A 57,671-nucleotide genomic window follows, 5' to 3' on the forward strand; every position below is an offset into this window, starting at 1 on the left:
CTACTACGTTCACTAAATTGGTCGTTAGCCATCAACTTCCCTCTCTAATATATATGAGCATGATGGGGCCACACGGGCGGCAGCCCCATCATGCTGCCATACATTGACTCTTAAGGCATCAGTCAGCACAAGCTGCATGTATGCCGATATATCTCCCCATTATGGTAGATATTCACATGGATGCTGAGGCCCCAAGATCCTTTCCAATCGCCGACCCCTGATGAAACGGTGAACCTGTACCACTCTGAAATAGCTGTGTCCGGGAGATCGTATCTCTTTTGCGTGTAGCAACCATCACCAGAAATACTCACAAGATATGTATGCTTTACGTAGCATGTATGGTACCCTGTTTTGTTGAACTTTTCACTAGTGGACCAAACGTTTCCGTTGTTGTCGTAAAATGCAGTGCCCTTGTGCCTAACCGAAAACCAGTTAAGCGTGTCGTCGAGAGTTTGCGACCAGGACTTCGTGTAAATCGTGCGTGCCGCTGCGACATCTTGGAGCTCTTCCCCATTATCAGAGGTCAAGCCGCTAGCCGCTTCAATTTGCTCTGATGTGGCGACTTTTTCTTCCGACACAGTGACTTCAGATACGACATCACAATTGCCGCCACGCTGATTGGCAACCTCGATAGGGCAGTCGGTTGAGATGGTTTCGCGGACTGATTCCGCGTCGACATTTTCTTTTTGAACTTGCTCTGCTGATGCTGCACCAGCAGGGACAATCACTGCCAAAAGCGCCGTGGCGACAACGATCATCAATCGCGTCGAAACCATCTTAGAGGATTTTACTGCTTTCGCGAGAAGAGACACACTGGTTGGTGTCATTGCATTCCTATTCTAGTTGGGGGGTATAGAAGATCTTTTAGCATCATGTATCTATAACTAGACACATTCGCTATAGATGACTTCTATATGTCGCTATGCAACGTAACATGACAATATTACACATCATGTAGGCGGACAGTGATAATGGAGATACATACCACTACTACTGAATGGATTATCATCAATACTGTTGTCAGAATAGGTGTCTATGAAGGCGATTTCCAAGGTAGTTTTGAAGGAGTGCTTGTTCATAGCGTCGTTTGCGTGGACGGGATGCGGTACCTAAGCAGGGCGTTGCCAAAGTGTTAATTGACGAATCAGCTATCGACGAGTCAGTTAATGGTTTCTACGGTGTATTGGACGTGTGGGCCGCGAAAGTTCCCTTGGATGATCCTCGGCAGCTTCGGAACCTGTCTGAAGAAGCCGGTCACCTCGGCTCGCATCTCGTTGATGGTCCGGTCTCCCAGATTTCGTTTCAGGTCGGCGTTGACCAGCTCGTCGGGGTTCAAGTGCGGGGCGTATGAGGGTAGGAAGTGCACCTCGATCTCGTCGGTGTTGGCGGCGGCCCGGTCTCGGACGGTTCTGGAGCGGTGGACGGAGTGCCCGTCGAGGATGAGGTGGACTTTCCGGTCGGTTTGGCGGATCACACGCTTGAGGAACTCGATGCACGAGGCGACTGTGAAAGTGCTGGCGCAGACGGTGAAATACTTCTTCCCTCTGGGGCTGATGATGCTGATGGCGTTGACGCCAAATCGATTGCCTGTGTCGTCACGGACGGGAGTCGTGCCCCCGCTCTGCCCAGGTCCGTCCGCCGAGGTGGTCGTTGCGGACACCGACCTGGTTGCCGAAGTACACGTCAGCGCCTTCGGCCTTCGCTCTTTTTCTGATGGCGGGGTAGTCCTCGCGCCTCCACTTCTCCGTCGTCTCTGGGGCGGCTTTCCTAGCGCGACGGTCGGGGCGCTGGAGTGACAGGCCCAAGCGCCTCATCACGTTGGTCAACCCGCCCGAGGAGAACGTGACTCCGTAATGGTGCTTGATGACCAGGCCGATCTTAGGCTTGGTCCAGAGGACACCGTCGAGTTCGAGGGCATCGGGATTGTAGTTGATGATCGCCTGGCGGATCGCGGCTTCCTCTGAGTCGGTCAGGTACCGGCGGGCCCCGACCGGGCGAGCTGGCTTCCCGGAATCGAGACCGTCCAGGTCGCTGTCCTCGATCTTGGCTCGCCAGTTGCCGATCGACTTTGTGGAGACGCCGAACAGCTCGGCGGCCTCGTCATTGGGCATCCCGTCGAATACTGCCGCCATGCAGTGTTTACACAGGTCCTCCTGAGCGACAGGAGACAGCTTTCTCATGCCTTGCTTCAGAGCTCCGGCGTCCATGACATAGATAACGAACCAGAAACCTTAAAGTGATGGGTCGATATATTTAGTATATGGAACTATTATTCATTGTTAGATCAATTGTGTTCATTTGCCATTGCCCAGGGCCGCGCCTTGACTGTTGCAATTGATTTTGCGGTGATGGGGGGCTTGTGGCGTGGCCACGTGCATTTAGGCGCTCGCCGGGGGCTGGGCATTGTCATGTCCGTGCTTGCTCGACCGCACGTTCATACAGATCTACATGGTTATGGAGTAGGCCTTGGTGTTCGACTTCCCGATACTCAAGGAATTGTGGGTTTGGTAGGAAGTTGCGGTCGAGCAAGACGTCCTGTGCCCTGAGCAGAGCTTCGAGAAATTGTTCTCCTTGCAGGTACGGGTTGCCTCCGTCCCAGTCGATCCACACCGGGTCGGGTACCAAATTGCCGTGTCGGGCATGTTGCTCTGTCAGATAGCCGACGGGTGGGACGAGCGGTAGGAGCCCAAGATCGAAGGCGAATTCGAGCTGTCCGGAATGACTGCCCCAGCGATAGGGGAGTACTAGGCAGTCTGACTCCAGCGCCATTTCAACTAGGTTCTCGTCGCTTGGATACGGTTTCATCACGGTATTAATGCGTTGATCCGATTGGAGAAGCGCTATGAGGTCGGAAGGCCGGTATTCTTGCCTGGCGAAATCAATCGCGCTGAGCGCGCGCAGGAGCACATTGAACGTTGCGTGTGTGTGAGTCAACCCGAGTGACCAGTTGGCGAGAGTGGATAGGTGGTCTCGATTTGGTCGCATGGCCCCATACATGAAGTATCTTGGGGCAGTGCTGTGGGTCCGGCTTCGACCGGCCACCAGAGCAGGCGGTATCGCGTATCCGAGTGGTAGGGAGCAGACTTCTTCAGATGGCGAATATTGGCTCTGTAGATCGCGAGCGGCACCATCGGATGTCGTCGTCCAGAAGACGCCGTCTTGGGACAGTAGTGCGTAGCGTTCAGCGAGAGCTTGATCGGTGGTGAACATGGCATGGAGGTCGTGGACTGTAAGGACGATCCCCGTTCCTGATGTTCGGCAGACGTCGATGAGATGTTCCAGGTCGTCAAGTAGCTCGAATTCGATGTGGTGCAAGTGGATGACGTCTACCCAGTCCAATGGTTGATGGTTGAGAATCCACTTGGCAGTGAGGGCTGTCGGAACAGTGGTCGCGTGTATGTTCTGACCATTGACGATAGTAAAGTCGGTTGATTGTAGTTTCCACACGTAGGCGGTGCGTGCTGGAATATGGGCGATGCGGAGTGGGTTTGTCATGTGCGAGCCCGGATGTTGAATCGTGTGTGTTGGTTCGTGGCTTGCTCATAGAGGTGCTGGAACGGCAAGTTCAATACGTTGCCGATGATTGGGTTTTCGGTCGTTGTGACACTGCCGGTCTCGATGCTCAACCGACCGTCGGCGAATAGCCAGAGCCTGAGTGGATAGGGTTCGTCCTCGCTTCGTGTCGGTTGGGCGTAGAAAGCGATCTCCTTATTGAGGCGTTGATGAGCCTGTGTGGCAGCTTCGTCAAACGATTGGCGGTCGTAGTTGTAGATCGCGGCTTTGCGCTCATTGGGGCGACCGATCGGCCTGTACTGTGACACGAGCCAGTATTCGACTCTGATCCGGTCATGGAGACCATTGATCAGTCCGGCAAGTTCTGACAGCTTTGTAACGCTGTTTGGCGAAGTGAATGTGTTGATTCCGAGCGTGTGGTTACCCTTTTGGAGAAGCTCGATATTGTCCCAGAACCGTTCGAAATAGCCGTCCCCCCCGAAACCAGTCGGCTGTGGCGGCGTTGGGTCCGTCAAGCGCCAGAGTCACGACGTCGATCCATGGAGCAATGGCGGAATGTTGTTGGCTTAGAAGGAGACCGTTGGTATGGACATTCGTTTCGAAACCAAGGTCTTTAGCGTGTCGTAGCGCAGCGGTGATGTGGTTGTCATATGGCATGAGTGGGTCACCACCGGTGAATACAATACGTCTTACTTGGGGGACGGCGGCTACAGCGTCGAGCACACGGCGCACTGTCGCAGGATCGGATGAGATGCGGTTGCGATCCCGGTAGCAGAACTTGCAGACACCCGGCGAATCCTCAGCGGAATTAAGGTCCCATGCGTTGCAGTCAGTATTCAAAAGAAAATGGACGATCTCCGGTCCATCTACTGTAGACATTGCGGCCCTTTCGATTGGAGTCAACATCAGGGTTGCAACGATCGAGGAGCGGCGGAACGATCTGACTCTGAATCGGTGCTGCACTCCTATGCGGGATTCAGTGCGGTAGCAGTGCAGTCTCCGATCATTCCGGCCGACGACGGCTTCGACGACGATGAGGACATCACGTTCCCAACGGGAGGAGCCGACGTATGCCATCCACCCCAGCACCATGGACCGACGAAAGCATCATTCAACAGCACATACCACTGTCTGAAGAATCGTGCCCGACACTGTCCGCTCCACTCAAACGCGTACTCCGGCGGATCGGAGATGGCCACAATCCGGCGGCGAACGAGATTGCTAGCGCCGCGCACGAGATCACCGGACTCCCTGGGAGCCCTGCGCGTGACGTTGCAATCGCCTGGTTGGCGTCCGCAATCATGACAGCCGGGCCCACACCGGAGGAGGTCACCGCGCTTCTTCAGGGAGCGACCCAACGGGACGGATTGCGGGCAACCAGCGTCGATGAAGTCGATGGCCGCCCTGTCGTCGTCGTTGCCGGAAGCGGGAAGAAAAGCCTCCCGTCATTCAACATCTCTACTCCAGCAGCGCTGATAGCCGCGACGTGCGGTGCAAACGTGGTCAAAATGGGTTCCCACGCCACGTCATCCCCGACAGGCTCCCGTGATCTGGCCGCCTCCCTATCGATACCTGAATCCGTCAGCGCCTCTGGGATCTTGGAACAACTTCGCAAGTGTAGTTTCGCGTTCGTTCCGATCGAATCGACTGTTCCAAGCCTCAACCGCGTCTATGGGCGAAGGTTTCACACGGTGACTCCCTTCAGCTTCGGCCTTGCTGCATTGGCCTGCCCACTGCGCCCCTACGCCACCGTTTTCGGTCTCTCCCACCCTAAGGTCGATGTGGCGACCCAGGTTCTCACCAACTTCGGTTTCTCTCGCGTCCACGCGACCGCCAGCGTCAACGAATCCACCGGCCAGTGGGCCGACGAATTCGCTATGGGATCGAAAACCGTGCTAGCCACCCTGTATGAGCACAACACTGTGAACACCGTCAGTCACAAATCTGCGAATTTCGTTCCTGTCGAACCTGCTCCACCACCTACTGGTGCCCAATCGCCACATCGCCGCCCTACTGGTGTATTCACTGAGATCATCACAGGCCAGGCGGCGGAAAGCAGAACAAACGTTGTCACTGCCGGAACTGGACTCATACTCCATGCAGCCGGAATCGAACCAACTATCCAACAAGGACAGAAACGGGCACACAAAGCCCTTGAAGAAGGACAGCCACATCGTCTTTTGGAACAACTGACAGGAGTCGGTCATGACCACTGACGTCTCACTTGGCAGGTGGAAGGTCACTGCCGACGAAATCACCTGGGAGTCCCAGAAAAAACCACCGATTGCTCACCCGGGTACACGCACCGTCCGTGTTATCCACTGCGGTATATGCGGAAGTGACCTCGCTAAACTATCAGCCCGCCCCTATCGTGCCCACTCCTCCGGCGCTTGGACACCCGGCCACGAAATGGTCATTGAAGACCTCAACGGACAGCCTGCCGCCGTCAATCCACTCATCCCATGCCAACGATGTACCCACTGTTCCCACGGGGACATTCATCTATGCCCCGGACTCAAACGCATCGGCTGGGACTACCCCGGAGGATTCGCCACCCACATCAATATCCCCGACTCTAATATCGTCCCTCTTCCATACGAGCTGACGGACATCGCAGTACTAGCCGACACCCTCGCCACTGCCATCCACAGTCTCCACTGCGCACGATCGCGAGCCAACACCAAATCAATCGCCATTATAGGAACCGGACCACTGGCTGTGGCCACCGTCGCCGTTGCTCACCTTCAAGGTTGGAGTACCGTAGCCGTCGTCGGACGACACCGCGAACGCCTTGACACGATTAACCCACTGGTCGGCGCTGAACTCGCATTGACCGGCATGCTACCCACCGGAGCTTTCGACCTGGTCGTCGACGCCGCGTCAGGAACGTCAACGCAACCGCTGGAAGAGGCCCTGCGCATTATCCGGCCCGGAGGGGAAATAGTCGTCCTCAACGCCTACCAACCTGGCCTGCAACTCAATACGCCACTGCGATCCGTCTTCTCCCGATCAATCACTCTCACCGGATCCTACAGCCACTGCCGCAACCACGGAAGCGACTTCCTTCACGCATTGCGCCTGCTCCAGAAGCACCCGCAATGGGCGAACAAACTGATGACACACCGCCTGGCCATGTCCGAACTCCCTCGCGCTCTCAGTGGACACGCCAGCAAACCCAGCATCAAAACCGTTTTGACCAATGAGGGGAACCAATGACCGCCACCGCACCGATCCTGTTCTCCGAGGACTACTACAACACCGTCATCGGCCAATTTGGATACTCGACCTTCGAGATGAAACAGTTCAACTTCGACTTCGCTGGCCTATCGGATCGTGAACTGAATACCCGCTACCTGTGCCACCACCATGGTGACAAATTCGCTGCAGCCCCGGCCTCCGAACGCATCATCACCACCGGCTTTGGCATGTCCGGACCACCCCACATGGCAACGGTCTCCCACATCCAAAAGATCATCCGATTCCAACAGAACAGAGAAAACTGCCAGATCGTCCTCGGAGACCTCGATGCCTACAACGGTAGACGCCGCGACTTCAACTGGACCCGCGAACTAGCTGAAAAGTTCACCGTCTTTACCCGACGACTCGGATTCGATACCGCCAGAGGGGTACTACGCGACCAGACCAGCGAAAACTCAGCGCTGCGCAACATGTATCTTGTCGGTCGGTACGCCACCGACAACGACTTCGACGCCGCCGAAGAAGACAACCACAGCTACTACTGCGAACAAGGAATCGTCGATGCCTCGATGACGTTCCGCCGACGCCTATCGTTGACTCTGATGGCCTCCGATTTCATCACCCTCGGCCAGAACTACCGGCACGTCGTCGCTCTCCTTGGTATCGATGAGCACAAGTACGTCCGTTTCGCACAAACTATCCTCGATCGGTTCAACAAATCTATCCCGCTACACTCACGCTTCAATATAGGCGCAATATACTGCCGAATGACTAGCGGATTCAACGGATACCCGAAATTTTCTAAGAGCATCCCCGGGTCAGCCATCCATGTGGAATCACCCGATGACGAAATCTACTCACGTATCACCGCAGACTCCACTCGTCAACCAGAGAAATCCCCTGTATTCCAACTAATGTGTCAAGTTAACTACTGCTCATACGATGATCTCAACCGACTGTACAGCGCATGTACTAACCGGAGCCCCGTTTGGGCGAGGGAGCGACGAACCTTCGCCGACTACCTGATCGCTCTAAAACATCTGTGGCCCCAGTGAACAAATCAAGACAAGACCATGTACACCGATCATCGTTTCGGAGGACAGCCAATGACACCGGACAGTACTGACACTCTGGCACTAGAAACATATCGCCGCTCCATCGACGGCACCATCAAATACCTCTGGTCACTACACGATGGTCAAACAGTCGAAAGCGTGTACCTACCCCTCGCCAATCGGGGAGCCAAAGGACCATCCCTCTGCATCTCCAGTCAGGTCGGATGCGCCGTGCGCTGCACCTTCTGTGCTACTGGGGAGAACGGCCTCGTCCGTAACCTCACCTGCGACGAGATCGTGGCCCAAGTAGAAACAACCCTCGACCACCTCGGTTCGATCCCCGAAGCGTTTGATGTCAGTTTTATGGGGATGGGCGAGCCACTGCACAACCTTCACGCCGTCACGAACGCCATCAGGAAACTGTATGCGAACTACTCGGGCAACTCCGACATCCATTTCAGCCTCTCGACAATCGGCATCACGAAAAGGATCTATAAATTGGCCGACTTCGAACATCCGGTCGCATTGCAAGTATCACTGCACGGCCCCACCGACCAGATCCGTGAAAGCCTCATTCCCGAACGCAGCCGGGGCAGCATTTCTGACCTCTTTAACGCGATCCGGCACTATGCGATCAAACGCGACACGATGGTAAACCTCAACTATCTGCTTTTCGACAATCTCAACGACACACCTGAATGCGCCGCACAACTAATCAACCTCCTCGCCGACAAACCACACGTCAGGCTGAAGCTCTCCCATTACAACCCCATCGAAGGAAATGATCTCAACCCAGCAAGCAGCGTTCGGAAGCGACGATTCATGGACCTATGCGCCCAACGCGGGCTGCACGTCTTCGATTGGGAGAGCATGGGGGTAGACATCTCTGGCGGCTGTGGACAGCTAAGATCGTCATCATATGACGACTTAACGGCATGATCTGCAGCCCCTTTTGGCTCTAGACCCTTGCCCCGCAAGTCGACGTATTCAACAGTTCAAGCAGATTTGAAATCAACTCTGAAAGGTCCGGCATGTCTCGTCTCTACCAATCTGTTCAGAAAGCTCAGAAGCTCCTCCGTAGCGCTAATCTCGACACCCCTCAGATTGCTGCTGAACTGCTTGAACTGTCCCATTATCGCCGTGACCTCGACCTTTCCGACCTCACTCCTACTGAGCAGGCCGCATTGATATCCAACCGGTCCGTCCAAATTCTCCCCAGCGACGATGACCTATCAGCTCGCATAGCAGCAGCAGGCGAGTCTGGGATAACTGTCAAATTTGGTATTGACCCGACTGGTGCCGAAATCCACCTCGGACACGCCGTCCCCATGATCGTCCTCTCTCGGTTCCAACGCATGGGGCACAACATCGTGTTCATCGTCGGAGACATTACTGCCAGCATCGGAGACCCATCCGGCCGCTCCGATGAACGACCGGCCCTCACTGCCGAAGACATCGCCAACAACCTCGCCAGCTACCAAGATCAAGTGAGCCCATTTTTCGACTTTTCACAAGCGCAGTTTCGCAAAAATTCCGAATGGCTAGCTGATATCAAACTCCCCGAACTGCTGGGGACTCTCTCCCACATTCCGACCTCCATGTCACTCCAACGCGAAGACTTCCGCAACCGTCTAGACGCCGGTCACGGTCTCGCTCTCTCGGAGTTCATATACTCCGTCGTCATGGCGATCGACTCGCAGAAGATCACCGCCGACGTCGAGCTAGGGGGAATGGATCAACTACTCAACATGCAAATGGGACGCAAAGTCATGGAGATTAGCGGACAAGCCCCCCAACTTGTTGTGGCGATGCCGCTCATCGAAGGGACCGATGGGACCGGCACGAAGATGAGCAAGAGTAAGGACAACTACATTCCCTTGACGTTGGCGGCCAGCGATACCTTCGGGCGCATCATGTCCATCCCCGACCGCCTGACCCTTCCTTACATGCGAGCATGGACGGAATGGACCGAACCCGAGATCGAAGATTTCGAGGAGGCCTGCACTGAGGGGCGACTCCATCCTATGAGTCTGAAAAAACTGTTGGCCGCCGACGTCGTGGCCGTTATGCACGGCAAATCAGCGGCCATAGAGGCACGACGGGAATTTGAATCCAGATTCTCACGTCGCCGGTTTGCAGCCCTTAACGATATACCCGTTATCAACCTAACCGAGCACACCGATTCTTCGCTATCGCACCTTTTGGTCGACGTCCTTGCGTTCGCTTCCAGCAAAGGCGAAGTCCGTCGCATCGCTAAAGGCGGCGGACTTAAGATCGTCTGGGAAACGAACAGCGACCAACAGACCGATAGACTCACCGAACGCCAGATCAACAACAGTCTCACGTCCATAGTCAAACCCCCAGAAGAAGACTCCGAGGCAGTTGCCTATGTGAAAATGGGACGACGGCTAGCGCGGATCACGACCTGACACACGCGCAGCTGACAGACGGTCATCGGGTTGAGTCCACGCCGAAAGCATGGGATCCTGTAGGCTCCAACCAATTTTGAACGAGGTCAAGCCGATGACCGTTATTACTGAATGGACAGGAGAACACGCAAAATTTCTCCGCAAAGCAGGTCGCTGGACCCTTCGTGAATTCGCCGAACGACTCGGGATTTCTGAGCGGGGAATCTCTAAATGGGAAGAACGTGGTTCACACATCGTACCCAGCGGCGACTCACAGAGCATACTAGACACCGCACTTCGGATGGCTAACTCCGAAACCAAGGCTAGATTTGAAACCTACCTTCACAGTGCGGGCCTGATCGATAAATCCAGCGCCGTTGACACGACCGAATCCGCCCTTATTCTTGGAGATCTCAAAACAGCACAGACCTTCACTCGCGCGCTGTACGACTCGACGATGAGTCACAATGCTCTCGAATACCTGCAGGAAGAAGTCCACCGATTGGCACGACCGAACTTTGGACAACCCTTCATGTCGAGGTACACGCAGCTAGCCGAAGCGCGTAAAGCCGTTTGCGACTACATCGACGCCAACCGCTTTCCGTTCCAACAGCAAACACTCCTTGCCCTAGCCGCGCGAATCGTAGGACTTCAAGCGCACCTCCTGCTTGACCAAGGGATGTACAACGAGGCAGCACACCTGATCCAGACGGCTTGGCTGTTCGCTCAGGGCTCTGACAGTTCCGACGTTCAAGCCTGGACGCTCGGAGTGCGATCCCTCATCTCCTTTTGGTCCGGCGACTACAGACGTGCCCTTAAAACAGCAACGGACGGATCAAAATTCACCTCCGCCACTGTGACCAAACTGCGGTTGACTGCTCTAACGGCACGATCAGCAGCCAAATCAGGCGACCTCACCGCAGCAGAGGAAGCGATTCACCGCACAATCCAACATGGAAACGACATCGCTGGAGACGCTGACATTGAAGGAACCCTGTTTGACTTCCCTGCCTACAAATTGGCGAGCTACCAAACGACCAGTCTGCTCGAATTCCAATCCGACGAGCACGCCTGCCAAGCACGCACAATCGCCCACGACGCCCTCCAACAGACCACCTTCATTAGGGCCAGCCCCGACGAATTGGCCCTCCGCTTGGATATCGCCACCGCCAGCCTAACGATACGCGACGCTACCGGCTTCTCCGATCAGCTCGCTGCAATCGATAGTGCTCCCGAAGCCGCCTATACTGCAAGCATCCGCCAACGTATCCGTCGGCTTGCTGCCCAAGCACAGGCTGCTCCAATATATGGCGACAGAGACAGCAGAGACACCATAAACCACCTCGTCTCCCGCACCGAAAGGTAGAGGATATGCCAGACAACTTCGACTCACGCACCAACCGCGATACTCTTGTCGATCGCGCCTATCGAACTGGAAACGACCTCACTAAACGGCGGAACCTCTACCACTATCAAAAACCCCAATACGATATTCCTGGTCTGGTGATCGACAAAATCGGGAACCGAAAGCCGGTGAGGATCCTCGACATTGGTTGCGGCAAGGGAGATATTACGAAGAGACTGCGGATCGAATTCCCCGAGGCCGAAGTTATCGGACTCGACGTATCTGAAGGCATCATGGACGACCTCGAACCGCCCGTTGTTGTCGGGGACGCCCAGCACCTCCCGTGGGACAATGACTCGTTCGATGTCGTCCTTGCCATGCACATGATTTATCACATTGAAAACATCAACCAGGGCCTCGCGGAAATGGTCCGTGTGTTGGCTCCCGGCGGCGTGTTGATTACCTCCACCAACGCTGCCGACGATAAGCAAGAACTCGACGACCTTTGGAAATCGGCGACCTACACCGTCCTCAACATGGTGGACCCGCCCGGACGGATTAAGCTCTCTGGTCGGTTCGAATTGGACTCAGCAGCGGAGGCATTGGAAAAGCACTTGGCACACGTTGAAGTCACCGAGCTAAACGGAATTATTGAGGTCGACGGCTCAGCACCAGTTATAGATCATTTCGGATCCTACAAGTCCTTCGCTGATAGTCGTGACCTCCCATTTGATCCCATCTTGAACGAAATCCATAAACAACTGAGTGAGACAATCGACCGCGACGGTAGCTTTAGGATCAGGTGTCGGAATGGGATTGTGACTGGACTCAAATCGGGATCGTAACGGGTGCGTATTCCGATTGGTGCTCGTATGTCGTGAAGGGGCTCTCCAAGAGTTCACGATTGTATATCCTTACAGCAACTGGGAGATGCGTGGCAAGGAACAAAGTGCGGAGTATTGAGCGGCATATGTCGTACCACTGCCCGTACGAACAGCCCGTATGTCGGCTATGATGGTCCGTATTTCGCTGGTGTATCCCCAAGAAGCTATGATACGTACCCGACAGGTGAACGCCTTGGCCGCAGTACCTGCCGCAACCCGTTGACTGGCCACGCTACCTGATATGGGCAGGAGTCCATCGGGTGAAATGTCGCTACTGTCAGCCGGTGCTTTCACATTGCTTTGATAGCCTGCCATCAGGACCCCAGGTTTGCTCTCTTCTTGCTAGACAAGTGAACGGATGAGAGGGCTACCGCGTTATCAGGAGTAGCGTATCCGACGAGAGTTGTCGAGAGTCCGAATTGTATTCAAAGTTTCCCTAAGCACGCCAGAATCGAGGAGGGAATGTCAATGCAGCAGCTCCAAAAGAAGCGAATTGGTTCTTTGAGGGTTTTGGATAGCCCCCAAGAAAGTATCGGCACCAGTACGTGGTGCGAATTCGCTGATGGGGCACTTGTAAAGGCGAGCGTGTACTGTCTATGAGGATTCGCCAGCTCCGTGTTAAAGGGTTCCAGTCGTTTGGACCGGAGCCGAGAACGATTGATCTCGAGGACATTACCTATATCCTAGGGCCCAACGGGTCGGGTAAGACGGTAGTGCTCGAAGCGCTGTCCCGCCTGTTCAGCCCGATCCACGTGCAGCGTAAGATCCGAGTAGAGGACTTCCATGTCCCGTTTGATCGTGACAAGGGTGCGGTTCAGGAGGAGGAGCCGACTCTTTGGATCGAGGTAGATATTGAGTTCCCGGAGGCCGGCGATAACAAGGTAAATCCCACCGTTCCATCTTTCTTCCCGTACATGGCTATCAAGTCAGAGAATGACGTACCTCGCATCCGAGTGCGTTTGACAGCCCAAATTGCTCGCGATGGTGAGGTAGAGGAGCGACTGGAATACGTCCTCCGGGCAGGTGAGGAGGATGATGAGCCGATTGAAACGGCTACGATGTCACGCTATGACCGTGCTGAAATCGAAGTTCATTATCTGCCAGCTCGACGCGATCCCGCTGACCACATTTCTTACGCCACAGCATCACTCATCGGTCGGGTATTGCGGGCAACCGACTGGAGTTCGGAGCGAGAACCGCTAACTGACCTGATGTCTAAGGTGACGGATACAGTGGCGGGCAACGATGCAGTCTCAAGCATCGGCGAACGGCTGGCACGCGAGTGGTCTGGTCTCCACACGGGCGCTTTCTTTAAAGACCCATCGATCGCCTTTGGCCGTGGAGAGCTGGAAGACGTTCTTCGTCAGTTGACGGTGATGTTCTCACCATCACACAGTGCTACCGCGCTGCCATTCGAACGTTTGAGTGATGGACAAAAGTCCCTACTGTATATTTCACTTGTGCTGGCATGGCAGAGTCTGGCACAACGGGTCCTAAGCTGCGAAGAGACATCATTCGATCCAACGCGCCTACGACCTCCTGTGCACACGATCATTGCACTGGAAGAGCCTGAAAACAGCCTTGCACCACAATATCTTGGCAGAATTATCCGCCAGCTTCGCAATGCATGTGACCATGGTAATGTGCAGGTGCTGGTCGCGACTCACGCTCCGACGATGCTGCGTCGGGTGGACCCCGAGTCGATCTGTTTCCTGAGGCTCAATGATGCCCGTGAGTCGATTGTGCGTCGAATAGTCTTGCCTGATGATGACCAAGTGGCAGCTAAGTACGTGCGTGAGGCAGTTCAAGCCTTCCCAGAGTTGTATTTTTCGCGACTGGTCGTCCTTGGTGAAGGTGACAGTGAACAGGTTGTTCTGCCACGTGTTCTCGCCGCTGCAGGTATTGCTGAAGATGATGCATCGGTTTCGGTCGTCCCTCTTGGAGGACGTCATGTCAATCATTTTTGGCGTCTGCTTAGTGAACTTGAGGTTCCATATGTAACCTTGCTTGACCTAGACTCGGGACGCTGGCAGGGCGGCTGGGGTCGCGTTCGTTATGCGATGAAGAAGGTAAATGAGGTTCATGAGCAGCCTCCCTTCGAACCAGGGGTGATCAACGGCTTGCCGGAGTGGAATGACAAAGGCGGCTTCCCCCAGATCAACGATCCGAAGTATCCGGTGGGGCGAGATCCGCTTAATGAACTCGAAAATTGTGACGTGTTCTTCTCTCATCCCGTCGATCTCGATATGATGCTCCTTAAAGCGTTTCCGGGAAAGTACGAAGTCACGCCTGAGACGCCTTCAACGTCAACGATCAGGGCGGTACTGGGCAAAAACCACGTCAACGAGTACCAACTTGATGACGACGTATGGAAATTGTTCCCCTGCTACGACGCAAAATTTGGTCGCAAGAGCAAACCTGCTACACATTTGAGAGCGATGTCGGGGCTCGACGACAAGGAGCTCTTGGGCCATCTTCCTGCTGTACTCGACAGGCTCGTAAACCGTGTGAAGGAGAAACTTAAGGAGTTGCCCGAGTGATCCGTTCGGAGTACTGGCAGCCAGTCGGTGGTTTGGAGCTGGAACCGAATGCTCTGCGTGCTGTGACTATGGTAGAAGACAACGCCATCGTCACAGCTGGCCCTGGGGCCGGAAAGACTGAGTTGCTTGCCCAACGTGCGGACTTTCTCTTCCGTACCGGAGTTAGTTGGCATCCACGTCGTATACTAGCGATCTCATTCAAGGTAGATGCGGCGTGGAACTTGAGGGATCGCGTCCGCACTCGGTCTGGTGGGCAATATGCGGCACGTTTTGACAGTTTCACGTTTCATGCCTTCGCTAAGACCTTGATCGGCAACTATCGTCCAATATTGAGAGGTGCTGACGCTCTCGATCCGGACTTCACGATCGACGCAGCTTATCGAATTCCACGTAGGCAGATCACCTTCGAAGATCTGATTCCGCTGGCGCACGTCATCGTCGCCAATAGCCAATACGCTCGTGCCGCCCTTCGCCAGACCTACAGCCATGTTTTCCTCGACGAATTCCAAGATGCGACCAAGAGTCAGTACGAATTGGTCAAAGCTATCTTCCAGAACACGGATTCAGTTTTGACCGCAGTCGGCGACGACAAGCAGCGCATCATGGGATGGGCTGGCGCACTCGATGGAATCATGAATACCTTTTCCAATGACTTCGACGCGGCTCCGTTGCAGCTGCTTCAGAACTTCAGATCCGCGCCGCGTCTTCGCCGGATGCAGAACCGTATGATCAGGGACATGGATCCCTCTGCAGCCAGCCCCGATGAAAATCTCGCTGGGAGTGAGGGCACGATCCAAGTCCTCCACTTCAAAGACCAGATCAAGGAAGCTGAGGCAGTTGCCAACCGTGTTGAAGGGTGGCTCGCGGCAGATGTGCCGCCAAACGAAATCGCGATCCTCGTTCGACAGCAGTCTAAATTTGTTACCGAAACGCTTAGGGAAGAACTGTACCAGCGTAATATTGCATACCGAAATGAGCAGGTCAACCAAGATCGTGCTTCAGAGCCAGTTGTGGCCCTGATCTTTAACTTCGTCCGGGTTGTCGTTTCTGACCGGCATCCGGACGCCTGGTCAGAGCTCATGAGGGTATCGGCACGCACCAGTGTTTCCGAAGAGGCAGCCCTTCGATTCGACAGGCAACTCAAGCAGTTCCTGCAGGATGCGCGAGTGAGGGTTGGAGCTGCATGTTTTGCGAGCGGGGACCTCAGTGCTTGGCGTCCAGTCATTTTCGAGTTCCTAAAACTAGTGTCCCGCCCCGCACTCGCCGCGCTTTCACCTGCTTACCGGCAAGGTAAGCGCCTCGATGACGTTGTCGAAGATGCGCTGGAGGCCTTCGGCTCGGAACTTGTGATTGCAGGGGACCCAATTCAAGCAATAAAACAACTGAGCGATCTTGACGCTGTGCGGATACTTAATATCCACAAATGTAAGGGCCTGGAGTTTCAGAAAGTCGTCGTGCTAGGTGTCGAACAGGAATTGTTCTGGGGAGACGACTCAGAGTCGGAGTTCTTCGTAGCTATCTCCAGAGCAAAAGAAGAACTTTTTCTTACACATGTAGATTACAGAGCACGACCGAATTTGCCAGCGAAGTCCTTTTGGCGCGAAGTGCGTAGTGCATGCAGTACGTTTCTGGCCTATGCCGACGGGTTGACTGATCGGAACCTGTCGAACTAAATTTGTGTGATTTATGTCGAGTATAGGTTGTGTGGGGGCAGGGAAGGTCGCATGCGTGACCCACCGTCTCTCGGAAACATCCAGCCGTGTGCCCCACCTGTTCAGGACATTTAGTGCTTGTCCCAGTCGGACTCCATCATGTTCGTGAGCGTCGAGGACGGTAAACAGTGGATCGAACAAGAAGCCTTCCATGGCAGGACGTTGTCGCCATGGGCGATGCCATGGCTGATTTACATGTGCTTTAGTGCGACGTGATTCTGGGCAGGGGATTCCATTCGCGGAGGCCATGCTGGCGCTTACCCGAAGGATTGGAAGCGTTGCCTGTTTACCAGGATGCTGTTTCAAGAAGGGACCTTCCAGAGGAGGGTGCTGCTCGGTCACGGTAAGTGCTTTAGGGATCTGTATTCCGAAAACGTCGTATGCTGGTCGAATACGAGCGGGTTTCTGGTCCACTTGTTGTAGCAACACCGAGCCATGCTGTCAACCACCACTCCATCTGCACCACAGCACGTATCAACTCGAGGTAGTTGCTGGGGCTGGTGTCTCAGTCTTCGTAGTGGCTCTACATCCGGAGCGTGGGTGAGTTTGCCGTGCTTGTGTCGGGGGATGGGTGTGGGGTGATGGGTTGGGTGTAGTCGGGTTCGTCGTGTGATGCGGTAGTCGGTGCCGCCTGTGGTGGAACGGGTGTCGTGTCGTGGCTCGGGGTTGTGGTGGTGTTGTTTTTGGGGCGTTGTCCGTGTTCGGCGGCGTGGTGGACGGTTAGGTGGCCGTGGTCGGTGAGGGCGTGGCGGAGGGCGTGTGAGGCGGCTGGAGACTCGATGGTGGTGTCGGGTTCGCGTTGGAAAGCGCGGCGTGTGGTGTGGTCGAGGTTGTCGGCGACGTGTTGGCGGATGGGGTCGCGTTTGTCGTCAGGCAGGGAGTGGTAGATGTCGACGGCTACGGCGTGGTCGAGCCGGTGTTCAACGCCAGCTGCGAGCCCGGTGGGGGTAGTGGTGCTGTCGTGAGTGTTGTGGGTGGTGATAGCGGCGGCGGTTTGCCACCATTCGCGGTGGCCGGCTTTGCCGGATTCGATGTAGGGACCGAGGGGCTGGGCGGGGTCGTTGTCGGTGATGCGGTGTTGGTCGCGGTAGGCGGCAGTGAGAGCCAGCGCCTGGCTCCAGGTGTCGCGTTTGGTCGGGTCGGCCGGTTCGGGGCCGAAATTGGTGGTCCAATCGGGGAGGTCGGTGGCGGCATCAAGGGTGAGGCGGTCGAGGCGATGGTTGATGGCCTCGGCGACATGGGGGAGGTAGTCGCGGATCTGGGCGTCGACGCCATCGGTGGTGAGGACGTGGCGGGGGTAGTCCAGCCACGGCAGGCTCGTGGGGGCGTCGAGGCGTTGTTGTTGGTCGGCTTCGAAGCGGGCGTGTTGTCCGACCGCGAGGGCGAGGGTGTCGAAGTCGCATTCGTCGCCGTTGAGGTGGTCGATCAGTTCGGTCGCGTCGCGTCCGGTGGTCGTCTCCCAGGCTTTGAGGGTCCAGGCGGTGGCGGGCCAGGCTTGTCCGGTGTGGGTGGGGTCGAGTTGGAGGAGGTGGGTTTGGCGTTCGACTCTCCAGGCGAGGGTGGCCGATACGGAGTCGACGCCGTCGAGGTCGCGTTGTGCGCTGGCGCGGGTGAGGGCCTCACGTGAGAACTGACCGGTCTGCTCGGCACGGTCGAGCGCGGCGGTGAGGGCGGGCCAGGCGCGTTCCTTGGCGATCATATCGGCGACAAACGGGGAGAACACCGTGCCTAGTTCTTCTTGGTAGCGCTGGGAGTTCTCGGCGGCGGATACAGGCGTTGATGTGGCAACAGGGTGGTTGGTGGCGGGAGGATGGAGCGCGGCGTCGATGTCGAGGTGTGCTTTCGGGTAGAGGGTGTGGAGGTGGTCGGCGTAGCGGGTCGCGTCGTCGGCAGTGGGTTGGGTTCCGGGTGGTGGAGCGGTGTAGGTGTCGATGTGTTTGGTGATGCGGGAGATCAGGACTCCGGCGGGTGAGGTGGCGTCGTTGAGGTCGCGGCGGGCGGCGATGGTGAGGAGTTGTTCGGCGTCCCAACCGGCGTATTCGGCGCGGGCGAGGGTGCGGGCCAGGGCGGGTAGGCCGTTGTCGATGACGTCGCCTAGGTCGTGTCGGGAAAGGCGGCCTGTGAGGACGGTGGTGATGGTGTTGTCGTAGTGGGCGGTGGCAGCGAGGTCGGCGGCGTAGCGGTAGCGGGAGGTGAGCGTGGCGAGGGAATCGGCGTCCGACAGGGCGGTGTCGATGGCCTCGGTGGCCGAATGGTTGTCGGGCTCGCGGGTGAGGATGTGTTCGGCGATTTCGCGGGCGGCGGTGGCGTCGGGGTCCCATTTCGGGCGGTCGAGCCGTTGGTCAGGATCGGCGGGCAGCGGGGTGTGGGTGACGGCGTACAGGTGGGTGGTGTCGGTGGCGCGGGTGGCGGCGACGTAGAGGTGGTCCCTTGTCATGTCGGGGGTGAGCAGGGCATGGGCGGTGTCGACGGTGGAGCCTTGGGTGCGGTGGACAGTGGCGGCGTAGGCCAGTTCGACATGGTCGGCGACGTAGTCGGCTGGGAGAGTGATGGTGCCTTTCGAGTCGTGGGCTGTGACCTTCAGCGACCCGTTGTTGTAGTGTCTGGTGACCGTCCAGGTGGTGCCGTTGCGGACGAAGTCTTTGCCTCGGTTGTATTTCAACATGGAGTTGTTGGAGCGGGTCACGACCCAGTCGCCGCGTCCGGCGGTGTTGCCGTCGTGGAGAGTGATGCCTTTTTCTTTGACGTCGCCTGCGTTGATGCGGTCGAGGCGGGCGCGGGCGGACAGGTCGGTGACCGTGGCGTTGGAGGCGGCCATCATGAGGCTGGTCTTGCCGGCTTCGATATCGCGTCGCCAGGCGGCGTAGACGCCGTCGATCATCGCGTCTGAACTGCCGCCGTGGAGGCGGGAGTGGTTGTGGAAGTAATCGAGGCCGGCGGTGCGGCCCTCGCGCAAGTCCAGGCTGGCGCTGGCGAAGGTGGGGTCGCGGAAGCGGTGGAGCTCGGTCAGTTCGGTGGCTCCGGAGGTGGCGGCGATGAGCCGTAGCGCCCCGCCGGAGGCGACCGCGCCCAGTTGTCGGTCGTCGCCGAGGAGTCGGACTTGCGCTCCGGCTTCGATGGCGATGGCGCGGATGTGGTCGAGGTGGAACGTTCCGGCCATGGAGGCCTCGTCGACGAGTACGACGTCTCCGGGGTTCAATGGGGTGCGGTCCATGGTGGGAGTCGCGGTTCCGGCTCCGCCGAAGAGGAAGGTGGGGTGGTAGTGGTGGTCGATGAGGAACCGGTCGACCGTATGGCACGTGGTGGCGAGGTCGTCGGCGAGCACGGCGGCGGCCTTCGCCGACGGGGCTAGGCCGATCAGGCGGCGTCCCTCGGCGTTGAGGACGTGCTTGTAGGCGCGCATGGCGGTGGTTTTGCCGGTCCCCGCCGGGCCGATTCCCACTGTCAGGAGCCGGTCGTCGGAGGCGAACGCCTCTACCATGCGGCGTTGACCGGCATCGAGAGGAAAACGGCTGGTGTTGTCGACCTCGTCGAGCCGAGTGTGGATCTGGTCGGGTGCGCTGCTGTAGACAGTCGGGGTTGTTGAGGCTTGGACGAGGCGGGTTTCGGCCTCCAGGATGGCCTCCGACGTGTAGCGTTCAGCGGCGTGTTTGGTGAATACTGATTCGCCGCTGACCCGGCGTAGAGCGTCGGGTTCGGACACCGGTGCAGGGGCCGAAATCTGCAGCGACATCTCCGCCGATCGTGCTGTTTCAACGACCGCGTCGACGGCATCGGCCAGGGCAACACGATTCGCGAAGTGGAATTGGCCGCGTAGTTGCCGCATCGCTTCGGAATGGAGATTCCACCGCGTCCACGTCGCCCGCTCCTGTGACACCGTCGCAACCACACACCCCGCAACGTGGTGAACGTCGTCGTCGGTCAACTCCACTGTGGTGTCGTCGCGTGGGAGTGTGTGGACTGACCGTGTGAGTTGTTCCAACGGTTGGGGGCCGAAGGCCGCGAGGGCTTGGGCTCTCCAATCGTCGACCAGGTCGCCCAGCGGTCGGGGTGTATCGTTTTTGCTGCCGCGTGTCTCCAGTGTGGCTTGCTGGGCTAGTTCCCAGGCCGCCTGCGGGGTCGGGTCGTGCCCGTGGCGGTCCCGGTAGTCAGACCGCAGCGTCGCATAGCGGGCTTCGATAGCGCCCCGGCGGGTGGAGAAATGGCGGATCATTGCCGGGTCGACCCCATCGATTTCGCGCACGGGACGGTGGGTCCGGGCGGGTCCGGGCCGGTCGGTGAAGGTCACGCCGAGCCGGTAGGACAGTTCGGCCTCGATGGTGGAGTTGTACGTCTCTGAGGCGGCCACGCCGATTTGGTAGAGCCCGGTGGCGTCAAGAGACCGCCAGCGTCCGTCGGTGCCTTGGACTTTGTTGGCAATCGCCAAGTGGGTGTGGAGGTCGGGGTCGCCGGAGCGGGAGTCGAAGTGGTCGAACGCTGTCGCCACCAGCCCGGTGGTGTCGACTTGGGCGGCCCCACCGGTGCCCTTGCGCGACAGTGCCGCGTGTTGTTCCAACATGGCCATCACCGTCTCCACGGCGGTGTCGTGGGCGGCCTTCACCTCGGAGCGCACACCGGCCTCAGGGTGCAGCCCCCACAACAGCGAGACTGATTTGACCGGTGAGAACACCAGATCGTATCCGGCGACCGCGGCCCGTTGTCGGGAGGCTTCTTCGCGTTTGACCTTGGCGATTTCGGACGAGACGGCCTCGCGTCCGGTTTCATCGGCAATCTGGGCCAGCCGCTGGGCCACACGCTTTTTGAACGGCTCCAGGGTCTTGTAGGAGGGGAATTTCTGTCCGAGTTTCGTCGCCCGCACCGCTTCGGCCTTCACCCGGTCGGCCTGTGTTGTCGACAGGTCACCGTGGAGGTGCTCGGCGAGGTAGGAGTCCTGGATCGCCTCGGCGTTGGGGTGGAGGCCGGAGCCGAAGAGATTGCGCATCTGCGCTTCGTGAACCATTGAGCCGGGGGTAAGGTCGAGCCCGGCCAGCCCGGAGCCGACCCACCGTCCCGGCGGGTTGCCGTTGCCCGATTGGGTGTAGTAGTCGGACGCGCTTTGCCCGGCCTGGCGTGGCCGGTCGCCCCCGGCCGTCTGGCGGGTGAGGTAGGTGTAGCCGCCACCGGCAGTGAGCTTGTGGACCGTCATCACCGCACCCCACCCCCAATTCCACGCCGGTCACATTCGAAACAATTGTCGAGTCATTGAGACTACCGATTCGCGCGGTGGGGTGGCGATAGTAAATCGTCCTCTTTCACGAACGTGCAAGAGGTGTGCTGACCATTTATGTCCTGCATTACATATAACAGTGATGTTGCTGTTCAGGGCGTGTTTATAGTGGATCGTACTGTTTTTTGTTATGGATGAGTGTAATTAATAGTGGATGGTGTGAGAATTGTATAGTGGATACTCCAATTGCGATTAATGACAGTTGTTGAAGTGAGAATTGTGTGTCTAGAGTCGGTGGCATGATCAATTCGAGTTACAATGATGGGCCGACGGTGAAAGAGCAAGCGGTGGCGCGGGCGCGGGAGCATCGGCGGCGTCGTATTGAGGCGGCGCGGCAGCGTGAGGCGACGGTGGAGGCCACGGTGGTGGAGATTGTGCGCCATCAGTTGATCGTCGAACAGGCCCGGGAGGCGATTTCTGATGGTGTGGCGGCGTTGAAAGCGTTGGGAGAGACTCACCAATCGATCGGTGAATTGTGCGGCATGACTACCGCCGACGTCAGAGGAACACTACAGCGGCAGAAAAAGAACCCCACCCCAGAGACGCACACGACCGGCACGGGAAAGCCAGCACGTGGCGATGCGAGTGATACGGCAGTGGGAGAGGAAACCACGGTCGCATGATGCACTCGTGAGTGGACCGCCCGGTGCGGCAACGTGGTAGGCAACGAACTGGACACGCCAAGGGGCTCTGACCCCCTAGCGTGTGCTGTCGGGATACGTCGAAACGTCACGGGCCTTGGTGAGGCGACGGTGGGCGTGGTGTTGCTTGAGCAGTACCCCTTGATCGCCGATCTGGGCTGTCGCTTCGGTTGCCTGTGGTGGTGGACGGGAGTCGTTGATAGGTCCGGACGCGTGAACTACAGGAGCCATCAGACTGTTAAGGGTGGGCTCGCTGGTGTGTTCGTGGCGTGATGATGGCTGTCCATGGCCGGTCGGAGTCTGATTGGGAGACGACCCCGACCGGCCAAGGACAGCCGTTATTGAGCGTCGCGGAGGCTCGTGCTGTGGGTCAAGTGGTGGAGGAAGTCGTTGGGGTCAACGGTGGAGTGGGCGACGGTGGACATGAGGCGTGCCAGGTGGTTGTCGGCATCGGCGGTGCGGGATTGGTGAATAGCTTCGTGTGCCAGGAGGCTTCTGCCGCTCAACCAGGTGGCTACAGCGACGATGGCGTAGGCGTGTCCAGCAGCGGTGTCGGTGAGGTGTCGGGCGACCCATATCCACGTGTCGGCGTCGCGCAACGCGCGCTGACGAGACGCTAGACGTTGGAGGGCGTGGCGGCGAAACGACTCGTCACTGACGGCGATGGCGTAGGCGGCGAACTGAGCGATCGTGTCGGGCCGAGGGAGCTGGCCGTCCCAGAGACGCTCGAGCAATACGGCGGCCTCATGGTGACGGTCAGTATCGAGCCCTTGAGTGGTGGTGCGGGCATGGCGCAGAAGGGCCGTCTCGGCAGCAATGGGGGCGCGATCGAAAGCACCGACCGGCTGCAGGGTGTCGATGAGCGATTGGCGACTATCCGCGACACTGGCGCCCTTGTCGATGGAGTGACACATCGCAACGGTCGAGTCGGGAAGTGGCTGCCCGCTCCATTGATCGGTGGGGATGCTGTGCCAGCAGCCTTTGCTGACGTAGCCGACCACCGGAGTGAAGATACCGGCGTCGTGGAGCCGTTCTTGCAGTACTGCAATGCTGACGTCGATGGCGTCGTCGTCGCTGTATCCGATGATGGCGACGTCGGTGATGGTGTTGGCAGTCAAATGCATGATCGTCGTGTCGGCGATCGCCGGGTCGCGGGCCTCATCGTGGGTCCGGGTCGTGGCGGTGTAGGCGATGGTCGTGCCACGCAGCGCGACGAGAGTGATTTGGTCATCGGGCCGGTAGCCGATCAGATAAGGAATCGTGGCGGCGATATCGGCGGGAGTGGACAGGGAAGGGCGAGACATACAGGTTTCCTCCTCATGAATCGAAAAAACGTGTGGCCCTCTATGGGCTGGTTGCTGATCCCGGCCACCCCCCCCCAGGGGGTGGCCGGCACGAAGGGGTTAGTCGCTGATGGTGATGTGGGTGTCTGGAAGGATGCTGGTAGAGAGGTCGATGAGGCTGTCAATTTCGGTATCGTGCAACGGCCTGTTGTGGCCGCCCGCTGTGCCGGTGAGGAGAGCGGGCCCGTGTACGCGTAGCGGTTGGGAGTAGGGTCCGTGGGTGGTGGCAGCGACGATGAGTGTGGCGGCGGCGTTAAACACCGGTGGCTGGTGGCTGTAATCGCCGTCAGTGTGGAGTATGAAGTTGCGGCCGAGGCGGATTGGCTTCACCCGCTCCACGCCCATGGCGGTGGCGATATCGGACAGGTCATCGAGTTCCTCATCGTCTAGGTGGCGAAATACCACTTCGGTGTCTTCTGCAGCGGGTAGAAACGCCACTGGCGCTTCGATGCGTGTGAGGACGTCACTGGTTGTTGGCTGACCGGCTGGGGTGGTTGAGGTGGTGGACATGGTGGCTCCTTATCGAAGTGGGTAGCAGTGGAAATTCAAGTTGCGGATATGACGGACGGGTGTGGGCCGACGTGGCCGACCCACACCCAGTCGTGTTAGGAGGTCGCCTCGGCGGGGACACTCCAGGGGTCGCCAGCCACGGCAGCGGTGAGCTGTTCGCCGTCGGCGGTCGTGACTGCCTCCTGGGAGGCGGTGTCGGTGATCGAGGTGGCGGGTTTGAACCGCAGTGACAGTGACACGTTGGACGCCACCAGTTGGGTGAAGGCGATACCGTCGCCCGCGCGGGAATCGATGCGGGAGACGGTGACGGTGATGATGTCGTTTTGCTGGAGGTCGGCGACTCGGCTGGCGAGGTTGCCGAAGCAGATGACGTCGAACCATTGGGCTTTACCGTCGCGCCATTGTCCGGTGGCGTCGCGGAAACGCTTGCCGTTGTGGACCAGTTCGAGCGTGGTGTAGATGTTGCCGGCCTGGCTGGTGCGCATTTCGGGAGCGCGCTTGACAATGCGGCCTTCGATCGTGCAGTTGAACTCCATGACTATGTCCTCTCTCGTCGGATGGGTAGCGGCTCCGGGGCTCTCCCGGGTGGGTGCCGCTGTGGTGATGACGCGTCACCCGACGGGGACAGCGAGGGATGTCAAGGGGGCCGGTGGGCTTTTTGTGACGACGGAGGAGGAAGAAAAAGGTCCCGGTCCCCCTTGCAAGCGACGCCGCAGGCGGCGCGTGCCTGAGCGGCCGTCGGGTAGCGTGTATCACCCACAGACGGCGCACCCGGGGCAGAGAACACCAGCCGCCCCCACCGGCGGAGGACAGGCATGGAGGATCCGCCCACGTCGATCAGGTCGGGCCGTGGCGCTCACCCACCATGCCGCCCTCGCAGGCGAGCACTATCGGGCTCTGCTGGATTCCACTGGCGCTGTCGTATCGGCCCGGCGACAGGTCGACGCCACGAGAGTGGAGCGTGTTGTTGGCGGCTATCGAATGCGCCGGTGGCGTCCGAGCGCCGCATTTCATCGCCGTGGCACCGGGGGCGACCCACCCTGCTCGGCTGCGTCGCCTCCGGCGACCGGCCGGTTGTTCCACAGGTCTGTCGTGCGCGTTGACCCTGTTGGGGCACCGCCCGCATGCCCTGGAACCGCCACGGGCCGCAAGCGGCGTCGCTGTCGTCAGCTGATCGGTGTCGTGGGGGAGTGTCGATGCTGGCGTTGAGACTCACGTGTGGTCGTTTCCAATAGTCGTTCAGCGACGACTGTTTCCACGTTCGATAGTTCACCGTCGCTTCCCGGTGCGAACCGGGGGTCGTAGGAAGCATGTGCGGTGTTGCAGACCGGCGCGGGCTTATCGGGGCGAAAGACCACTCGATGTTCGCCCGTCTCCAAGTGGACGACGCCGTGACAGGTGATCACGGAGATGACGGTGTTTGTGTGTTCCCACAGGTGCACATGCTGGTGTGGAAAGAGCAAGACATCGCCCTGCCGGAGTTGAGTGGGTGCCACGATCTGCACGGTGCCGATAAATGGCGGCTCGTTCAACGACGACCGATCACGCGCTTGGGTGTGGCTGTCGCTTGTGGAAGCAGGCTTCCGTAGCGAGGAGTGTGAACAGTCGGGTTCGTCAGAGGAGGGCCAGACGGATGCCGATCCGGTGTCGGGGTGGTTGTCGTCGCTGCAGGATCCGCATCGACAGTCGAGAGCGTGAAGATCGGTGTAGCTCAACCCTTGGGGCGACACCCATGGGGTGACGAGACCGGAGTGGCGCTGGCGTGGTGGATAGAACTCCACCATGACTCCGTCGGATCCGACGAGTGCGGTGATACGTCCGGGATAGAACCACGGCCAGGTGAGGCGACGGTGGTTGTTCGGGTCACGCGGAACGACCAATCGGGGTCGTGCTTTCACCACATCCCCGACACTCCAAGTGTGTGCGTTGCTCATCGACCGCCCTCCTCACCCAAGCGCGGAGCGGGACAGAACATTGTCGAGTGTGTGGATAGGCGGGTGGATCGTGACACGAGATAAACCTCCTCTACATCGCCCCCTTGGGTGGGGGTTTCTTGCTGTCGCACGGACATGCCCGACAGGACGACTGTCGGGTACCGTCGCGACGCAGCAAGAAACCCCCACCCAGACAAGCAACGTTCAGCCGCTATCGGAGCGGGCCAGGAGATAGAACTGTTGTCGCACGGGGGTTAGGAGCGGTTGTGCCTGTCGGGTTCGTTGTTGGGCATCAGGCGTTGCAAGGCACGCAAGGCGCGTTCATCACTGTCGTCGAGGTCGGCCTCGTCGAGGTCGGCGAGTTCGTGGCTAAACTGTGTGACTTCGTCTTTCAGCGTTGTCATGATCTCTTCGGCCGCCGCCACTCGATCTGACAGGTGCCGTGCCAGCGCCTGGGCACGCTCGTCGGGCGACACATGGCCCGCAGCGACACTCATCCCTGCGGGGCGATGATCGGCAAAGGCCTCTACGTCAGCTCCCGGTAGTGGACGCTGAGCTGTCATCCAATCGTTAAACCGCTCCCGCGACACCTGCTGCGACGGCATCACTTCCACCGAGCCGTCGCCCTCGCCGGTCGCTGACGTCATCAACACCAACGGCGCGACGTCCAACGCTGCCGCCACGGCCAACACCACATCGACAGGGATGGCCACCCGGTGGTTATGAATGTTGTAGAGACGATGGACCGTAATATCAACCCGCCCCATGTCGGCCAACCGTTCGGCCAACGACCGGACGGTCATCCCACGCTGCTTCATGACAGTCGCCATACGATGAGCAATCAACGCCGTCGGATCGACCACCGCCTCCCGATCGTCACCCGACTCCCCTGTGTTTGTCATGAAGACAAATTCTAGCAGATTTCTGGATGTTACCCCGTGGGTTCGGCAGTATTGATCCATCAGGTTACGACAACAACACCAGTATTTGTTTCTACAACAAATATGTGAGGAGGAGATTATGCGTCAGGGAGGAAGCAGGGTACCGGACTACATGACCGGCCCCTGGCCGAAAGAACGGATTGAGGCGTTGGGCAACACCTGCACGGTTCCGGTGGCGGCGCGGATTTTGAACATCAGCCGCACGGTGGCCTACAACCTGGTGAAAAACGATGAGTTCCCCGTCCCGGTGCGCACCATCGGTTCGTCCTACCGGGTGCTGGTACCGGCGATGATCGACTTTCTCTTTCACGACACCAACCCCACCGCAACGACACCCACACCACAGGCATGAACGGTCGCTATAGGAAAGGAACACCTTGAATGAACGACGACACATGGGATGAGCCCTGGGATGGGGCCTACAACGACGCCCCAGACGCGGAAAGGGAGTGGATGATGCCGCCAAGCGTCGGCGACGGTAGTGAACAGTTCGACCGGATCCTTCAATACCTGGACGATGATGACCGGCCCTACGTCCGTTTCACGGGACGTTGGATGCGCATCGCCGACTTCGCCGGAACACTCCACGCATGGTGCCACGCCGCCGGACTGGGAGACGACTTGTCGACACACGTGGTGAAAACATTCGTCGACAACGTCGGACACGTGAAGCACTAAGACACACGGCTTAAAAGGAAAACACTGTATGGGAATGGAGGACTATGTGGACCAACAGGACTACATTGGCTCGCATAGTCCTCCATTCCCATAAACACGCGATAGGTCGCGGGGGTGGACGAATGGCTAGTCGAGGCTGGTGGACGCCTCCGCTCCGCCCCCTGGAATGGCTTCCCACCCGGCTCCCTTCCAGCGCAGGTCGGCGCGATTGTCCACCAGTGCCTCGGCGGTGGGATAGGTGGCATGCATGGAGCGAATGAACCGCTGCTCCGCATCGGCGTTATAGGAGCGGTCCAGTTGCCGCTGAATACTGCGACGGACGGCATCGGCGGCATCACTCGGCCAGGAGACGGCACGGATGGCGTCGATGAGACCGTTTGCGGCATCGATGAGAATCAGCGGACACAGCAGTGCATCGCCATATTCGCCGGGAAGGGCCCGGGTGGAGGCGGGTTGGCGGTGAATGGAAAACGATGTCTCCTGCCACGGAATCCCCGACACCGTGGCCGGGCGACGGTGGTGGCGCTTGATCCACCGGACCGACAGAAACGCCGATTGCTCGCCTTCGGTCCAAGCGAACTCAACCGGCGCATGCGAAAACGCATGACGCTCGGCATGAGTGGGATGGTGCAGCGCCAGCCACACCATCGTGGAGTGCGGTCCGATGATGGCATCGAGGCGCTCCTGCCACGACGTCACGGTCGCATCAAACGGCTCCCCCACCGTATAGGTGTGGAAATAAAACTGGTCCATGACCTCAGCACGCTCCTTCCGCAGTGATCAGCTGACCCGGCTCAGTGGGCGATGGCCTTTCGGGTGGGTCGTCGGAATTGGCAGACGGATGGGTCGTGGCGGCGATAGCCCGCGCTCGGTCGCGGGGAGCGAACCAATCAGACGCCGCGACTGGCGGGTGGCCCCACTGTCCCCGTTGGGTGTGGAAATCGCGCCACAGCAGCCAGCGCCGGTGATCGTCGCTGTGTTGGATGTCGAGGACGGCAGCGCGATGCAGGCTGGTGAACACCAACGCCGTAGCTGATTGGGACAGCGAACTCATGTCAATACACTCCGATTCAGTCACCCGCGCCGACAGGAAATCGGCGACAGCGGTCAACCGTGCCGCCAGGCATTCCTGACAGCGCCATATCCCACACGGGTCATGATCAGACTCAACGGTGCCAGTGAACTGGTGACCGTGACGTTCGATGATGTGACTACGACGGGCATCGATACACGCGACGACGTCGCGCCATTGCGACCGCGACGCCTGAAGACAATAAGAGTCATTCATTTAGATGACATTGCTCCTTAGGACAGTAAGATGAGCCAAGCGACCTGCGTCTTGTGTCCGCAAGCCGTTCGCTTACGGACACAAGACGCAGGTGCACGACAAGGATGAGGCGGTGACTGCCAGGCTGTTGATCGCTGACTTCGTCACCGGACGGTAGAAGTGCCTGGTGGGTTAGGCCGGCTGGAGGTCGCCGTCAGTGGCGTTATCACCCTCGACGGGGTCGGTCTGATCAACCTCGTGGTGAGTGGAGTCGTCAGTAGCGCTGGCGGCGAGGTGATGATCGGGCTGTATGTCGGTGACGACCTGTGCTTCGACGTCGGAGAGCCCGTATCCGGCCTCTACCAGTACTTCCAGGTAGTCGAGGGCTTTGTGTGAGTCGCCGGTCCAACCGATGGTGGCATTGACAAATACCTGTTCGTTGTGAGCCAGCCACGTGGCGACAGCAACCCGCGTGAGACGATCATTGCCCAACAGGTCCTGAGTGTCGTCGATGTCGAACCCAGCGATACGGTCGCGCAACTGCCGACTCTCGGCAGAGAGATTGTCCCAGTGCATCGTGCGCAGAACATGGTTGAGCGCTCGGCGGTAGTGGCGTTTGCAGAGTTTGAGACTCCCAAACGTCTGGCAGAGAAAATCGCGACGCACCGACGCTGCGGTGTTCAGGCGTTCGCGGTGCCGTTGCCGACGCGCGTGTTCTTGGTGGCGTTCATATTCGGCCTCATCATGGGCGCGTTGCTGTTCGGCGGTGAGGAAACGGTCGGACCGGGTGTAGCCGTGCCGGTCGGGGTCGGCCACATAGTACACCGGTGCCGGTACGGGACCGTCCTTGTCCACGTAGGCCTTCACACCAGGAAGATCAGCCGGATCGAGATGGCCCTCAGAGATACGGTCGGCCAGATTCGTACCGTCGGCATCGACCAAACGACTGATCGGCTGTGGTGTGGAATCAAACCAGCCGATTTCTTTGGGCCTAGAGGTGACATCCACCCCGGCGAGTGTCAACTCCGCCGACAACTCCTTCGCCTGCTGCTTCTTTTCTTTCTTGACGTATTCGTCATGAACAACATGCTGAATGTTCCAAAAATTGCTCTTTTCGGCCTGAGTGAGGACCTTATCGACCAACTCCGCATCATCGGCCACGTCGGCGAGACTGGCAGCAGCAACAAGATCAATATGTCCATCATCGACCGCCGCCTGTGCACGTTGGGGTAGAGAATGGAGAGCGAGCGAGTGCTCGACGTGTTGGGCCGACCGGCCGGTCTCGGCAGCGATGCGTTCAGGCTCCCACTCCAGGAGCGCCAACTGGTGATAGGCGTTGGCCTCTTCGGTAGGAGTGATGTCGGTGTGGGTGAGGTTGCCAGCCAACATGGCCACGATTTGACGTGCCGCGTCAAGCGAGTCAGCCACCAGGCAAGGTACGGTGTCCCATTCCAATCGTGCGGCGGCGGCACGTCGGTGATGGCCATCCACAATCGTATAGGTCGCCTCCCCAGAGGGTGCCGGTGAATCCGTGCTGTCGGTTGCCTGTTCATTGTTGTCGACGGGGATGACAGTCAGCGGCTGCAGGATCCCCACCTTGTCGAAAGACGCGGCGAGATCGGCGATACCGTCTTCGCGGAGCGTGCGATTGTGTTCATGATCGGCCAGTGCGGCCAGTGGTAGAAATTCCAGTTGCATCGAAACGATTCCCTTCTTATCTACAGGTCGAACGTGTGGTGCCCGTTGTGGCGGGCTCTGTCGATACCGCGCCCGGGCCGCCTGTGGCGGCTATCGTCGGCGCGGCGACAGAGCCCGCCACTTCGGAAACACGAACAGAGCTGGTGGAATCGGATGGTGATGGGCGGAAACGACCGCGATGCTGCGCAGTTGACAGCCGGTGGTACCACCTGACATGGAGAGAACGCGTAAGTGACGACCCATCGTATTCAGGCCAGAAGCGTCAATAATGTGATAGGCCCGTAAACCATGCAGAGAGACCGTCAAAGGTCTTCAGAGATCTTGGTGTCAAGCATGTCCTGAGGCTTCACAAATCAGTCGAGAATCCCAATACAATCTGAATCTGACTACACTGTAGGCAACTTTGACGAACTTCAAGCAGGGCAAGGCGAACATCGTCTACGGGGCTCTCTATGTCCGCAGCGACATCAAACCTTTTGGACCGTCGTGTGTGCTCTCGCCCGGGAGTTGTCACACGGTACAACGAACAGCAATAAATATCGCGACCGAATACGATCGTGGCATCATTCGAACACAATGTTCGACTATAGATGCTCTATTGAGCCGATAATATTTGTCGGTCGGTCCGATTATCATGGGGCAGTCATTTGTTCGTCTTGCATATGCTCGGAGATTGTTCTGTGAGTTTGGATTTCACCCCCTGGGGCAAGTACCAGAATCTTCCCAGCCCCTATCCACTCATCTGGCACGCCATCGATACAATGGCTGTTGCTGAAAAAATCTGGGATAACTACCTCACCTCGGGTCAGAAGTCCGTGATTGCAGAGTCACTCGAGTGTCATGATGATCTAGAGTGCGCCAAGGCATTCTTTGTTTTCATAGCGGGAATTCATGATATTGGAAAGCTATCGGACTCCTTCCAACGCCAAAACATCCGCGCGTGGGCAACTGTCTCCAGTGATCTCGTTGACGCTTCCCACGAAGTCACGGAAAACATTAAACACCCTCTCGCGGGGGAGTTGGGATTGCGGCTGTTGCTCCCTGAACTGGGGTTTACCGACAACGATATATTCAGTATCACTAGCATAGTTTCGGAAATCGTGACCGGACACCATGGTCGATACAGCGAGTCTCCGTGGCGGTATACACCAGCGGAAGGAACTGAACAGCTGCTAGGAGGAGCCGTTTGGGTTGAACAGCAGCGCCATTTCCTGAACACAATTTTCCGCCTAGCCGGTCGGCCCCACGACGTCCAAGAAATTAGTGCTCCTGGTGCCATCCTGATCACCGGCGGTGTGATCCTCAGCGATTGGGTCGCCTCTCAGACGCACTTTATCCTGCCATTGCTGTACCGGAACTCCACAAGCATCGACGACCACTATGCGGCCAGTTCGCATGCAGCAGAAGCTGAACTTGAACGCATCGGCCTCATCCAACCTCAGCCTCGCCGTGTTGACCCGTTGACGCTACTGCCGTTCGATCCTCCCAACTGGCTGCAAAAATCAATCGCCTCCGACCTCGCTGCACATATCGAATCGAACACGCCCGGCTGTCTTGTCGTGACGGCCCCTCCAGGGGAAGGGAAGACCGAAGCAACACACGTAGCCAGCAGTATTTTCGAACAGGCTGGAAGTGTCGGGCTTGTGTCGTTGCTGCCGACTCAAGGAATTGCCGACCAACAATGGGGGCGTCTCCACCAATGGGCGTCGACATACGCAGAAACCGACACGGTGACGCTGGCCCATTCCAACGCCTGGCTACACGAACAGTATAATGCGACCAACTTGACCGCTCCGGTCGCTACGGGTGATGACGATTGTGGTGACGGTGATGCTCCGGACCAATGGCTGAGACGTCGGCACCGACCACTATTGGCTCCGTTTGTTTCCTCGACGATCGACCAGGTGCTGCAGGCTGTACAGCCGTCGAAATTCAACATGTTGCGCCTGTTCGCCGTATCTGGGAAAACAGTTGTCGTCGACGAGGCCCACACCTATGACCCGTATATGCAAGCCCTAGTGGGTCGAGCACTGGAATGGTTGGGCGCGTTTGGAACCAACGTGATTCTCTTGTCGGCGACCCTGCCTCCATCAATCTCAACCGCACTCGTATCGAGCTATCTGCGTGGTGCGGGTCGCCGTCGCAGTGCACTGAATAAACTTGACTTGAGCGTCCCCTACCCAGGATGGCTGTACGCACCAGCGTCGGGTCAACCTATCCGTTTCACCGCGCCAGTAGACGATCAGCCACGGAGCGACGCATATCAACGTCACCCTGCCTCGATCACAACCGAGCCCGTAGTCTCCACCAGCGCCAACGCAATCGACGATACTAACCGGCTCGATACGGTTATCGATCACGTCGCGAGGGTGGGGGACGCAGACGGCGGGTGCGCTGCAGTGGTATGCAACACCGTCGACGATGCTCAAGCTACCTATCAATCGGTACATCAGCATTTCGAACAACGAGGAATACCTGTCGAGATCCTGTTGATTCACGCACGCATGCCCGACAACGAACGCCGTGCCCGCCTGGAGCGACTCGACTATAAACGAGGCCGAAAAGCTACCGTGGAGGCCGGGGAACGATTGATCGTTGTCGGAACACCCCTTTTGGAGTCGGCGCTGGACTACGACTGTGATCTCATGATCTCTGACCTAGCCCCAATGGCGATGCTGCTGCAGCGCCTCGGCCGTTGCTGGCGCCACCGGTTGTGGCGACCCGCGTGGTCTACAGAACCACGACTTATCGTGCTGAACCCCAACACGATTCCAAGGCGATGGGGAGGAAGGGATGGAATCTACCATCATCATCTTCTCCATCAAACCACCCGCACACTTGATGGTCTCACCACTGTTTCCATCCCCGACGATGTTCAGCGTCTAGTCGAAAGCGTCCACGATGTTGACCTCATGAATTGTGCTCTCATCGAAGATGACACGCTAGCCGGCGACTACATGATCACTACTGAGACCAAGCGCCAACAAGGTGTCCGGACGGCCATACCTGGCCCAAACCGGGCCTATCCACTATCTTTGCTCCATCCACTGCAACCGCGCGAGGAGCGGAAACTGTCGGCGCGCCTGGGGATTGACACGGTTCGTGTCCTTGCGTGCTTTCGTCAACACGACGGTACGCTCACGTTCGATACCACGGGTGTCAACCCCGTCCCCGACATTGAAAACGACAACTACGACTGGGCTGTTCGCGCCATCATGGCCCGAACGTTCAACCTGGAGCGGTCCATGACCATCGGACTACCACAACCACACCGACCCACACAATGGGACAACGATGCACATCTTAAACACGTCACCCTACTCGCCCAACCCATTGACCGTCAGGGACGCGCTTGTCCAGTCCGCACCAGGGATTGGGATCTCGATCTTGACCCTGACCTCGGTCTTGTCCGTCACCGGCGTGCGTAACAGGAAAGCGACTACACATTATGTTCAACGTCGTCATTGAACCGTTCATCCCTGTCACCTACCACGGAGAATCCCAACCGCGACACATTAGCATTACCCAATTGATCATCGATGCCCATCTGATCGTCGACGTTCACGGCCCGAGTCCGGTTGCCGAATCCGGTCTGTTGCGCTTGCTCTACGCTTTCACGTGGCGTATCGCAACGAGAATAGCCCCGGATCTCGCCGATATCGATCTTGCCTGTGATGAGCCTCGAACGTGGTTTAAAGTTCGCAACGACCTGTTGGAGGCTGGTCGTTTCCCGCCTGAGGCCATCGATGAGTACTTCACCGCTTCAGGACACTGCTGGGACCTTGTTGACAACAAACGTCCGTTTCTGCAAGATAAGCGACTGGCTGATGACTGCGTATCGAAGACGACGAAAAAGGTGAAAGGCCAGAAACAATCGACGACAACTCCGGTCACTTCGGGGATCAACAAGCTGGAGTTTGAACGCCGCAGTGGCAATAACGAAATGCTTTTGTTCTCTCACCATACAAATCACAACCCCACCCCGCTCAGCCTGGACGAAGGGTTCTGGGCGATCCTGTCGCAATTGAATTACGCCGCTGGTGGGAAGAACACGCCACGTGTTATTTCCTCCGGAGTCGCCAAGAGTGAGGCTTTTAATGCTCCAGCACGGCGGGGTATTTCATTTCATCCTTGGGGAAAAAATCTATACACCACGCTCATTGCGGGCCTTCCCGCTTTTGATGACACGTTTGGGCGCCCTGATCCTCATCTGCCGTTTCCATGGGAAACGGCAGATGTTGCTCCAGTTGGACCGCAATTGGAGCCGGTGTGGCCGCACAGTGCGTGGACGCGTTCCTGGACTCACGCTGTGCTGCTCGTCCCCGACAGCAATCGAACGAGCTTCATCGACGGATATCTCACCACCGCAGTCACGAAGAACATAAAAGGAGCTCCTGACCCGTACATGGTGTGGGAAGAGAAAAAGAATGACACCGCACCACGGAAAATGTCCACCGGACGAGCACTCTGGCGAGAGCTGGACGCTGTGCTCACTGTAGCGCCACGGCGACGTCAGCCCAGTGTTATCACCGACCTTGCGAAGCTCCCGTCCACTTTGCGCAGTCAGTTTGGGATCCGCACGTACGCGCTTGCCAGCGATCAGGCCCGCAATGACCAATGGGATTCGGTCACCTTTCCCGGACTGACGCACTATTTGGAACAAAGTGATCCCACTGCCGCTGGCCGTTTCGCGCGGACGGTGATGATTATCGAACAAGTAGGCCGGACCCTTGAGAGGGTCGCTTACAACACTTGGGTGGCCATCAGCGGCAACTCTACAAGAAAAAACGAATCCGGTTCCGCCCCATGGAAGATGTTGACCGAACCGGTGATGGCAGCCTACTGGGAACATGCTGAGAACCTGTTTTGGTCACACATCAGCACCAACGATGACGACACTGTGTGGAATGCGGTCGTCCGATCCGCCTTCGAATCACTCGCATCACTTCTCCATCATCACCGACGCACGCATCCCGGCGCTGCCGCTCTTGCCGATGCCTGGTCACGCTTGTGGGCCGAAAAACCACGCCAACCCAAACGGAGTTGAATCATTCTGAAAGGACACGCCATGACCGACGATCCCAGCCTGCCAGTTCGATCTAAGGCAGATATCGCGGCGTTCATACCGGCCGTTCGTACACTCTGCGCGAGTGATACGCAAGCGCGTGTTGATTTGCGCGATGGTCTTGGTCGACCTCGACGCCATTGGCGTCGCATGCACCGCCACTTGGTGTCCTTCCTTGACAATGACCTCAAGAGTTATATCCGCTCTCCCCTGTATATTGTCGCGTCGCTGATCGCCACCCACCCGGATCTGGTCGCTGTCACCCCGACCGACGATCATGGCGGACCCAGTCTCGGCACATCACTGGGGGAACTGGCGTTTCACCCTGACGGTCTTGCCAAGGGAAGCGCTCAAAGACAACTCGACTGGTTCAGTTACCGTGACCTTGATTTGATTAACCGCCAATTGCCCCCAGTGATAGCGCATATTGCCCGAACCGGCGTTCTGTTCAGCTGGGAGCGTCTTACACGTGACCTCACCGACTGGACCTATCGGCGCGACGATGTACTCAATAACTGGTATTTCGATTTCGCCATCACCGTCAAAAAGCACGATCCCACCGCATTAGACGAATCGACAACGAACAGGATTCATCGTGAACGACAACATAAACATCGCTGTTTCGAAACCCATCCACATCGGCGTGCATATGCTGCAAGCGTTCCCGGCGTCACTTCCGAACCGTGACCAGCACGGTCGTCCCAAAGACGTCTACTATGGCGGCCATTTGCGGATGCGGATTTCCAGCCAAAACCTGAAACGACACCATCGCCTCGACTTCGAGTCGGGACTAGCCGAACGCGCCATCCGCTCCAGGCGCTGGCCCCAACGGCTCGCCAACAGTCTCATCAACGACTATGGATGGGATGCGGAGGCTGCTGAGGCGGCGTGGAGCCACGTTTCAGAAGCGCTGAAGGGCAAGTTGGTCGCAACTGGTGGGACCAGGGACGACTCTGAGAAGGAACGGAAGACCGCCTCTCTCGTATTCCTCCCCGAACAGGCTCTCTACAGCCTCGCTGAACTGTGCGACCGCTACCGTGACACGATCGCCGCCAGTGATGTCACCGAAACCCGCAGCGCACCGATCCTCGACCGGAAGAAAGTCAATAGAATATTTTTGTCGTCGAACATTGTTGTTGACATGTTCGGACGTATGCTCACCGAAGTTCCCGACGCCGGCATCGACGGCAGCCTGGGTGTCGCTCACGCGTTTAGTACTCACGCTGCGGAACCACAACTGGACTCGTTCACTGCCGTTGACGATTGGGAAACGCTCGCCGACGGTGCTGCGAACACCGCCACCGCCTATATGCAAGCAAGTGAACTGGCTACCGGCACATTCTACCGATACGCCACTGTGAACATAACCGATCTCATCGCAAATACCGCCCGCGACAACAAACTCACTGACACACCCGCTGACCGCGATACGCTCAAAGAAGCCTTGACCACTCTGTTGGCCTGCATAATCGAATACAATCCGCAAGCGAAGAAGAACTCGACTGCGCCCCACACGCTCCCCAACCTCGTGTACATGACCGTGCGAGAAGGGCGCCCTTTTTCTGCAGCGGCCGCATTCGAAAAACCGATTGTCAACCGCGGCACCAGCGGATATATGGAACCTTCCAAGGAGGCGCTCAACACACACATCCGGAGGCTGAAAAACTTCACCAAACAGCGCGGTGACCTGTTCAACGGCTACGCCAGCTTCGACGAAACAACACACGAGGACCTAGGAACACAGTACAAGGCATTCGACGATGCCATCGCTGAAGCCGTGGCCGTCGCATTGGACAACAACGGAGACCAACGATGAACGGTCTGATACTGCGCCTTGCCGGTCCCCTGCAATCTTGGGGCCACCGTAGCCGTTTTAACCATCGCGACTCCGCCAGGTACCCCACCCGGTCAGGGTTGGAGGGCCTCATCGCCGCCTGCCTCGGCCAGTCTCGGGGCAGGCGGCCCGACCTCCTTGGCAGACTGGGGTTTACCATCCGTATCGACCGAGCCGGTCGCGTTGTTACCGATTACCACACCGTCGGCGGGGGCATCCGCAACGGACAGCAACAGCCTGTCAACCCGAACGGCAAAAATGTTGCGAACCAAGCAGAAACGCACCGAACCTATTTGTCCGACGCCGCATTCACCGTCGCCGTCCAAGCACCTGACAATGACCTATCCGCTCTCCGAGAGGCGATCGATTGTCCCATCTACGCGCCCTACCTTGGCCGGCGTTCGTGCGCCCCTGCGGAACCGTTTCTCCTTGCCCGCCAAACAAGCGAGCCGATCGAAGACCTTCTACAACGCATACCACTACAACAGACGGCCACTCACGTGAGCTCGGAAACCATAGATGTTGACTTTATATGGGAACAGCAACCACAGGAGCGTATCTCCCGCCCGGTCGAACTATTTGACCAACCTAGCGGCTCTGGACGAGTCATGTATCGCAACGTTCGATGGAAATCAACGGAACCGTTGCCCAGCAGTCTGGTAACAGAAGAACCGTGGCCCGAAGCCCTGTCGGATTATATGGAAGGAACCCAGGAATGACGGACCTAACCCTAGCGCGTATCCGTATGAATCCGCACCACCCTGGCGCACGTCAATGCTTGCGATCTATGAACGATATGCACCGCACCATCATGAAACTAGTGCCCGACGGACTTGGCGACGAGGCACGATCTAAAGCCAACCTACTCTACCGCGTGGACACATCGGATCAGCCCACCGTTTTTATTCAGTCGACCGAACAGCTCCGCGTTGGCGAAATACCCCCAAAGTGGGGGACGGTCGAAACCCGGTCGCTCACACCCATGCTGCAAGTCATCGACAAAGGCATGCGCGTCGCTTACCACGCCACGTTGAACCCGACCGAACACGTTAAGGTCACAACCCGAAAAGGTCGAGTCAAATCAGTGCGTAAAGCCATGCCACCAGGAAAAGATCGCCAATGGTGGCATAATCGTGCCCGCCGGGCAGGCCTCGATCTCGACACGTGCGAATACCACAAACCCACATGGCCCCCGTTGCAACGTAACCACGACCGTAACCGCGGAGAGCTTAAACTCGTCGAATTCACCGGCACAGCGGTCATCACCGATCCGGACGCACTCACGTCAGCCATCATCAACGGAATAGGTCGCGGTAAGGCCTATGGCGCTGGCCTGCTCACGCTCAAACCAGCATAAGGAACGGCCACAATGACAACCAACGTAGGGGATCCACGCGCCAGACTCAATCGACCTACTCTCGCATTGATCCCGCGTGTTGCCGACTCCCTATCATTCCTGTATATCAATTTCTGTCGAGTCATCCAAGATGATACCGGTGTTACGGCCCTCATCGCAGCCGATAACCGTACTGACACCGTATCGCTTCCTACCGCAGCGCTTTCCTGCCTAATCCTAGGGCCGGGAACATCGATCACCACCCCGGCACAGGCCACGCTGGCGCGCCACGGCACTACAGTTGTGCACGCTGGCGATGGCGGTGTTCGAGCGTATGCTTCCACAATTTCCGACTCTCATAACAGTCGTTGGCTAGAGCAACAAGCCAGCAACTGGGCAGATCCGAATCAGCACCTAGAGGTAGCTAAGCGACTGTACCAAACACGATTTCCCGACAGACTCCCCTCGAACGTCACCATCGACCGGCTACGTGGATTCGAAGGCCAGCGCATGAAAGCGCTATACCGAACCCACGCTCAACAACATCGCCTACGACCGTTTAAACGAAATTACGATCCCCATGATTGGGAAGAGTCTGACCCAGTCAATAAAGCCCTCTCTGCTGCGAACACATGCCTATACGGGATCGTCCACAGTGCAATTACAGCCATAGGGGCATCACCTGGACTCGGGTTCATACATAAGGGCAAAGCCCTCGCATTTGTTTACGATATTGCTGATATCTACAAGGCAGAACTTACGATACCCCTGGCTTTCTCTCTGCACTCCTCGGTTGATCCAGAACGCGAGGCTCGCATCCGGCTTAGGGAAGGACTTCAGCTGTTTAAACTCATGCCTCGTATTATTGACGACATCAAATATATATTGACGCCGGAAGAGGGTGTGGAGGATGGTGTACATGAACGGTCACATCGCAACCTAGTTCACCTATGGGATCCAGTCGTAGGCGCTGTTGAAGCGGGTCGCAACTACGCTGATTAGGAGGAAAATCCAGAATGCCGAAAATGTGCATTATTTCTACAACAGCAGTGCCTGACCATGTTGAAGGGGCCTTGCGACGCTGGATGATCGAGCCTATGCCGGGGCTATTCGTAGGGGCGATCTCTGCACGAATACGCGATCAACTTTGGGAGCTTGTAGCAGAATCCGTTCAGGACGGTGCGGCAGTGCTTATACGGTCAAACAAATCTGAACAGAATTTTCTCATGGAAACAGCAGGGGAGCGGCGGCGATCGTTGGACGATTTCGATGGCTTGACTCTTGTTCGGTTTCGAGGAAATCAGTCGGATCTTCAATCAGACTCAGCAGTGCCCTGGTTATCACGAAATGATAACGTAGCTAAGAAAACCCAGGTAAGAGAGTGAAGTCCCCACGCAGTGGGGGTGAACCGCCGACGAGCAGGGAGCCTGGGACTCATACAGCGAAGTCCCCACGCAGTGGGGGTGAACCGTTCACCGGCGGCGGTGCCTAAAATGCCTGCTGGAAGTCCCCACGCAGTGGGGGTGAACCGCAGGTGAGGTTTGCTTCCAGAAACAGCACTAAGAAGTCCCCACGCAGTGGGGGTGAACCGCAACTGTGGGGCGCGTAGCGAGCGTTCTACGGGAAGTCCCCACGCAGTGGGGGTGAACCGCCGAACTCGACGAGGAGGCCTCCTAATGCACCGAAGTCCCCACGCAGTGGGGGTGAACCGGCGCGATCGGGGTCGATCCATGGGCGGGAGATGAAGTCCCCACGCAGTGGGGGTGAACCGATCCGAAACGGTCGCCTGCAATTGACGCGCTAGAAGTCCCCACGCAGTGGGGGTGAACCGTGGACTGAAGAACAGATCCGTGAATGGTATCTGAAGTCCCCACGCAGTGGGGGTGAACCGACGGGGATGCGCAACCGGTCGACGGACACGCAGAAGTCCCCACGCAGTGGGGGTGAACCGTTGTTAGCCTCAGTCGGTTGCCGCCGATCTGGGAAGTCCCCACGCAGTGGGGGTGAACCAGTACGAGGTTCAGCTTTCTCGTCAGCCTGACACGAAGTCCCCACGCAGTGGGGGTGAACCGCGGCAGCAATCAGCGCAATGGGCGAACTCACGGGAAGTCCCCACGCAGTGGGGGTGAACCATCACCGCACACCGAAACAACGACGAAATCATCGAAGTCCCCACGCAGTGGGGGTGAACCGCTAACCCGCGTTACCTCGTCGGAGCGCTGGAAGAAGTCCCCACGCAGTGGGGGTGAACCGTACACGAATATCCCCACCGCCGAGGACAGCTAGAAGTCCCCACGCAGTGGGGGTGAACCGTAACGCCCCCGCTAAAGAGACGACACCCGACCGAAGTCCCCACGCAGTGGGGGTGAACCGCAACTGCACCGGCAGCGAAAAAACAGGCCGTCGAAGTCCCCACGCAGTGGGGGTGAACCGGAAGCGACGTCGATTTTGGCGACCATCCGCACCGAAGTCCCCACGCAGTGGGGGTGAACCGAGAGGACGTAAAGAACTCATGGATTACGCGAAGAAGTCCCCACGCAGTGGGGGTGAACCGTGACCCCGCTACCTGGGATTATGGACGGCTTCGAAGTCCCCACGCAGTGGGGGTGAACCGCCCAGCAACGGTTGGGGTGGGAAGATGTTGCGGAAGTCCCCACGCAGTGGGGGTGAACCGGGATAACGGGCAATAGATTTCTCGACGCCTCCGAAGTCCCCACGCAGTGGGGGTGAACCGTCACGGTTGGGGCACTGGATGAGGGAACGCGGGAAGTCCCCACGCAGTGGGGGTGAACCGGCCGCGATGTGCAGGGTGACCGGCGAGGCCGGGAAGTCCCCACGAAGTGGGGGTGAACCATGACCTACGGCGAAAACCCAAATCCCCATCTCGAAGTCCCCACGCAGTGGGGGTGAACCGGGTGTCACGATACCGTCCCAGTGGGAGGCCGAGAAGTCCCCACGCAGTGGGGGTGAACCGGCGAAAATGTTCTGGTGATCACGCGCGGATGGCGAAGTCCCCACGCAGTGGGGGTGAACCACGAACTACTCGTGTCTGGCCTGCTATCGCACCGAAGTCCCCACGCAGTGGGGGTGAACCGGCGGACCTTCGCGCCTCATGCGCGCTATCACCGAAGTCCCCACGCAGTGGGGGTGAACCGTCAGATCTCCTGTGAAATACCATCAACGCCACGAAGTCCCCACGCAGTGGGGGTGAACCGGGACTACGTACTGTACCCCTAGCCCCTAGCCCGAAGTCCCCACGCAGTGGGGGTGAACCGGAGTTGAACACGTTGACCGATAAGCACCCGGCGAAGTCCCGACGCAGTGGGGGTGAACCGGTATCAGCCGACCGCGTTGCACGCAGTTGTGAGAAGTCCCCACGCAGTGGGGGTGAACCGCGCCTCAATCGCCTCCAGCTCGATCGGATGCCGAAGTCCCCACGCAGTGGGGGTGAACCGGCGCTCAAAGCCGCCGACGCGGACACGATCATGAAGTCCCCGCGCAGTGGGGGTGAACCGTGTTTCTGGAGTTCCGGCTCCAGCTCCGTTGAGAAGTCCCCACACAGTGGGGGTGAACCGCAAGCCCGCGACGACGCCGCCGCGGACGCCGAGAAGTCCCCACGCAGTGGGGGTAAATCGTATACGGCGGTGTTTTGAGTTGCTGTTATCGGGGAATCCTCGTGATAGGTTGAATGAGGTTCATGTGTTCGGACCGGCACCAGCCGCTGTTGCAATGTCGCATTCGACAGCCCGCACCGGAATCCAACGAAACCACGTTGGAGCCGTGATAGCTCAGGCGTCGCTTCACCACGCCGAATATGCCGCAAGATCGCGTCAATTCGTCCACAAGGATTGATGCGAGATCCCTCGCAATACGACAGGAACTCAGCCAAGCCACGGGTATAGGCATCGATCGTCCGAGTGACACGCCCCAAATCGATTCAAATCCGCAACCACTCCGTCGCCTGCTCACATCGAGTGAGTACCAACCACCGCTCACCGAAATCATCCACACCGAAGTAAAAGAGCCTCACAACCGCCCGGGCACGGGAACTGAACAGGGTTCATGCGACCGCGTGATTCCACGTAACGAATACAGTCATTGACCTGTTTTCGCGCAGTTTGGAGGGTTGGTCTATCGACGACCAAATGCGGACTGATCTGGTTATCGCTGCGATGGATTCGGCGCGATGCACCAGAGGGAGCTTGTCCGGCAGTATCTTCCACAGTGACAATGGAGGCCAATACACAGTACTCCATTTTGGACAATATTGTGAGCGAGAAGAAGTGATATGCTCGCGCGGGCGCGTCGGATCATCTGCCGACAACGCGTTGGCAGAATCGTTTATCGCGTCATTGAAGCGTGAAGTTATGGGAGACAGCAAGGTATCCGTCTCTGCGGAGGCTACTGAGATGGAGGTCTTCTCCTGGATTGCCAGGTACAACAACATACGGAGATACAGCGATTGGGAAATAAGAGTTCCATCGCGTTCGAGAATCAATCAACTATCATGGAATAAACTATCTGAATTTCTGTCCCTTTTCAGGGGGCTCCCTGATGTTGGTGCACATGTTGTGGAGTGTTTCGCGGTGTTGTTCGGCGGTGATCGTTGGATGTTTTGGGTGGCCTGGTCTTTAGTAGGGATTGAGGAAGCGGGTTGGGTTTCTAAACTGAGTGAGTGGTGCCATGGCTATCACGGAATGGTAACGTTGCTGGGGAAACGGAAGTCAGGGAATGTAGTCCCCACGCAGTGGGGGTGAACCGTCTTGCATCCTGAGCTGGACAAACGTGTGTCTAGTAGTCCCCACGCAGTGGGGGTGAACCGGTGTTTGTGCCGGTCATCATGCACGACGGCGAGTAGTCCCCACGCAGTGGGGGTGAACCGTACACACCCCCAGCTCCCGGATCTCTGAACGTGTAGTCCCCACGCAGTGGGGGTGAACCGCCAACATATCGACAAGCACCGCCCGGGTTTTCGTAGTCCCCACGCAGTGGGGGTGAACCGTACTTGAAAATTCGGATGCGCCGCCAGGAGTTGTAGTCCCCACGCAGTGGGGGTGAACCGTCCAGCCGTGCCCAAACACTCCACCGCCGCCAGTAGTCCCCACGCAGTGGGGGTGAACCGATAGGGTGGATAATGAGGGGGCCTTCCCTTCCAAAGTCCCCACACAGTGGGGGTGAACCGCTACCGTATGATGCGATCACCGGCCATACGCCGAAGTCCCCACGCAGTGGGGGTGAAGCGAAAGGCGTTCCCACCGTATCCTGTGTACCTGCGAAGCCCCCACATCGTGGGGGGTGAACCGCTTGCCAACCGTAGCAACGATATCGCCCTCACAGTAGTCTCCACATCGTGGGGGTGAGCTGGAGACTCTTATCAGGCAAAGCGGGCGCCAGCCCCATTGATAACCAGAACAGGTGAATAACACCGCTGATGTCGGTTGTAGCGATGGCAAGGGTAGAGTGGCTGGACATGTCAGTCACCCTCTTGTGGAGCGGTCCTGGAGCTACTTAGCGGCTGAGAAGTAGACCAGTTCGCCCCAGACTTCGATCTGTTCACGAGGCATCGTAAAGACCTCGGACGCGGCTTTGGACAGAAATTCGAGGCTCACCGGCTCGTCAAAGGTGACGGTGTAGTCACGCATCAGCCCCTCCCCTTTCTTTGGCTTTGCCTATGCGAGCTTGTGTCCAGGTCGTCAGGCCCAGGCAGGCTGCCTCGTTGGGTACCGGCCTTGCCAGGCGGCAGCTTGGGAGCCCCGGGGCGTTACGTTATTCGCTCGGACGCTCCGGCCAGACTGCCAGTTCTCCACCTGGCATGCACTCGATTCGTTGCCCATACGGACCAACGACGCCCCACGATTCGAAATCAGGATCCGACTGCGCGTCAATAGCGATGGATCCTTCAAACTCAAGGTGCAGACGGCTACTGGCTATTTCGACTTTGACAACCTCAAGCCCCGTTATAGATTCTTTGAGAATGGAAATGGTGTCAGGATCTTCTCCGTCGAGGACTCCAGACTCCGCGATTGAAGGCGAAATGTGGATATCGGACTCAATCTTGATCATCCAATCATTGCTGGTGAAGATCGAGACCGGTAGGACATTATCCACCTTTTCGACCGTTGCGCCTTCAATGTCAAGGTCAATCATTTTCCCATCCTTGCGGAACGTCGTAACTGCCATCAGGATTAATCGGTATGTGAGAGTCTGATCTATTGCCGGGTTTGCCGTCGAGCCGGACAGCCTGCCCGTGAGAGTTGTGAAAGCGAACGTACCCATGAGGGTACCTTGGTGTGGGATTCATGATGCGCACCATATTAGCGTCCTTGTGGGATCCAGGTTCGTTGTCTGGCTTCTGATAGATGGTTCCCTTGCCGGACCTTGCGGGGAATGAAGTCCAGCCCGCTGGAACACCTGCAGGTCGAACGACCGTCGACGTTGCTGGAGATCGGCTCGTTGAAACGGAGGCTGGCGGCGTTGTTGTGGACGTGTGTCTACCACCGTTCGTTCAGGCGATTTGGTTCAGCGTTGATGAGGCATCGTCCATCTGCTGAGTGAGGGTGCTCATGGCCCCGGCGATGATTTCTTGCATCTGTGCAGGTAGCCCCTGGGCGGTGACACGGGCGGTGTCGATCTGGTCCATGGCGGAGCGCACGATCTCGGCTCGCTCACCGTCCCCGATGTCTTGATACTGGCGCATTATCTCTTCCATTTGGTCCTGAGTGCGGTTGATGCTCTCGGTGAGCATGGAGCTAGCGTTGATGAGAGCTTCGGAAGCTGCTGGTAGAGACTCGACGTCCGTCTTAGCGCTGCTGACGGAGGACTTAACTTCTTCGATATTGGCCATAAGTGGTGTGTCCCTTCGGGGTTGGAATTGCCTTCCGAGAAATCCTAACGTATCGAAATGGTACTAATTACAATAGGTGACGCGCTGCTCTGTCTCGGTCGGGTACCAAATTCCAGCCGCCAGTCATTGGCATCGACAGTGTCGACGCTAGCTCAGTCAGCGCCTCTTTCCTGACATCGGGGGAGAACCGTCCTTGGGACATGGACATCATCTAACCTTGACTTTCGCAGCGAATATATTGAACTCGTGAACATCGGGTTGATTTCCTATGTGGACTGTATTACGTTAAAAACTTCCGATAGGGAGACAGATGCGCGGGGACAGGGTTGCCGTGTTCGAGATACATGGTGGTGGTGGTTTGCGCTGCGACTGTTAGGCGCCGTTGTAGTCGTGTGGGAAGGCGGTGTGTGATGTCGGTGAGGGGGACGAATTCAGCGGCGGCCAATTCGGATCGTTGGAGGTGGATGGCCTGGAACTCATCATCGGTGAGCTGTCCGCCGTCAAAGACAAACAATATCTTATCGCCTTCGGCATCGGAAGGTGCCCAGTCGCATGCCAAGAGGCTCCCGGGGGTGATGTCGAGGCCGAGCTCCTCGGTGATTTCTCGGCGGCAAGCCTGTGTTGGTGTTTCATTGGGTTCGATGTAGCCACCAGGGATATCCCACAGGTTTTTGTACGTGGGCTTGACCAGTAGGATATCGCTGTGTCTATTGCGAATGAGAGCGCCTGCAGCGGCACGTGGGCGGGACATTGATGGTGCGTGGTCGGCTGGCATAGGGTCACCTTACTGCTCTATATGATGGTTGTTAGGTGCGAGTGTTGCTACTAGACGGCGCACCTCCGGGTGGTCGGGCCAGTCGTTCTTCCATTGGTGGAGGAGGCGTTGGCATTCACGATGGTTGGCGACAAACTGGGGAGCTTGACGCGCTAGGGTCGTCATGGTGGTGATTGCTTCTTCACGATTGTCGGTCATCGCGTGTGATCGAATCTGGTCGAAGCGAAATCGGATGCGCCGCTCAGCAGGCATTCGGTCAACTATGATCCGGTCGCCCTGCCGGATGGCCATCCGTGGATTACCGTTCTCCAATTGCACCACGCATTGATGGATAGCAACATTCGTTGGACTGAACGCACTCCAGAGGTAATTGGCATCATCTGGCATATGATCGCTGATAGCACAAGCCTCATTCAAATGGCGGAGCGCCGATGGCCGGTCACGATCACGTGCCGCTGCTGTCGCCGCCACCAAATGCAACGACCCCACCGCCGACAGGCGACGAGGCGACGCAGTGTGTCCACGCCAACCGAAATGTATCAACGCATCATCAATCGCACCACGAGCCACATCGGTGCGACCACCCGCAAAATGAGCATAGGCGCGCGACCGAACGATTGAAACACCAAGATCGTCGTCCTCAGCCTCCTGCGCCAACCGTTCCCCCTCATCAAGCGCAGTAAGAGCATAATCAAAACGACCCAGCTTGGTAAACACCGTCCCCGCCAACCAATACGCAGACGACAAATATCCACTAACCGTACGACAGTCCGCCTTAACACGCCACCGCTGCAACGCAGCAATAGCACTAGGCAACTGATCCAACACCGTCGAATAATTCATCTCCTGATATTGCCGCCACAAACGATCAATCACACTACTAATGCTTGATTGATCAGGAAGAATAATAGCGCTTGCAAGGAGACTCATGCCGTTGAGGAACGACCGTCGGTTCATATCGTGGCTCTCTTGTTGTTGGTGAGTGAAAGGCGAGGGGGTGGTGTCAACGGCAGAGGTCTCACGACTGCTTGTGAAAATACCGGCCACGATTGACTGGTCAACGTTCAACGCTTGGGCGAGCCTGCGTTGGTTGGCCACGTGCGGTGTTACGTCACCTGCCTCCCACCGTTGGTAGGTCGAGGTATTGACTGGCACCAGGCTGGCTAGTGCTTCCTGTGACAAGCCGTGCGCGGTGCGTAGATCAATGAGGGGTTGGCGAATGCGTCGTTGAGTCATGATCCGTTCCTGGCAATGAGACGAGATGGAGGCTGTGCAAAGTACATCATCGTCCTTCAGCGTTGACAAGACAATCACCTATGATGGCGCCCTCTTAGGTGCTACGCCACCGCATTTACACCGCATTTCACCCCAGACTTGTCCGGGACCTGACGGTCATGAACCACTGGCGAGGATGCGGTGTAAATGCGGTGGTGCTGTTGAAGCTGAAGAGATTGACTGGACTCATTCCACAAGCGCACCGGTCGATGGCGCTTAAACCAAACCCAATAGCGGCACAGAGCGTGTTTTCGCAATACAGATCGGGTGGGCCACAGAAATGTTAATTGATTGGAGGTCTCTATGAGGGAGTATCAGACACAGGTGATCGCCGGGGCAGGCAGACTCAACCTTCATCCGCCGTCTGAACAGTTGCGTCAGTTGACGATGCTCGTTCGATTGCACGCCGGGCTACCGCCGCTCTGGTGGCAGCGCTACCGGCGATGCAAGGGATGCGGAGCACCGTGGAAAAGCTCTCTGGGGTGCCCTCTTCTCGCCGAAGAAAAAATAACGTTCTGGAGGACAGCTACCGCGGTGGAGGCGATGTCCGCGTGCCGACGCGAACTGTTGGAGCCCAATGATGTGACGGTACTGCAACAAAAACAGTTTCGTGACGACCTTCTTGACACCGCAGCGACCGCCAACGTCGATCACCTGCCTGAGACCAGCACCCAATCCGTCGAGCTTGGCGACGACGATACCCGTCCTCTACCGGTGGTGAATCATGCGACTTTGGCCTAAACGCAGAGTTTCAACGCGCCCAACGAATCCTGACTATTCACCGCATCTACTCCTTACACGGCGACAGAACACCGTCAGAGGTTATCGGATTGGGTGGGGCGATTTGGATTTTTGGCGACCCGCGCACGTGCTGGAACTGATCCGACTAGAGCCTGGGTTTGGATACATCCAAGCACAAGCACCAGGAGGTGGACAAACGCTTCCACTCGCATGGGTGACTTGGAATGACGCGGTCGAAAGTATCACAGTGCGACCCGACAATCCACCATTGGTTATCGACTTTGACCTGTCGTGGATGACTCACACCGATGTTGGCATCGACAGGGTCGGGCACGACGGTCAACGGGTGGTGGGTCTGGTTGAGCAGATCGTTACCGCCTGGCTTAGCTCCACTGCCAATGACAGTCGGGTTCACCTGGATGTCTCCCCACTGTCTGCATGACAGAAGAGTGTCACTGTGGTCGTGTTCAACGGCAATGGGAAGGTAAAGCATTGAGGAGCGATCCATCTGACCAATGCCGAGATAGCAGCGAAATCGGTCAGTTGTTGCTGTTCGGCAACCGCTACACTATCCACTCCACTGTTCAACACACAGGTAGAAATCACGGTCAATCTGTCGTTCAACTAAATTTGATGAGAGAAAACGGATCATATGCGGGATCTGTCCAAATAACCTGTATCGGTCCCCCATCTTGCAGATTGATAACGACCTAGAAGCGCCAGAAGAGGGCTGGAGCGATCAAATGCGTCTCCACGCTGCTCGATCAGTCATGCGACTATGGGCGATCCAGCAGTTCCGCCGCAGTTCTTCTTTAGCCAAAGGTAGTTGTTGTCTCTGTATCTCGGAATGTGGAACAACGACATAATTCGATAAATCCGCCTCTGGGAAAGATCCCAGATCGCACCGGAACCATCCATGGCAAAGAAACGAGCCATTACACCATCCCCACCGTGCCGTATAGGGCAGAACTGGCCAATACAGCACGTTAATAACACAGGACGGAACATCATGGATTCGCTATCGTCGAATGACCTGGACATGGCCTATTATGCAGCCGCTTTGACACGGCCAGATCGACTTCATACTGAAACGATCGGCGGGCGTGCTGTTGAATACGTCCATCTCTCGCCACGCGCGACTATTATCGCCTGTGAGCAGGGGATGTTGACTGTAGATCTATTGACAGTGCTCAGGTTGGACACCCACCATCCGATTGAACTAGATGGACGCTCCACGTGGTGGATGACGCCTGAACGGCGGGCACGCATCCGCGTTGGCATTAGCGATGCGTGGCGTGAGGTACTGCGTCGTCAGCGCGCCGCTAGAGATTTTCGACATCGCCACCATCCTCACCAACCGCCGCAGCGCGTCGTGCTCGTGGAAAACGACGCGTGGGAGCTGACGTGACCTCCACTCCTATTAACGATGCTGTGGGCCTGATGTTCGGAGTGGCTCTCATACTAGCTGCGATCGCCTGGTTCAGCCCCGAAGCTCGGTGGAAGATCCGTCGATGGCGCACCTGGTTGATCATATGCACGGTGCTCGGGCTGGCGTCCATTGGCGCAGTCGGAGCAGTCATTGGAAACGCTGGCTAGACGCTAGGTTTGCTACCCCCCCTAATTTGAAAGTCCACCCCGGAAGAACTCACCCTATGAACGAATTCCTGAAGTGCATCGCTCCTATTGTTGCTGTGGTGCGACAGGTCATTGCGCGACTTGTAGAAATAGCTGCCGCACATCCTATGGCGACGGCGATCGTAGTGGCTGGTGCAGCATTGTTTTGGTTGATTCACTGCACGGTCTATCCCAGTCGTAACTGCTTGCACTGTCATGGAACAGGGCGTTTTCAACGCAAATGGTTTTGGTTCGTCACGTGCATGTCGATCGCGGCGGTGTGAAGGGGGCCGCAAAGTGCGTCTGGGACGCCGCCTTTTGATGCCCCTGTTGCACGATTGGAATCTTGATTAGCGACTTTATTCTGCGCTGGTTAGGCCTGTGGGGGTTCGCCAAGCCAGCGCGTCGGGTCCTTTTTGAGGGGTACGGGCCCGACAGGGGTGGGGCAGTCCTGATCGTGCTCCACCCCCGCTATATTCCTAGAGTGCGATGACGTGACCGTATTGGCTCGACCGGCCAGGTTTGCGTAAATCGCGATGCGCTATTGACCCACCAGTCCGGTATTGTCGCCAGACAGAAATAACCGCCTCTGACGAGCCCTCCGCCCACGGGCAACTGAGCGTGGCGGAACGGGAGACATATCAAACTGATGATTATAGCGTTACCCCATACGCTTCGAGGGCATGCCGTGGCGCCACGGCGTTCCCAGGCGTTGCTGGATCGTCGGTGTGGAGTTCAAAATGGAGATGGGGTCCTGATGAGTTGCCGGAGCTACCAACTTCTCCGATTTGTTGTCCGACTTGGACCGTTTGGCCAACCTCGACTTGCGGTTCTTTCCACATGTGACAGTAGCGAGTCACGTATCCGTTGGGGTGGAGAATCTCGGCATACCATCCGCATCCGGCCACGCTGGGGGAGCCGTCGGTATTGCAGCTATAGGGTTGTCCGTTGAGAGAGGCGTTACAGACGACAGTGATGACCTTTCCGCTTGAAGCGGCCACGATCGGGGTTCCGTGGCGGGCCATGATATCGATTCCGTCGTGATTGGGGCGGTCGGAAGTACGGAAGCCACTGCCGACATCGCCGTCGGGGAGAGGGTTGGTCCACCCAGCTTCGGAGACAGAGATGTCAGTGGTCGATTCACAGTCAGTATGTTGCGACAGTTTCAATACCAACGTTTCAGCTTTTGATTCGTGTTTCTTGTATGCACGGGGGTAGGCCGATTTTTGAACTTTCTGCGCGGCAACATAGGGAGACATGGTCTTCCAGTCATTAAGTTCCATGAGTGCGTCATAGAAAAGGTTCGCTGATGCGTAGGGGTCCATGAGGTCCTCGATCGGGCCCCAGTCCATTGAGACACGTTGTTGAAAGACGCCAACAGAATCGTGATCGGTACCAACATCATCGTGGTCGAGTTCGAGTGACTCTGGGACGTTTTCGTTGGCATAGTTTTTAAACTGCGACTCTTGGAATGCCGTTACAAACGCGACAACGATACCTTCGCGTGGAATGCCGCGCTCTGCACCAGCACGATAGACATCGCGGGCGTTGTAGCGTTGCGCCCGTTGCAGCAGGCCCGCATCGCTCATGTATTGATTGGTCAACCCCGCCGACACATCGCACTCATATAGCTGCTGGCTCAACGTATTCCAATGAGGAATAACTTCCTCCGTTGATGACACAAACATGGCAATTCCCACGACCAACGTCAGAAATACACCGATACAGCCCGCCAGTACTTTTGTCATGCCGAGAAATCTCCGGGGATAGGGGACAATCAACGTCAGAAACAATACCCAGTCAATTTCCAATCGACCACACGACATAAAAGATGAAGTTACGTGGAATGACGGTTTTATGCGCCTTCACGGATTATTCTGGTGGTTTACGGGCTATGACCGTCTGTAGGATACTGCTAGAACATTATCCTGTGATCACTAATAATATCTGGTATATAAATTGCAACCGTGTGATATTACGGGTTAGTAACAAAAGTGGACGTGCGGAAGATGCTCGTTTATTGTTAATCGGGCACGCAATTGTCGAGCAATTGTTAGTGCGCCACGAGTCCCCGGTGTGGAAAGTAGAGTCTCATGTTGTTTCAAACTCTGTCCTCTGTAGTGGACAGTGTAGGAATTGCCGCTGATATTGTCCCGAATCCTGCTCCTGAGGACCCTACTGGAGGGTCGGACGCGATTGACACGATGTTTGCTTTCGTTAAATGGGGCGTGATCATTATTTGCGGGATTGTCGCCCTCGCGGCGGGCGGGTTTATTGCCTGGGGCTCGACCAGTAACAGGCCCGATGCAGCTGAAAAAGGCAAAAAAGTGCTGATCGGCGGTGTGCTCGGAGTGCTGGCAGCAGCGGTAGCGGTACCGATGATCAACGCCGTTTTCAACTCGACCACCTAACAGGACCAGAGTCGTGAAGAAACCGGCAATACTATCCAAAACCACCGCAATCGTTCTAGCGATCCTCCTGAGCCTGGTGGTCACCATCGGTGCCGTATGGGCCTACATCGCCAACGGGCCAGCCGATGAAGCGACCTCAGCAACCGACGAGAACACAGACAACGCGACCGATCACGATAGCGCCAGTCCGGATCATGCCGACCGTCGCGACGACGGCGTGGTCGACGACGTCGAAACCGACGATTCCACCATCGCACTTGACCTAGGCGACCTGGTCGAGGTAGAGGGATTCTATTTCTCCGAAGGGTTCGACAAAACACAGACAGGTGCGGTGAACGCTGCTATCCACCGGGTCCAAGATCTATACGGGGGCCTAGACCCTGAAGTGGTCCGTATAGCGGCAGAACGCTATACCACGCCTGATTCCCCGTTTGGTGTGGACGATCTGGTGAAACGGATGCACACCGACCGCGCCGATATCGGTCTCGAACCAGGTGACTCTAGTGCTGGTTATGCGTTTGCCATGAATGCTCGGATGTATCAGATACAGTCAGTATCTGATGACGAGGTTGATGTCCTTTTGCTGGTGAACATGAGCTTGTCGGATGCGGCCGGGTTCCGTCAAAGCCCGGTCAACGTTATGCACATGCCCATGGTGTGGACCGATGAGGGTTGGAAGGTTCGTGCTGTTTGGGATCAAGACGACTATGCCGATTTGATTAAACAACCCGACACGTTCGAAGCCTGGCAGGCCGGTTGGCGTCCCATCGAGTCCTACTCCTATGGCCGCGACTAACCATGTGGCGCATGATCGCGCACATTTCGTCTTATCCGTTATCCGCATAGGTTCCCTGCAATCACGAGGTGAACGGTTTAGCGACTGATCACGCTCATATCCAATCAACCTGTTCGTACGACGACCTTGATCCCCTGGGGAGGTGGCGATGTATTCCAATCTGGCACAAGATGATGACGACCCGGGTTTTTTCTCCGGCATCGTTGTCGACGCCTGGGAAGCGATCTGCCGGTCGTTCGCGGAGACGGCACTGTCAATGCTGGAAGCCTTCGCCGATGGGTTTCTGGCCATGCCGTCAATCGACGTCAGTTCCGATGGCATCACCAGCGTCTACGGGCTGTCTATGGGCCTGGGGATTGTTATCGTCGGTTTTTTGTTTTTTCTGCAAATCGGCCGTTCGGTGTTTCGCTCCGACGGACGCCCACTGGGAGAGGCCTTCGTTGGCCTCGGCCAGACAGTAATGGCGTTTCTATTGACTTTGACGCTCGCGTCAACGGCACTGGCCGCCTCCGACGATCTGACCACATGGATCATCGACACCTCCTTTGGAAACACCGACGGACTCAAAGGCCGCCTCGCCGTCCTCTTCGAACTCAATCCCGGAATGGCGGCCACACTACTGTTGATCGTCGGTTTGATCGGCATCCTGGTGACCCTTCTACTATGGTTTGAACTCCTCCTGCGCAACGCCGCGTTGGCGGTGTTGATCGCGACGTCACCGATCGCTGCGGCCGGCCAGGTGGGATCGTCGACCCGCTCATGGTGGACCACACTCGTCGGCGTCACCATCCAGCTGATCATGCTGAAACCCATCATCGCGCTGGTGTTTTCCGTCGGACTCATGCTGACGGCCGACGAAAGCAGCGACATCTCCACCGTCCTCAGCGGCCTGCTGGTGTTGATCCTCGCAGCATTGGCATGGCCGGCAGTGGCGCGGTTTTTCACTTTCGCTCAGACACATGTCGGATCGTCAATGGGCATGGCCGGATTCGCTGGTGCCGCCGGTGGCGCTCTGGGAACCAAAGCCGGGATGCAGGCAGGGACCGCCGGGACGACCCCGGACCGGTTCGGCGACATGGCCGCCGCCCGCAACGCCGGAACCATCGCCCGCAGCCAATCGGCCGCCAGCGGTGTCGGCGGAGGGGCCGCAAAAGGCGCTGGCCTGAAAGCCGCAGCCGCCACCCCAGTGGGAGCGGCAGCCATCGCGCTACAGGGAGTCCAGAAAGCCGGTAACACGCTGGTGCAACGTACCGAACAAATGGCTGCCCACGGTGGCATGGACGGAGCCAACCCCTACGCCCTCCCCGGCGGGCCCAGCCGTGGCAGTGCACCGTATCCGACCCAGGCACGCAACGACCTCACCGCCACAGGCCCACACCCCGCCGCTCCACGCGGTGACGGCAACGACACTTCACAGGCCAAAGAGTCCACCACACCGGCAGCACCACCGTCTTCCAACACGCCACCACCGCCGCCGCAAGAAGCGCCGCGCGACCACCAGCCTCCGCGTAGTTCACCACGACCCGACCCGGAGAAAGGCTACTACTGATGACTGATGCAACACGTCCGACTGTGCGTACCTATCAGGGCTGGCAGTCCGAAAAAGTCGCGTTTCTCTGGGGCATGACCGGCAAGCGCGCCGCCATCGTCGCGACTGCCGTGGGCGCTGGTGTCGCACCGTTGTTGTTGGCCACCTGGTCGCTGGCGTTGATTCTATGGCCTGTTGCGTTGCTGCTGGTGGCGGTCGCGTTTGTCCGTATCGTCGGTCGCACGACCGACGAATGGGTCGTGGCCGGACTCAGCCACGCCTACAGCACGGTCATGAAATACAACCGGTTCGCCTCCGGAGCGTTTAACCCGACCAACCAACACGTCCTACGTCTGACCGTCCCCGAGCCCGAACCAAGCGAGACTACCGGCACAACACCAGACCAGCACGCGACCAACCGTTCGGGACGTTGGGAGACCCGCGGGGCCGCGCACGACTCCACCAACTCTACGGCCACCCACGATCCCACCACGGTCCACTCCACCACCAACAGTCGTGGTGAGCCCGCGCGACAGGAAGCGGCCGGACGCAATCCCGACGCGTCTCCTGGCCACACCAAGACCGACCACGACGGCGACGGTTCCGACCACAACAGCGACAGCGGGTCTCCATGTGACAGTGGCTCCGGGGACGACGATGAGTCTCAAAGAGAGAAAGAACCCCAGGGCGACAGTGAGGCCCAAAGCGACAATGAAGACGACACCACTGCCGGTGGCGAGAGAACCGGTGAGGATCTAGCTGACGTGGACGAAGAAATCGTGGAGTCGATGGTCCGGACCGGTGATGCTCCTGAGGTCAGTGAGGTGGACAAAACCCGGTCGCTGGATCTGCCGGGTGTGTTGGCTCCGTTGGAAATCCTGCAGCACGACCTACCGGGCCAGCAGCGGTTCGGTGTGGCCTACCACCGGATTGATCGCACCTACACCGCAATCGCCCACGTACAGTTCGCCGGGATCGGCCTGATCGACTCCGACCGGCAGGAACAGCGCATCTCCGGATGGGGTTCTCTCCTGTCCGGTCTGTGTTCGGACGGCAGCCCCATCACTCGAATCCAGGCACTCCAACGGTTGGTGCCCGAATCGGGTGCCGCCCTGAGGCAATGGCACCACCAGCACTCCAGTCCCGATACGCCTGCGATTGTCACCGACACCGTGGAAGGCCTGTTGGATCGCGCCACGATCGCCACAGCACAACGCGAAAACTATGTCGCCATCACGTTGGATGCGCGCAAAGCGCGGTCGGCGATCAAGTCCGCCGGAGGCGGCCACGACGGTGCCCTGACGGTGTTGTCGCGCTATCAACGCGCAATCTATTCCGCTCTCGCCGGAGCCGACCTCCAAGTGAATGGATGGTTGACCGCACGCGGTATCGGAGAGGTCATCAAGTCCGTCTTCGACCCCCACGCGGCCAACAGTCTGGCCGAACGCCGCCACTCCCACCACAGTGAACCGGGAGTCGACCCGGCTAGTGCCGGGCCATCGGGGTGTGAGACCCGACCGTCCTATTACGCCCACGAGGGTGCCTACACGGCGACATTCTGGGTCGATTCATGGCCTCGGTCGCAAACATATGCTACCGTTCTCGGCCCCCTGCTGGGCGAGGGAGAGTTTCGCCGGAATTTGTCGCTGCACTTCGAGCCTCTCCCACCCCGGGTGGCCGAAAAAGAAGTCATGCGGGAACGCACCAGCCGCGAGACGGCCATTCGGATCCGGGAGCGCACCAAACAGGTAGTGCCCGAACATGAAAAAGCGGCCCTGCAGCGGGCGATCGAGCAAGACACCGAGCGGGCCGCCGGGCACGGGCTGGTGCGCTTCAGCGCGTACGTGTCGGTGACAGTCACTGACATTGACGACCTCGAACGCGCCTGCGCGGAACTGGAAGCCGACGCGGCGGCCTCCCGGATTGAGTTGAAACGCATGTATCTGGCCCAGGACATTGGTTTCGCCGCCGCATGTCTCCCGTTTGGTTTTGGACTGCCAACCAAACGCTGGTAGCGAACAAGGGAAGCGAGACAACACGTGGCACGCACCAAACGAAAAGCGATGCGTCAGCGCTCCGATGCGGCGACACACGCTCCCATCGGCGACCTCGGGCTCGATAAATGGACCCGACCAGAGACCGACAACCGCTCCAACAAGAACCGTGACACCCATGCGGCACGGTCGCGGCGGTCGCGAGTGGTCGATCCGGCTCCACCACGGCGGGGCCGGGCGCGGCCATGGAGCGGGCGTGCCTCACCGATGCCGACCATTCCCGTCCACCGTGGCTCCACCGCACAGGTCGCGGGACTGTATCCGTGGCTGTACGGCCAGACACTCCCGGCCGTGGGCCCCTACATCGGCGTCGACTGTCAATCGGGTGGGTCGTTTTCCTGCCACCCCATCGAATGGGTCGTGCAGGGCTACACCACCAACCCCAACTTTCTGGTGACCGGTATCCCCGGGGCGGGTAAGTCGGCGACGGTGAAGTCTCTGGCGTTTCGCCTCATGGCCTACGGG

General features: G+C 57.9%; 51 protein-coding genes, 3 pseudogenes and 2 CRISPR repeat arrays (2 of these 56 cut by a window edge). Of the genes and pseudogenes, 31 read left to right on the forward strand and 23 right to left on the reverse strand.

Annotated elements, in window-relative coordinates; genetic code table 11:
* From HALAL_RS18630 to HALAL_RS19485, 7 genes are all read right to left on the reverse strand, one after another.
* On the reverse strand, positions 1 to 32 hold the start of the coding sequence (locus HALAL_RS18630) for a hypothetical protein (protein WP_156937717.1). 277 nt of this gene lie to the left of the window's left edge; the window shows 32 of its 309 coding nt (coding positions 1-32); it begins with the start codon at positions 30 to 32; its stop codon lies off the left edge, out of view.
* A 90-nt stretch (positions 33 to 122) separates the two neighbouring features.
* A complete protein-coding gene (locus HALAL_RS0111500) occupies positions 123 to 827 on the reverse strand; it encodes a hypothetical protein (RefSeq protein WP_025274149.1) in 705 nt (234 codons plus the stop codon).
* 332 nt (positions 828 to 1,159) lie between these two features.
* Positions 1,160 to 1,660: a transposase gene (locus HALAL_RS18175; RefSeq protein ID WP_084471981.1), complete on the reverse strand. Its 501-nt coding sequence runs from the start codon at positions 1,658 to 1,660 to the stop codon at positions 1,160 to 1,162.
* On the reverse strand, positions 1,596 to 2,207 hold the full coding sequence (locus HALAL_RS18180) for a helix-turn-helix domain-containing protein (protein WP_084471982.1): 612 nt from the start codon (positions 2,205 to 2,207) through the stop codon (positions 1,596 to 1,598). The genes HALAL_RS18175 and HALAL_RS18180 overlap by 65 nt, the downstream gene beginning before the upstream one ends.
* 199 nt (positions 2,208 to 2,406) lie before the next feature.
* Positions 2,407 to 3,495 (reverse strand): hypothetical protein, encoded by a 1,089-nt coding sequence (locus HALAL_RS0111510; RefSeq protein WP_025274150.1) that lies wholly within the window; start codon positions 3,493 to 3,495, stop codon positions 2,407 to 2,409.
* Complete coding sequence (locus HALAL_RS18845; RefSeq protein WP_025274151.1) at positions 3,492 to 4,028, reverse strand: hypothetical protein; 537 nt, start codon at positions 4,026 to 4,028, stop codon at positions 3,492 to 3,494. Before HALAL_RS18845 ends, HALAL_RS0111510 begins: the two co-directional genes overlap by 4 nt.
* Positions 3,934 to 4,605 carry a radical SAM protein gene (locus HALAL_RS19485; protein ID WP_084472097.1) on the reverse strand — a complete coding sequence of 224 codons (672 nt, stop codon included), beginning with the start codon at positions 4,603 to 4,605 and terminating at the stop codon, positions 3,934 to 3,936. Before HALAL_RS19485 ends, HALAL_RS18845 begins: the two co-directional genes overlap by 95 nt.
* A gap of 209 nt (positions 4,606 to 4,814) precedes the next feature.
* On the opposite strand from HALAL_RS19485, the gene HALAL_RS0111520 reads away from it, so the two are divergent.
* From HALAL_RS0111520 to HALAL_RS0111565, 10 genes and pseudogenes are all read left to right on the forward strand, one after another.
* Positions 4,815 to 5,729, forward strand: coding sequence for a hypothetical protein (locus tag HALAL_RS0111520; RefSeq protein ID WP_169732447.1), 915 nt, complete (start codon positions 4,815 to 4,817; stop codon positions 5,727 to 5,729).
* Entirely contained in the window at positions 5,719 to 6,729 is a 1,011-nt protein-coding gene (locus HALAL_RS16930) for a zinc-dependent alcohol dehydrogenase (protein ID WP_035534513.1), read from the forward strand. Before HALAL_RS0111520 ends, HALAL_RS16930 begins: the two co-directional genes overlap by 11 nt.
* Positions 6,726 to 7,766 carry a nucleotidyl transferase family protein gene (locus tag HALAL_RS0111530; RefSeq protein WP_025274154.1) on the forward strand — a complete coding sequence of 347 codons (1,041 nt, stop codon included), beginning with the start codon at positions 6,726 to 6,728 and terminating at the stop codon, positions 7,764 to 7,766. The genes HALAL_RS16930 and HALAL_RS0111530 overlap by 4 nt, the downstream gene beginning before the upstream one ends.
* Positions 7,767 to 7,817: 51 nt before the next feature.
* On the forward strand, positions 7,818 to 8,705 hold the full coding sequence (locus HALAL_RS0111535) for a 23S rRNA (adenine(2503)-C(2))-methyltransferase RlmN (RefSeq protein WP_025274155.1): 888 nt from the start codon (positions 7,818 to 7,820) through the stop codon (positions 8,703 to 8,705).
* A gap of 92 nt (positions 8,706 to 8,797) precedes the next feature.
* The gene (gene tyrS, locus HALAL_RS0111540) at positions 8,798 to 10,195 is read left to right on the forward strand and encodes a tyrosine--tRNA ligase (protein WP_025274156.1); all 1,398 of its coding nucleotides are present in this window, start codon (positions 8,798 to 8,800) and stop codon (positions 10,193 to 10,195) included.
* Positions 10,196 to 10,289: 94 nt separating this feature from the next.
* Positions 10,290 to 10,403 (forward strand): annotated as a pseudogene (locus HALAL_RS19490) (helix-turn-helix domain-containing protein); the annotation flags it as partial.
* A 72-nt stretch (positions 10,404 to 10,475) separates the two neighbouring features.
* Complete coding sequence (locus HALAL_RS0111545; protein WP_156937720.1) at positions 10,476 to 11,540, forward strand: hypothetical protein; 1,065 nt, start codon at positions 10,476 to 10,478, stop codon at positions 11,538 to 11,540.
* A 137-nt stretch (positions 11,541 to 11,677) separates the two neighbouring features.
* Entirely contained in the window at positions 11,678 to 12,364 is a 687-nt protein-coding gene (locus HALAL_RS0111550; RefSeq protein ID WP_342670460.1) for a class I SAM-dependent methyltransferase, read from the forward strand.
* A gap of 635 nt (positions 12,365 to 12,999) precedes the next feature.
* Positions 13,000 to 14,943 (forward strand): ATP-dependent nuclease, encoded by a 1,944-nt coding sequence (locus HALAL_RS0111560; RefSeq protein ID WP_025274159.1) that lies wholly within the window; start codon positions 13,000 to 13,002, stop codon positions 14,941 to 14,943.
* The gene (locus tag HALAL_RS0111565) at positions 14,940 to 16,616 is read left to right on the forward strand and encodes a UvrD-helicase domain-containing protein (RefSeq protein WP_025274160.1); all 1,677 of its coding nucleotides are present in this window, start codon (positions 14,940 to 14,942) and stop codon (positions 16,614 to 16,616) included. The genes HALAL_RS0111560 and HALAL_RS0111565 overlap by 4 nt, the downstream gene beginning before the upstream one ends.
* Positions 16,617 to 17,178: 562 nt before the next feature.
* Here the strand turns inward: HALAL_RS0111565 and mobF are convergent.
* The gene (mobF, locus tag HALAL_RS17705; RefSeq protein WP_025274161.1) at positions 17,179 to 21,840 is read right to left on the reverse strand and encodes a MobF family relaxase; all 4,662 of its coding nucleotides are present in this window, start codon (positions 21,838 to 21,840) and stop codon (positions 17,179 to 17,181) included.
* 320 nt (positions 21,841 to 22,160) lie between these two features.
* Here mobF and HALAL_RS0111580 point away from each other — a divergent pair, with 320 nt between their 5' ends.
* Positions 22,161 to 22,544, forward strand: a complete 384-nt coding sequence (locus tag HALAL_RS0111580; RefSeq protein WP_025274162.1) for a hypothetical protein — start codon at positions 22,161 to 22,163, stop codon at positions 22,542 to 22,544.
* A gap of 75 nt (positions 22,545 to 22,619) precedes the next feature.
* On the opposite strand, the gene HALAL_RS18640 is transcribed toward HALAL_RS0111580, so the two are convergent.
* From HALAL_RS18640 to HALAL_RS0111595, 4 genes are all read right to left on the reverse strand, one after another.
* The gene (locus tag HALAL_RS18640; RefSeq protein WP_156937721.1) at positions 22,620 to 22,793 is read right to left on the reverse strand and encodes a hypothetical protein; all 174 of its coding nucleotides are present in this window, start codon (positions 22,791 to 22,793) and stop codon (positions 22,620 to 22,622) included.
* A gap of 107 nt (positions 22,794 to 22,900) precedes the next feature.
* The gene (locus HALAL_RS0111585; RefSeq protein WP_025274163.1) at positions 22,901 to 23,866 is read right to left on the reverse strand and encodes a DUF4192 family protein; all 966 of its coding nucleotides are present in this window, start codon (positions 23,864 to 23,866) and stop codon (positions 22,901 to 22,903) included.
* Between the two features lie 99 nt (positions 23,867 to 23,965).
* Positions 23,966 to 24,415, reverse strand: coding sequence for a hypothetical protein (locus HALAL_RS0111590; RefSeq protein WP_025274164.1), 450 nt, complete (start codon positions 24,413 to 24,415; stop codon positions 23,966 to 23,968).
* Positions 24,416 to 24,510: 95 nt separating this feature from the next.
* Positions 24,511 to 24,951, reverse strand: a complete 441-nt coding sequence (locus HALAL_RS0111595; RefSeq protein WP_025274165.1) for a single-stranded DNA-binding protein — start codon at positions 24,949 to 24,951, stop codon at positions 24,511 to 24,513.
* A gap of 329 nt (positions 24,952 to 25,280) precedes the next feature.
* On the opposite strand from HALAL_RS0111595, the gene HALAL_RS18645 reads away from it, so the two are divergent.
* Positions 25,281 to 25,589, forward strand: coding sequence for a hypothetical protein (locus HALAL_RS18645; RefSeq protein ID WP_156937722.1), 309 nt, complete (start codon positions 25,281 to 25,283; stop codon positions 25,587 to 25,589).
* Here the strand turns inward: HALAL_RS18645 and HALAL_RS0111600 are convergent.
* Positions 25,582 to 26,349 carry a hypothetical protein gene (locus tag HALAL_RS0111600; RefSeq protein ID WP_025274166.1) on the reverse strand — a complete coding sequence of 256 codons (768 nt, stop codon included), beginning with the start codon at positions 26,347 to 26,349 and terminating at the stop codon, positions 25,582 to 25,584. The two genes, HALAL_RS18645 and HALAL_RS0111600, sit on opposite strands and share 8 nt — an antisense overlap.
* Before the next feature lie 254 nt (positions 26,350 to 26,603).
* Positions 26,604 to 27,251 carry a hypothetical protein gene (locus HALAL_RS0111605; RefSeq protein ID WP_156937723.1) on the reverse strand — a complete coding sequence of 216 codons (648 nt, stop codon included), beginning with the start codon at positions 27,249 to 27,251 and terminating at the stop codon, positions 26,604 to 26,606.
* Between the two features lie 118 nt (positions 27,252 to 27,369).
* Between HALAL_RS0111605 and HALAL_RS16935 the strand changes: the two genes are divergently transcribed.
* On the forward strand, positions 27,370 to 27,642 hold the full coding sequence (locus HALAL_RS16935; protein WP_025274168.1) for a helix-turn-helix domain-containing protein: 273 nt from the start codon (positions 27,370 to 27,372) through the stop codon (positions 27,640 to 27,642).
* A 29-nt stretch (positions 27,643 to 27,671) separates the two neighbouring features.
* Positions 27,672 to 27,968 carry a hypothetical protein gene (locus HALAL_RS0111615; RefSeq protein WP_025274169.1) on the forward strand — a complete coding sequence of 99 codons (297 nt, stop codon included), beginning with the start codon at positions 27,672 to 27,674 and terminating at the stop codon, positions 27,966 to 27,968.
* Between the two features lie 126 nt (positions 27,969 to 28,094).
* Here the strand turns inward: HALAL_RS0111615 and HALAL_RS0111620 are convergent, their stop codons facing one another.
* The 3 genes from HALAL_RS0111620 to HALAL_RS0111630 all read right to left on the reverse strand — a co-directional run bounded on the left by HALAL_RS0111620 (position 28,095) and on the right by HALAL_RS0111630 (position 30,933).
* Complete coding sequence (locus HALAL_RS0111620; protein WP_025274170.1) at positions 28,095 to 28,721, reverse strand: hypothetical protein; 627 nt, start codon at positions 28,719 to 28,721, stop codon at positions 28,095 to 28,097.
* A 4-nt stretch (positions 28,722 to 28,725) separates the two neighbouring features.
* Positions 28,726 to 29,256, reverse strand: a complete 531-nt coding sequence (locus tag HALAL_RS0111625; RefSeq protein ID WP_025274171.1) for a hypothetical protein — start codon at positions 29,254 to 29,256, stop codon at positions 28,726 to 28,728.
* 171 nt (positions 29,257 to 29,427) lie between these two features.
* Positions 29,428 to 30,933, reverse strand: a complete 1,506-nt coding sequence (locus HALAL_RS0111630; RefSeq protein WP_025274172.1) for a ParB/RepB/Spo0J family partition protein — start codon at positions 30,931 to 30,933, stop codon at positions 29,428 to 29,430.
* 680 nt (positions 30,934 to 31,613) lie between these two features.
* Between HALAL_RS0111630 and HALAL_RS0111635 the strand changes: the two genes are divergently transcribed.
* From HALAL_RS0111635 to HALAL_RS19495, 9 genes and pseudogenes are all read left to right on the forward strand, one after another.
* Complete coding sequence (locus tag HALAL_RS0111635; RefSeq protein ID WP_025274173.1) at positions 31,614 to 34,361, forward strand: CRISPR-associated helicase/endonuclease Cas3; 2,748 nt, start codon at positions 31,614 to 31,616, stop codon at positions 34,359 to 34,361.
* Positions 34,362 to 34,381: 20 nt separating this feature from the next.
* Positions 34,382 to 35,980, forward strand: a complete 1,599-nt coding sequence (casA, locus tag HALAL_RS0111640) for a type I-E CRISPR-associated protein Cse1/CasA (RefSeq protein WP_025274174.1) — start codon at positions 34,382 to 34,384, stop codon at positions 35,978 to 35,980.
* A gap of 21 nt (positions 35,981 to 36,001) precedes the next feature.
* Complete coding sequence (gene casB, locus HALAL_RS17710) at positions 36,002 to 36,685, forward strand: type I-E CRISPR-associated protein Cse2/CasB (protein ID WP_025274175.1); 684 nt, start codon at positions 36,002 to 36,004, stop codon at positions 36,683 to 36,685.
* On the forward strand, positions 36,594 to 37,814 hold the full coding sequence (gene cas7e / locus HALAL_RS0111650) for a type I-E CRISPR-associated protein Cas7/Cse4/CasC (protein WP_156937725.1): 1,221 nt from the start codon (positions 36,594 to 36,596) through the stop codon (positions 37,812 to 37,814). The genes casB and cas7e overlap by 92 nt, the downstream gene beginning before the upstream one ends.
* The gene (cas5e, locus tag HALAL_RS0111655; protein WP_025274177.1) at positions 37,811 to 38,551 is read left to right on the forward strand and encodes a type I-E CRISPR-associated protein Cas5/CasD; all 741 of its coding nucleotides are present in this window, start codon (positions 37,811 to 37,813) and stop codon (positions 38,549 to 38,551) included. The genes cas7e and cas5e overlap by 4 nt, the downstream gene beginning before the upstream one ends.
* The gene (gene cas6e / locus HALAL_RS0111660) at positions 38,548 to 39,189 is read left to right on the forward strand and encodes a type I-E CRISPR-associated protein Cas6/Cse3/CasE (RefSeq protein ID WP_029767827.1); all 642 of its coding nucleotides are present in this window, start codon (positions 38,548 to 38,550) and stop codon (positions 39,187 to 39,189) included. The genes cas5e and cas6e overlap by 4 nt, the downstream gene beginning before the upstream one ends.
* A gap of 12 nt (positions 39,190 to 39,201) precedes the next feature.
* On the forward strand, positions 39,202 to 40,170 hold the full coding sequence (gene cas1e, locus HALAL_RS18190) for a type I-E CRISPR-associated endonuclease Cas1e (protein ID WP_211240461.1): 969 nt from the start codon (positions 39,202 to 39,204) through the stop codon (positions 40,168 to 40,170).
* Positions 40,171 to 40,193: 23 nt separating this feature from the next.
* A pseudogene (cas2e, locus tag HALAL_RS19340) lies at positions 40,194 to 40,439 on the forward strand (type I-E CRISPR-associated endoribonuclease Cas2e); the annotation flags it as partial.
* A gap of 112 nt (positions 40,440 to 40,551) precedes the next feature.
* A CRISPR array of direct repeats spans positions 40,552 to 42,804; the repeat unit is 28 nt; unit sequence GAAGTCCCCACGCAGTGGGGGTGAACCG.
* A 461-nt stretch (positions 42,805 to 43,265) separates the two neighbouring features.
* Positions 43,266 to 43,610, forward strand: a pseudogene (locus HALAL_RS19495) (DDE-type integrase/transposase/recombinase); the annotation flags it as partial.
* 291 nt (positions 43,611 to 43,901) lie between these two features.
* Positions 43,902 to 44,410: a CRISPR direct-repeat array (repeat unit 28 nt).
* Positions 44,411 to 44,672: 262 nt separating this feature from the next.
* Here the strand turns inward: HALAL_RS19495 and HALAL_RS18650 are convergent.
* The 5 genes from HALAL_RS18650 to HALAL_RS17720 form a co-directional block, all read right to left on the reverse strand.
* Entirely contained in the window at positions 44,673 to 44,810 is a 138-nt protein-coding gene (locus HALAL_RS18650) for a hypothetical protein (RefSeq protein WP_156937726.1), read from the reverse strand.
* A gap of 124 nt (positions 44,811 to 44,934) precedes the next feature.
* Positions 44,935 to 45,315, reverse strand: coding sequence for a DUF6188 family protein (locus HALAL_RS0111680; RefSeq protein WP_156937727.1), 381 nt, complete (start codon positions 45,313 to 45,315; stop codon positions 44,935 to 44,937).
* A 358-nt stretch (positions 45,316 to 45,673) separates the two neighbouring features.
* Complete coding sequence (locus HALAL_RS0111685; protein ID WP_025274180.1) at positions 45,674 to 46,012, reverse strand: hypothetical protein; 339 nt, start codon at positions 46,010 to 46,012, stop codon at positions 45,674 to 45,676.
* Between the two features lie 280 nt (positions 46,013 to 46,292).
* Positions 46,293 to 46,787, reverse strand: a complete 495-nt coding sequence (locus HALAL_RS18205; protein ID WP_025274181.1) for an NUDIX domain-containing protein — start codon at positions 46,785 to 46,787, stop codon at positions 46,293 to 46,295.
* Between the two features lie 9 nt (positions 46,788 to 46,796).
* Entirely contained in the window at positions 46,797 to 48,023 is a 1,227-nt protein-coding gene (locus HALAL_RS17720; RefSeq protein WP_025274182.1) for a helix-turn-helix transcriptional regulator, read from the reverse strand.
* 342 nt (positions 48,024 to 48,365) lie between these two features.
* Between HALAL_RS17720 and HALAL_RS18655 the strand changes: the two genes are divergently transcribed.
* From HALAL_RS18655 to HALAL_RS18660, 3 genes are all read left to right on the forward strand, one after another.
* Complete coding sequence (locus HALAL_RS18655) at positions 48,366 to 48,803, forward strand: hypothetical protein (RefSeq protein WP_156937728.1); 438 nt, start codon at positions 48,366 to 48,368, stop codon at positions 48,801 to 48,803.
* 268 nt (positions 48,804 to 49,071) lie between these two features.
* Positions 49,072 to 49,245, forward strand: a complete 174-nt coding sequence (locus tag HALAL_RS0111705) for a hypothetical protein (protein WP_156937729.1) — start codon at positions 49,072 to 49,074, stop codon at positions 49,243 to 49,245.
* Positions 49,246 to 49,842: 597 nt separating this feature from the next.
* A complete protein-coding gene (locus HALAL_RS18660; protein ID WP_156937730.1) occupies positions 49,843 to 50,211 on the forward strand; it encodes a hypothetical protein in 369 nt (122 codons plus the stop codon).
* 859 nt (positions 50,212 to 51,070) lie between these two features.
* On the opposite strand, the gene HALAL_RS19225 is transcribed toward HALAL_RS18660, so the two are convergent.
* Complete coding sequence (locus tag HALAL_RS19225; RefSeq protein WP_025274186.1) at positions 51,071 to 52,165, reverse strand: M23 family metallopeptidase; 1,095 nt, start codon at positions 52,163 to 52,165, stop codon at positions 51,071 to 51,073.
* 345 nt (positions 52,166 to 52,510) lie between these two features.
* Between HALAL_RS19225 and HALAL_RS0111720 the strand changes: the two genes are divergently transcribed.
* The 5 genes from HALAL_RS0111720 to HALAL_RS0111740 form a co-directional block, all read left to right on the forward strand.
* A complete protein-coding gene (locus HALAL_RS0111720; RefSeq protein ID WP_025274187.1) occupies positions 52,511 to 52,828 on the forward strand; it encodes a hypothetical protein in 318 nt (105 codons plus the stop codon).
* A 13-nt stretch (positions 52,829 to 52,841) separates the two neighbouring features.
* Positions 52,842 to 53,624 (forward strand): DUF8175 domain-containg protein, encoded by a 783-nt coding sequence (locus HALAL_RS0111725; protein WP_025274188.1) that lies wholly within the window; start codon positions 52,842 to 52,844, stop codon positions 53,622 to 53,624.
* A gap of 148 nt (positions 53,625 to 53,772) precedes the next feature.
* The gene (locus tag HALAL_RS17725; RefSeq protein ID WP_025274189.1) at positions 53,773 to 55,173 is read left to right on the forward strand and encodes a TrbL/VirB6 family protein; all 1,401 of its coding nucleotides are present in this window, start codon (positions 53,773 to 53,775) and stop codon (positions 55,171 to 55,173) included.
* Positions 55,173 to 57,167, forward strand: a complete 1,995-nt coding sequence (locus tag HALAL_RS18665) for an SCO6880 family protein (protein ID WP_025274190.1) — start codon at positions 55,173 to 55,175, stop codon at positions 57,165 to 57,167. Before HALAL_RS17725 ends, HALAL_RS18665 begins: the two co-directional genes overlap by 1 nt.
* A 24-nt stretch (positions 57,168 to 57,191) precedes the next feature.
* Positions 57,192 to 57,671: the beginning of a type VI secretion protein gene (locus HALAL_RS0111740; protein ID WP_211240462.1), read on the forward strand. Its footprint extends 1,056 nt past the window's final position; only the first 480 of its 1,536 coding nucleotides appear in the window; its start codon is at positions 57,192 to 57,194; the stop codon falls past the right edge of the window.

Origin of the sequence: Haloglycomyces albus DSM 45210 (assembly GCF_000527155.1) — a bacterium.
Taxonomy (GTDB): Bacteria; Actinomycetota; Actinomycetes; order Mycobacteriales; family Micromonosporaceae; genus Haloglycomyces; species Haloglycomyces albus.

Coding starts and splice junctions, on each gene's coding strand:
- HALAL_RS0111620 (WP_025274170.1), bottom strand. CDS start 28,721: ATGGACCAGTTTTATTTCCACACCTATACGGTGGGGGAGCCGTTTGAT.
- HALAL_RS0111535 (WP_025274155.1), top strand. CDS start 7,818: ATGACACCGGACAGTACTGACACTCTGGCACTAGAAACATATCGCCGC.
- HALAL_RS0111500 (WP_025274149.1), bottom strand. CDS start 827: ATGACACCAACCAGTGTGTCTCTTCTCGCGAAAGCAGTAAAATCCTCT.
- HALAL_RS0111510 (WP_025274150.1), bottom strand. CDS start 3,495: ATGACAAACCCACTCCGCATCGCCCATATTCCAGCACGCACCGCCTAC.
- HALAL_RS0111680 (WP_156937727.1), bottom strand. CDS start 45,315: ATGATTGACCTTGACATTGAAGGCGCAACGGTCGAAAAGGTGGATAAT.
- HALAL_RS0111605 (WP_156937723.1), bottom strand. CDS start 27,251: ATGACAAACACAGGGGAGTCGGGTGACGATCGGGAGGCGGTGGTCGAT.
- HALAL_RS0111590 (WP_025274164.1), bottom strand. CDS start 24,415: ATGTCCACCACCTCAACCACCCCAGCCGGTCAGCCAACAACCAGTGAC.
- HALAL_RS18660 (WP_156937730.1), top strand. CDS start 49,843: ATGGCCTATTATGCAGCCGCTTTGACACGGCCAGATCGACTTCATACT.
- HALAL_RS16930 (WP_035534513.1), top strand. CDS start 5,719: ATGACCACTGACGTCTCACTTGGCAGGTGGAAGGTCACTGCCGACGAA.
- HALAL_RS18645 (WP_156937722.1), top strand. CDS start 25,281: ATGCCGCCCTCGCAGGCGAGCACTATCGGGCTCTGCTGGATTCCACTG.
- tyrS (WP_025274156.1), top strand. CDS start 8,798: ATGTCTCGTCTCTACCAATCTGTTCAGAAAGCTCAGAAGCTCCTCCGT.
- HALAL_RS0111600 (WP_025274166.1), bottom strand. CDS start 26,349: ATGAGCAACGCACACACTTGGAGTGTCGGGGATGTGGTGAAAGCACGA.
- HALAL_RS0111585 (WP_025274163.1), bottom strand. CDS start 23,866: ATGTCTCGCCCTTCCCTGTCCACTCCCGCCGATATCGCCGCCACGATT.
- HALAL_RS18640 (WP_156937721.1), bottom strand. CDS start 22,793: ATGGCTCCTGTAGTTCACGCGTCCGGACCTATCAACGACTCCCGTCCA.
- casB (WP_025274175.1), top strand. CDS start 36,002: ATGACCGACGATCCCAGCCTGCCAGTTCGATCTAAGGCAGATATCGCG.
- HALAL_RS0111580 (WP_025274162.1), top strand. CDS start 22,161: ATGATCAATTCGAGTTACAATGATGGGCCGACGGTGAAAGAGCAAGCG.
- HALAL_RS0111530 (WP_025274154.1), top strand. CDS start 6,726: ATGACCGCCACCGCACCGATCCTGTTCTCCGAGGACTACTACAACACC.
- HALAL_RS0111720 (WP_025274187.1), top strand. CDS start 52,511: ATGTTGTTTCAAACTCTGTCCTCTGTAGTGGACAGTGTAGGAATTGCC.
- HALAL_RS0111615 (WP_025274169.1), top strand. CDS start 27,672: ATGAACGACGACACATGGGATGAGCCCTGGGATGGGGCCTACAACGAC.
- HALAL_RS18180 (WP_084471982.1), bottom strand. CDS start 2,207: ATGGACGCCGGAGCTCTGAAGCAAGGCATGAGAAAGCTGTCTCCTGTC.
- HALAL_RS0111595 (WP_025274165.1), bottom strand. CDS start 24,951: ATGGAGTTCAACTGCACGATCGAAGGCCGCATTGTCAAGCGCGCTCCC.
- HALAL_RS0111560 (WP_025274159.1), top strand. CDS start 13,000: ATGAGGATTCGCCAGCTCCGTGTTAAAGGGTTCCAGTCGTTTGGACCG.
- casA (WP_025274174.1), top strand. CDS start 34,382: ATGTTCAACGTCGTCATTGAACCGTTCATCCCTGTCACCTACCACGGA.
- HALAL_RS0111625 (WP_025274171.1), bottom strand. CDS start 29,256: ATGAATGACTCTTATTGTCTTCAGGCGTCGCGGTCGCAATGGCGCGAC.
- HALAL_RS0111520 (WP_169732447.1), top strand. CDS start 4,815: ATGACAGCCGGGCCCACACCGGAGGAGGTCACCGCGCTTCTTCAGGGA.
- HALAL_RS0111685 (WP_025274180.1), bottom strand. CDS start 46,012: ATGGCCAATATCGAAGAAGTTAAGTCCTCCGTCAGCAGCGCTAAGACG.
- cas5e (WP_025274177.1), top strand. CDS start 37,811: ATGAACGGTCTGATACTGCGCCTTGCCGGTCCCCTGCAATCTTGGGGC.
- HALAL_RS0111545 (WP_156937720.1), top strand. CDS start 10,476: ATGGCTAACTCCGAAACCAAGGCTAGATTTGAAACCTACCTTCACAGT.
- HALAL_RS18650 (WP_156937726.1), bottom strand. CDS start 44,810: ATGCGTGACTACACCGTCACCTTTGACGAGCCGGTGAGCCTCGAATTT.
- HALAL_RS18205 (WP_025274181.1), bottom strand. CDS start 46,787: ATGCCAGCCGACCACGCACCATCAATGTCCCGCCCACGTGCCGCTGCA.
- HALAL_RS16935 (WP_025274168.1), top strand. CDS start 27,370: ATGCGTCAGGGAGGAAGCAGGGTACCGGACTACATGACCGGCCCCTGG.
- HALAL_RS18655 (WP_156937728.1), top strand. CDS start 48,366: ATGAGGGAGTATCAGACACAGGTGATCGCCGGGGCAGGCAGACTCAAC.
- HALAL_RS17720 (WP_025274182.1), bottom strand. CDS start 48,023: ATGACTCAACGACGCATTCGCCAACCCCTCATTGATCTACGCACCGCG.
- HALAL_RS18665 (WP_025274190.1), top strand. CDS start 55,173: ATGACTGATGCAACACGTCCGACTGTGCGTACCTATCAGGGCTGGCAG.
- HALAL_RS19225 (WP_025274186.1), bottom strand. CDS start 52,165: ATGACAAAAGTACTGGCGGGCTGTATCGGTGTATTTCTGACGTTGGTC.
- HALAL_RS19485 (WP_084472097.1), bottom strand. CDS start 4,605: ATGGTGCTGGGGTGGATGGCATACGTCGGCTCCTCCCGTTGGGAACGT.
- cas6e (WP_029767827.1), top strand. CDS start 38,548: ATGACGGACCTAACCCTAGCGCGTATCCGTATGAATCCGCACCACCCT.
- mobF (WP_025274161.1), bottom strand. CDS start 21,840: ATGACGGTCCACAAGCTCACTGCCGGTGGCGGCTACACCTACCTCACC.
- cas1e (WP_211240461.1), top strand. CDS start 39,202: ATGACAACCAACGTAGGGGATCCACGCGCCAGACTCAATCGACCTACT.
- HALAL_RS17725 (WP_025274189.1), top strand. CDS start 53,773: ATGTATTCCAATCTGGCACAAGATGATGACGACCCGGGTTTTTTCTCC.
- HALAL_RS0111630 (WP_025274172.1), bottom strand. CDS start 30,933: ATGCAACTGGAATTTCTACCACTGGCCGCACTGGCCGATCATGAACAC.